This is a genomic window from Pseudomonas sp. P4_C3 (assembly GCF_056402075.1).
The window spans coordinates 1-57,671 of the sequence record NZ_JBFUIC010000031.1 but is presented as its reverse complement, the minus strand read 5'-3'; the positions used below and the strand labels follow the sequence as shown (position 1 = coordinate 57,671).

Below are 57,671 nucleotides of genomic sequence, written 5' to 3'. Positions count from 1 at the left end.
GCAGCAGGTACTAGCCCGGAACGCGACGGATCTTGGCGCCCAGCATCTGCAGTTTTTCTTCGATGCACTCGTAGCCACGGTCTATGTGGTAGATGCGGTCGATCAGGGTGTCGCCGTCGGCGATCAGGGCCGAAATCACCAGGCTGGCCGAGGCACGCAGGTCGGTCGCCATCACTGGCGCGCCCTTGAGTTTTTCGGTGCCGGTGACGATCGCGGTGTTGCCCTCGACCTGGATCTTGGCGCCCATGCGGTGCAGCTCATAGACGTGCATGAAGCGGTTTTCGAAGATCGTCTCGATCACAGCACCGGTGCCTTCGGCAATGGCGTTGAGGGAGATGAACTGGGCCTGCATGTCGGTCGGGAACGCCGGGTACGGAGCGGTCCGCACGTTGACGGCTTTCGGCCGCTTGCCGTGCATGTTCAGCTCGATCCAGTCTTCGCCGCAGGTGATTTCGGCACCGGACTCACGGAGTTTTTCCAGAACGGCTTCGAGGATGGTCGGATCGGTGTCCTTGACCTTCACGCGGCCGCCGGTCACGGCAGCGGCAACCAGGTAGGTACCGGTTTCGATACGGTCCGGCATCACCTTGTAAGTGGTGGTGTGCAGACGCTCGACGCCGTCGATGGTGATGGTGTCGGTGCCGGCACCGGAAACCTTGGCACCCATGGCGTTCAGGAAGTTCGCCAGGTCGACCACTTCAGGCTCGCGCGCGGCGTTAGCCAGGACGCTGCGGCCTTTGGCCAGCGCTGCGGCCATCATGATGTTTTCGGTACCGGTCACACTGACGGTATCGAAGAAGAAGTGCGCACCGCGCAGGCCGCCTTCAGGCGCCTTGGCCTTGATGTAGCCGCCTTCAACGTCGATGACTGCACCCATGGCTTCCAGGCCACGGATGTGCAGGTCAACCGGACGCGAACCGATGGCGCAACCGCCAGGCAAGGCGACTTCGGCTTCACCGAAACGGGCAACCATCGGGCCCAGCACCAGGATCGACGCACGCATGGTTTTAACCAGTTCGTACGGTGCGACCAGGGTCTTGATGGTGCGCGGGTCGATTTCGACGGAGAGTTTTTCGTCGATCACAGGCTCGATGCCCATGCGGCCGAACAGCTCGATCATGGTGGTGATGTCGTGCAGGTGCGGCAGGTTGGCCACGGTCACCGGGCCATCGCACAGCAAAGTGGCCGCCAGGATCGGCAGGGCAGAGTTCTTTGCCCCGGAGATGCGGATTTCGCCATCAAGACGAACGCCACCGGTAATAATCAATTTATCCATAAGAATCTCGACGCCCTTGGGCTCAGGTGCGCTCGGCCCAGGCCGCGCTGCTGAAAAATTTCATAGTCACCGCGTGGATGCTGCCATCAGCGATCCATGGGTTCAAATGGGCATAGATGCTCTGCTGACGCTTCACCGGGCTCAATGCCGCCAGTTCATCGCTAATCACGTTCAGCTGGAAATTGCAGCCTTCGCCCTCAACTTCTATCTGAGTTCCGGGCAGCTTTCCTTCAAGGAAGCTCTTCACTTCTACGGCCTGCATGCTCAACCTCATTCGGCGCCCTGTGCGCGCGGGTCGGACATCATACAAAAAAGCCCCGCGCCTGCGAACCCCGCCAAACAGGACTCGGACGGGGGGCTTCTTTATAGATGCGTGTCAGGGGTGCGCCAACAGCTCGGTCAGCTCGCTGACCTGAGCAATTTCACGCATGTCATCCGGCATTCCGCGGATACTCAGGGCCTTGCCGGCCGCCTGCGCATCGCGGATAAAGCACAGCAGCAACGACAAACCGACACTGCTGGACTTGGTCACCGCCGAGCAATCGACCACCAGCGCCGCAGCCTTGCTGGCCTTGATCAGCGCCTTGCCCTGCTCGCGCAGGCCAGGGCCGGTGCGGTAATCCAGCACACCGCTGAGTCGCAGCTCGCCCGCTTCGTCCATCTGGACTGCCGACTCACTCATTGGGCTGACTGCCCTGGCTTCTTGTCGGTGGCTTCCTTGGCCTTGGCGACTTCCCCGGCCCAACCATTGATGGTCTTGTCCAGGTCGTTGCCATTGCGTTGCATCGCATCGGCGAACTGATCGCGGAACAGCTTGCCGATGTTGATGCCATTGATGATCACGTTACGCAGTTTCCACTCGCCGTTGATCTTTTCCAGCGTGTAGGACACTGGATAGATCGCACCGCTGCTGCCCTTGACGGTCATGCCAACGGTGGTACGGTCGCCCGACTCGTCTTTGGCCGGATCAACGGTGATGCCCTGGTTGTTGTACTCCAGCAAGGCATTGCCATAGAACTGGAACAGACCCTTCTTGAAGTTTTCTTCGAAGGTCTTCATCTGCGCCGGGGATGCTTTCTTCGAGTATTTGACCGTCATGATGCTCTTGGAAATGCCCTCGGCATCCACGACCGGCCCGACGATGGTGTTCAGCGCCGCATAAAAGTCTTGCGGATCCTGCTTGTACTTTTCTTTGTTGGCCGCCAGATCGGCCAGCATCCGATTAGTGGTGTCCTGTACCAGATCGTGCGCGGAAGGCGCCGCCACGGCGTGGGACACCAACGGAAACACCGCGAGTATTACCAACAGGCCACGTCGCAAGGTAGAGATCATTTAACAGTTCCTCATTTAGCTTCTTTGCTAACGGTATTGAGCAGGAATTTACCGATCAGGTCTTCGAGCACCAGCGATGACTGCGTGTCATGGATGGTTCCGCCATCCTTGAGCAGGGTATCTTCCCCGCCCACGCTGATACCGATGTACTTTTCGCCCAACAGGCCAGCGGTCAGGATAGATGCAGTAGAGTCCGCCGGAAGATTATCGATGCGTTTTTCCAACTGCATGGTCACCCGACCAGTAAAACTGTCGCGATCCAGATCGATGGCCGTGACCTTGCCGATAGTCACACCGGCCATGGTCACTTTAGCTCTGACCGTCAAACCGGCGATATTGTCGAAGTAGGCGTAAAGTTTATACGTATCGGTGCTCGGACTCGGGGACAGGCCACTGACCCGCAACGCCAACAAGAGCAAAGCCAGGATGCCAGCCAGCAAGAAAAGGCCGACACCGATTTCCAGGGTGCGGTTTTGCATCAGAAATCTCCAAACATCAAGGCGGTCAGAATAAAGTCCAGGCCGAGTACTGCCAACGAGGCATATACAACGGTCTTGGTAGTGGCACGACTGATCCCCTCGGAAGTGGGTTCGCAGTCATAGCCTTGGAATACGGCGATCCAGGTCACGACAAAGGCAAAGACGATACTTTTGATGATCCCGTTGAGCACATCGTCGGTGAACGTCACGCTGTTCTGCATGTTCGACCAGTAGGAACCTTCATAGACTCCCAGCCAGTCGACAGCTACCCACGAGCCGCCCCAGATACCCACCACGCTGAAAATCATCGCCAGCACCGGCAGGGAAATGAAACCGGCCCACAAGCGTGGCGCGATGATGTACTTGAGCGGGTCAACCCCGATCATTTCCAGGCTGGACAACTGCTCGGTGGACTTCATGTTGCCGATTTCGGCGGTCAACGCCGAACCTGCGCGCCCGGCGAACAGCAAGGCAGTCACCACCGGCCCCAGTTCACGCAGCAGCGTCAGGGCAACCATCTGCCCGACAGCCTGCTCCGAACCATAGCTGGAAAGAATGTTGAAGCCCTGCAGCGCCAGCACCATGCCGATGAACACCCCGGAGACCACAATGATCACCAGGGACATCACGCCCACCGAATGCAGCTGCTTGACCAGCAGCCCGAAGGCGCCACCGATACCGCCCCGGCCGAGCAAGGCATGGAACAGGAACAAGCTCGAACGCCCGAACACCGCCAGCGCATCGATGCCGGCCTGGCCGAAGCGGCGAACGCGTTCTATCAATGAAATTCTGCGCATCAGCGCTTCCCCAGAAGATCTGCGCGGTAATCCGTCGCTGGAAAGTGGTACGGGACCGGGCCGTCGGGTTCGCCGGTCATGAACTGACGAATGCGCKGTTCATCCGAGTTCATCAACTCGTCCGGCGTCCCCTCCCCCAGCACCTGACCATCGCCCACCACATAAATGTAATCGGCAATGCTCGCGGTCTCGGCCAGGTCATGGGACACCACGATGCTGGTGATGCCCAGCGCATCGTTGAGCAAACGAATCAGGCGCACCAGAACGCCCATTGCGATGGGGTCCTGGCCGACAAAGGGCTCGTCGTACATGAGGATCTGCGGGTCGAGCGCAATCGCCCGGGCCAGCGCAACACGGCGTTTCATGCCGCCGGAAAGCTCGTCGGGCATCAGGTCGATGGCACCGCGCAAGCCCACAGCCTGCAGCTTGAGCAGGACGATGTCGCGGATCATTTCATCCGGCAGTTGCGTATGGACCCGCAACGGAAAGGCGACGTTCTCGAAGACATCGAGGTCGGTGAACAGTGCGCCGCTCTGAAACAGCACGCCCATATGCTTGCGCGCATCGAACAGGTCGCTGCGCGACAGTTTTGGCAGATTCTGACCGTTGACCCAGACTTCGCCCCTGGTAGGCCGCAACTGGGCACCCATCAGACGCAAAAGCGTGGTCTTGCCACACCCGGAAGGCCCCATGATGCCGGTGACCTTGCCGCGCGGGATACGGATATCGACATTATTGAAAATGCTGCGCGCACCGCGCTTGAAGGACAGTCCCTTCAGCTCGACCGCGTAGGCGTTATCGGCACTCATCTAAACTCCTTGCGATGCAGCCTCTCACTCGGACGCCTGGCTTCCTGACGAAAGCACATACCTCCCGGGCAGGCCGAACTGGCGGCGAACTATATCACTGCAAAGGCTGCGCGCCCAAGGCCAAAGCCGGGGCAAGTTCAACTGCATGACGGGTTGAAAGCGCCATTTAGAAGGTTTCCCGCAACAGGTAATGACAATGCGCGACGAACTTGCGTGAGGGATTCGATCATTACCGTTATAATCGCCGACTTTTCATCAGGCTATACGATTTCTGACATGAGCCAATCCAGCGACCTGATTCAATCAGCACAACGCACCATCCGCCTCGAGGTAGAAGCCGTGCAAGGCCTGCTGCCCCATATCGATGCTGATTTCGTACGCGCTTGCGAGATGATTCTGGCCAGCAAGGGCCGCGTGGTCGTGGTCGGCATGGGCAAGTCGGGGCACATCGGCAACAAGATTGCCGCGACCCTGGCCAGCACCGGCACCACGGCATTTTTTGTGCACCCGGCTGAAGCCAGCCACGGCGACATGGGCATGATTACCCGCGACGACATCATTCTGGCGCTCTCGAATTCCGGCTCCACCAATGAAATCGTGACCCTGCTGCCGCTGATCAAGCGCCTGGGCATTCAATTGATCAGCATGACCGGCAATCCTGACTCCGCGCTGGCCAAGGCCGCCGAGGTCAACCTGAATGTTCACGTCGAGCATGAAGCCTGCCCGCTGAACCTGGCACCAACCTCGTCGACCACCGCCGCCCTGGTCATGGGCGACGCCCTGGCAGTCGCGCTGCTGGAAGCCCGTGGCTTTACCGCCGAAGACTTCGCCTTTTCCCATCCCGGTGGTGCCCTGGGCCGACGCCTGCTGCTGAAAGTGGAAAATGTCATGCACGCCGGGCAAGAGTTGCCGCAAGTACAGCGCGGCACCCTGCTGAAGGACGCACTAATGGAAATGACCCGCAAAGGCCTGGGCATGACCGTGGTCCTGGAAGCCGATGGAAAGCTGGCCGGGATCTTTACCGACGGTGACTTGCGTCGCACGCTGGACCGTAGCATCGACATCCATAGCGCTACCATCGACCAGGTCATGACTGCACACGGCAAGACTGCCCGCGCCGAAATGCTCGCCGCCGAAGCGCTGAAAATCATGGAAGATCATAAAATCAACGCGCTTGTCGTGGTCGACCGTGAAGACCGCCCGGTCGGCGCCTTGAACATGCACGACTTGCTTCGTGCAGGAGTAATGTAATGAGTGCGGACCTGTTGCAACGCGGCAAACAGATCAAACTGGCGGTGTTCGATGTCGATGGCGTGCTGACCGACGGGCGCCTGTACTTCCTCGAAGACGGCAGCGAATTCAAGACGTTCAACACACTCGACGGCCAGGGCATCAAGATGCTGATGGCCGCCGGTGTGCAGACCGCCATCATCAGTGGCCGCAAGACTCCGGTGGTCGAGCGACGAGCCAAAAACCTCGGCATCCCGCATCTCTATCAGGGTCGTGAGGATAAACTGGTGGTACTCGACGAACTGCTGGCCCAACTCAACCTGAGCTATGAACAGGTGGCCTACCTCGGCGATGACTTGCCGGACCTGCCGGTGATTCGCCGCGTCGGCCTGGGCATGGCGGTGGCCAATGCCGCCAGCTTCGTGCGTGAACACGCTCACGGCATCACCCTCGCCCGTGGTGGTGAAGGTGCCGCTCGCGAATTCTGCGAACTGATCCTGCGCGCCCAGGACCGCCTCGATGCGGCCAATGCGGCGTACCTGTGAGCCCACTATGCTGAGCAAAAAGTTTCGCAACACCCTGATGTACAGTTGCATCGCGGCGATATTCGCCGCGGCTGGCTACTGGAACATCAGCCCGGAACGCTTCCTCGACAAGCCGGTAACGCCGGTCGATGAAAGCGCGATCGACTATTACGCCATCAACGCCCACAGCGTGCAGTACCTGCCGGACGGCAAGCTGCAATATGATCTGGTGTCCGACAAGGTCGAGCACCTGAAAGCGACCGAGGTGACATTGCTGACCAACCCCGACCTGAATGTGTTCCGCGGCACTGAATTTCCGTGGCACGTCCAGAGCCTGCACGGCGAGGTCAACCCTGATGGCACACAGGTCGAACTGATCGATGACGTGCGTATCACGCGCTTCGACGAGAAAAACCGTAAAACCCTGATCACCAGCACCCGCATGACCGTGTTCCCGCAGCAGCAATATGCGCAGACAGAGCAAGACGTTAGAATCGACGGCGCTGGCGGTGTATCGACTGGCAAGGGAATGAAGGCGTATTTGAAAGAAAGCAGGATACACCTGCTATCGAACGTAAGAGGACAGTATGAGGCTCGTTAAAACCCTCCCGATTTTGCTCAGTCTGGGCGCAGCACTGGGAAGCGTGAGCGCCTGGGCTCTGCCGGAAGATCAACAGCAGCCTATCCGCATTCAGGCCGACGATGCCCAACTGGACGACAAGCAAGGTATTGCCATCTATACCGGTGACGTGATCATTACCCAAGGTACGATGAAGGTTACCGGCAACAAGGTGACCATGACCCGCACCCCGAATGGCGACATCGACGTGGTTACCTCGGTGGGCAACCTGGCCTACTTCGAGCAACTGCAAACGGCGGGCGACACCAAACCCGTCCAGGGCTGGGGTGTGACCATCCAGTACCACGCAACGCAAAATCGCGTTGTGCTGATCGACAAGGCCAAAGTCATCGACAAGGACAACAACACCACCCAAGGTGAGAAAATCGTCTACGACACCGAGAAGAAGCTGGCCAGCGCCGGTCGCGCCACCGGCAGCAAGGTGACCGAGTCGCGTCCGCGTATCGACATGGTGATCCAGCCGAAGAAGAAAACCGACGAGAAAAAGGCCCAGTAATGGCAACTCTGAAAGCTCAGCATCTGGCCAAGAGCTACAAGAGCCGCCAGGTCGTGCGCGACGTCAGCCTGTCCATCGACAGCGGTCAGATCGTCGGCCTGCTTGGCCCGAACGGTGCCGGCAAGACCACCTGCTTCTACATGATCGTCGGTCTGGTGCAGGCCGACCAGGGCCGCGTCCTGATCGATGACCTGGACATCAGCCACCAGCCGATGCACGGCCGCGCAAAGGCTGGTATCGGCTACCTGCCGCAAGAAGCATCGATCTTCCGCAAACTGTCGGTGGCCGACAACATCATGGCCATCCTCGAGACCCGCAAGGAACTCGACAAGGCCGGTCGGCGCAAGGAACTGGAAAGCCTGCTGCAGGAATTCCACATCAGCCACATCCGCGACAACCTCGGCATGAGCCTGTCTGGTGGTGAGCGCCGTCGCGTGGAAATCGCCCGAGCCCTGGCCACCAACCCGAAATTCATCCTCCTCGACGAACCCTTCGCCGGCGTGGACCCGATTTCGGTCGGGGACATCAAGCAGATCATTCACCACCTCAAGGCCAAAGGCATTGGCGTGCTGATCACCGACCACAACGTTCGTGAAACCCTGGATATCTGCGAAACCGCCTACATCGTCAACGACGGCCAACTGATCGCCGAAGGCGACGCTGAAACCATCCTGGCCAACGACCTGGTGAAGGAAGTGTACCTGGGCCACGAATTCCGCCTGTAAGACACCGAGATGCGAGACTGGTCGACGAGCGCTTGTCTCGATAAAAAACAACTCTTTTTTATTGTTACAGCGCTCTAGGCAAACACGACGCCTCAAAGATGTTCAAGAGCCGGCCGGAGCAACCTGTCAACAAAACATTGCAGCTTTTTATTGTTACAGCGCTCTAGGCAAACTCTACAGTTTCAGGCATATAATTTGCTTATGTTTGGCGCCCCGGCGCCCTGTAGTGGATGGCGCGTGTGCGCCGGCGAATAAGGTGTTAAGCCCCTGCCATGAAACCATCGCTAGTCTTGAGAATGGGCCAGCAGCTGACGATGACACCGCAGCTGCAACAGGCTATCCGCCTGCTCCAATTGTCGACCCTGGACCTGCAACAGGAAATCCAGGAGGCCCTGGAGTCCAATCCGATGCTCGAACGCCAGGAAGAAGGCGACGACTTCGATAACACCGACCCCTTGGCCGACAACGCCGAACAGAAGCCCAACACCGACATCCAGGAACCCTCCTACCAGGAAACCGCCCCGACGGTTGATAACCTCGATGAGGGTGACTGGAACGAGCGCATCCCCAACGAACTCCCCGTCGACACCGCGTGGGAAGACGTTTACCAGACCAGCGCCAGCAGCCTGCCCAGCAATGACGACGACGAGTGGGACTTCACCACCCGTACCTCGGCCGGCGAAAGCTTGCAAAGCCACTTGCTGTGGCAACTGAACCTGGCCCCGATGTCCGACACCGATCGCCTGATCGCCGTGACCCTGATCGACTGCATCAACAATCAGGGCTACCTGGACGAAACCCTCGAGGAAATCCTCGACGCCTTCGATCCGGAACTGGACATCGAACTGGACGAAATCGAAGCGGTCCTGCATCGCATCCAGCAATTCGAGCCCGCCGGCATCGGCGCCCGCAACCTGGGCGAATGCCTGCTGCTGCAATTGCGCCAGCTACCCGCCAAGACCCCTTGGCTGGCTGAGGCCAAGCGCCTGGTCACCGATTACATCGACTTGCTTGGCAGCCGCGACTATAGCCAACTGATGCGCCGCATGAAGCTCAAGGAAGATGAACTACGCCAGGTCATCGAGCTGGTCCAGAGCCTCAACCCGCGCCCGGGTTCGCAGATCGAGTCCACCGAAGCCGAGTATGTCGTTCCTGACGTTATCGTGCGCAAGGACAACGAGCGCTGGCTGGTGGAGCTGAATCAGGAGTCGGTGCCACGGCTGCGGGTCAACGCCCAGTACGCTGGTTTCGTGCGCCGCGCCGACACCAGCGCCGACAACACGTTCATGCGCAATCAGTTGCAGGAGGCCCGCTGGTTCATCAAGAGCCTGCAAAGCCGCAATGAAACCCTTATGAAGGTTGCCACCCAGATCGTCGAGCATCAGCGTGGTTTCCTCGAATATGGCGACGAAGCCATGAAGCCGCTGGTCCTGCATGACATCGCCGAAGCGGTCGGCATGCATGAGTCGACGATTTCACGGGTGACCACCCAGAAGTTCATGCACACCCCCCGGGGCATTTATGAACTGAAGTACTTTTTCTCCAGTCACGTCAGCACCTCCGAAGGCGGCGAATGCTCGTCCACGGCGATCCGCGCGATCATCAAAAAACTGGTTGCCGCGGAAAATCAGAAAAAGCCATTGAGTGACAGCAAGATCGCTGGTTTACTGGAGGCACAAGGCATTCAGGTGGCTCGCCGCACCGTCGCCAAGTACCGCGAATCCCTCGGGATCGCGCCTTCGAGCGAACGCAAGCGGTTGATGTAGAGCCACGCCACAGCGTTCCAGTGGCAGGCATTTCTRCCTGCCGCTTTATGCACTGGCAACGAAGGAGAAGCTGTATGCAAGTCAACATCAGTGGACACCAACTGGAAGTGACCGAACCTCTTCGCACCTACATCGGCGAAAAACTCGAACGATTGGAGCGACATTTCGACAAGATCACTAATGTGCAGGTCACGATGACCGTCGAAAAACTGAAGCAGAAAATCGAAGCCACGCTGCATATTCCCGGGAATGAAGTGGTCGCCAACGCGGAACATACCGATATGTACGCCGCGATCGACGCACTCACCGACAAGCTGGATAAACAACTCAAAAAGCATAAGGAAAAGACCCAGAGCCTCCTCCAGGGTGCAACCGGTCGTTAACACTCCCAACCCATGATCCGACTTGAAAGTATCCTGACCCCCGGCCGTTCCCTGGTGAACGTGCCGGGCGGCAGTAAAAAGAAAGCCCTCGAGCAAATTGCCAATCTGATCGCCCGCGAAGTGCCGGCCCTGGAGATGCAAGATGTCTTCGAGGCACTGATTGCCCGTGAAAAACTCGGCTCCACCGGTTTTGGCAACGGCATCGCTATTCCACACTGCCGTCTCAAGGGCTGTGTTTCACCCATCAGTGCATTGATGCACCTGGACGCCCCTATCGACTTCGACGCCATCGACGGCGCGCCGGTTGACTTGCTGTTCGTATTGCTGGTCCCGGAAGCCGCCACCGATGCGCACCTTGAGCTGCTGCGACAAATCGCCAGCATGCTCGACCGCAAGGAAGTTCGCGAAAAACTGCGTAATGCTGCAAGCAACGAAGCCCTGTATCAGGTTGTCCTGGACGAGCAAAACGGTCAGTAATCATGCGCTTGATCATCGTCAGTGGCCGTTCCGGCTCAGGTAAAAGTACCGCCCTCGACGTTCTTGAGGACAACGGCTACTACTGCATCGACAACCTGCCTGCCGGTCTGCTGCCGGAACTGGCCGAACGAGCCTTGATTCATACCGAGCTGCTACAGCCGCTGGTCGCCGTTTCCATTGATGCGCGCAACCTGCCCAGCCACCTGTCACGCTTCCCCGATCTGCTCGAAGAAGTCCGCAACCGCCACATCCAGTGCGATGTGCTGTACCTGGATGCCGACGAAGAAACCTTGCTCAAGCGCTTCTCGGAAACCCGCCGACGTCACCCCCTGACCAACGCCAACCGCTCGCTGGCCGAAGCCATCAGCGTCGAGAGCGACCTGCTCGGGCCGATTGCCGACCTCGCCGATCTCAAGATCAACACCACCAGCCTGAACCTGTACCAGCTGCGCGACGCCATCAAACTGCGTCTGTTGAATCAGCCCGAGCCGGGCACTGCGTTCCTGGTGGAATCCTTCGGGTTCAAGCGTGGCATGCCGGTGGACGCCGACCTGGTGTTCGATGTGCGTTGCCTGCCCAACCCTTACTGGAAACCGGAATTGCGCGAGCAGTCCGGGCTCGATCAACCGGTTGCCGAATACCTGGCGGCACAGCCGGATGTCGAAGAGATGTTCCAGGACATTTCCACATACCTGCTAAAGTGGCTGCCTCGTTTTGCCGCCAGCAACCGCGCCTATGTCACCATTGCCATTGGCTGCACTGGCGGACATCACCGCTCCGTCTACCTGACCGAGCGTCTGGGGCAGGCGCTGCAAAAATCCCTGAAGAACGTCCAGGTTCGCCACCGCGACCTCAGCTAAAGGATTCACATCGCGATGCCTGCTCTGGAAATCGAAATCATCAACAAGCTGGGCCTGCATGCCCGTGCTTCTGCAAAATTCGTCGGGGTCGCCGGCCAGTTCAAGGACTGCACGATCAGGGTAGGACGCACACCTGAATCCACAGTAGATGGCAAAAGCATCATGGCCATGATGATGCTCGCTGCCGGTAAGGGCACCAAAATCCATCTGAGCACGGAAGGCGAGCAGGAAAAGGAAGCGATGGACGCGCTGGTAGCCTTGATCAATAACTACTTCGACGAAGGCGAATAAACATCAAAAGATCGCAGCCTTCGGCAGCTCCTACATTGGGCTCGTGTAGGAGCTGCTGAAGGCTCGGGCCGCGTTCGGACGATCTTTTGATCCACAAAAAGAAAGGCGCGCCACCCATKGGGTGGCGCGCCTTTTTTATGCAACGGTCTGAGCTTAGCTACCCGCCACCGTCATCCGCTCGATCAACACCGAACCAGTGCGAATGTTGCTGCGCAGTTCCAGGTCGTTACCCACGGCAACGATCTGTTTGAACATATCGCGCATGTTGCCGGCGATGGTCACTTCCTGGACCGCGAACTGGATTTCGCCGTTCTCGACCCAGTAACCCGCCGCGCCCCGGGAATAATCGCCGGTGACCATGTTCAGCCCCTGGCCCATCAACTCGGTGACCAACAGTCCGCGTCCCATGCGCCGCAGCAAGGCCGCCTGGTCTTCATCACCATGGGTGACGAACAGGTTGTGCACGCCGCCGGCGTTGGCCGTACTTGGCATGCCGAGCTTGCGGCCGGAGTAGGTACCGAGGATGTACGACACCAACTCGCCTTTTTCGACGAACGGTTTGGCGTAGGTTGCCAGGCCATCGCCATCGAACGCCGCGCTGCCCAAGGCTCGCATCAAGTGCGGACGTTCGTCGATGGTCAGCCACTCCGGAAACAGCTTCTGGCCGAGAGTGCCCTCAAGGAACGAAGACTTGCGATACAGGCTGCCGCCGGAAATCGCCGACAGGAAACTGCCAAACAGGCCCCCGGCCAACTCTGCGGAAAACAGCACCGGCACCTCACAAGTCGGCACCGGACGCGCTCCCAGACGACTCGCCGCCCGTTGCGCGGCACGCTGGCCGATGCTGACCGGATCGGCCAGCAGATTGCCCTGGCGGTTCACGTCGTACCAGTAATCGCGCTGCATCTGGCCGTCCGCTTCGGCGATCATCACGCAGCTCAAGCTGTGACGAGTCGATGCGTAACCACCGATAAACCCGTGGCTGTTGCCATAAACGCGGCAACCCTGATGGGTACTGAGAGTGGYGCCGTCAGCGTTCTTGATCCGGCTGTCGGCAGCAAACGCCGCGGCTTCACAGGCCAAGGCCTGTTCGATGGCTTGTTCCGGAGTGATGTCCCATTGGTGGAACAGGTCGAAATCCTGAATATCCCGCGCCATCAGCGCGGCATCCGCCAGGCCCGAGGCTTCGTCTTCCGAAGTGTGTTTGGCGATGGCCAGTGCCGCGGCGACGGTTTCGCGAATCGCTTCCGGACCACTGGCCGATGTGCTGGCCGAGCCTTTGCGCTGACCGACGTACAAGGTGATGCCAAAACCCTGATCGCGGTTGAATTCTACCGTTTCGACTTCACGCTGACGCACCGTGGTCGACAAGCCCTGCTCCAATGACACCGCCACTTCACAGGCGCTGGCGCCCAGGCGCCTGGCTTCAGCGATGATCTGCTCGACTTGTTCCTGCAGTGCCGGCAACGCTTGTGGGCCGACGCTTTCAACTGCACTCATGCTGTTCTCCACTCAAATTCTGCTTTCGGTAACGGTCATCGAGCGACCGGGCCGGACAAGCGGCCCCCGACTGGTTATCATGGCGGCGTTTCTTTGCGGACGGCCACCATGGTTGATTCTTACGACGACTCCCTCGATACGGGAGAAAAAAGCAAATCCCAGGTTAAACGCGAGCTGCATGCTCTGGTTGACCTTGGCGAGCGCCTTACAACACTCAAGCCTGACTTGCTGGCAAAACTGCCCTTGACCGACGGAATGCGTCGGGCTCTGGCCGATGCGCCCAAGCACACCGCGAACATCGCGCGTAAACGGCACCTTCAGTTCATCGGCAAACTGATGCGCGATCAGGACACTACCGCCATTCTGGTTCTGCTCGATCAACTCGATGCCTCCACCCGTCAATACAACGAACGCTTCCATAACCTGGAGCGCTGGCGCGATCGTCTGATCGCCGGCGACGATGCCGTTCTGGAGAAATTCGTCGTCGACTACCCGGACGCGGACCGCCAGCAATTGCGTTCCCTGATCCGTCAGGCCCAGCATGAGGTTGCGCAAAACAAGCCTCCTGCTTCCAGCCGTAAAATCTTCAAGTACATCCGTGAGCTGGACGAGACTCAACGCGGTCTGCGTTAATTCTCCGAAGCTCTTGTAGGAGCTGCCGAAGGCTGCGATCTTTTGATCATTAAAAAAGGCAAAGATCGCAGCCTTCGGCAGCTCCTACAGGAGATGTCCCTATCCTTATGCGCCCGTGCCACCCACGGTGATCGCATCAATCTTCAGCGTTGGCTGGCCGACACCCACCGGCACCGATTGCCCATCCTTGCCACACGTGCCCACACCGCTGTCCAGCGACAGGTCATTACCGACCATCGACACCTTGCTCATGGCTTCCGGCCCGTTGCCGATCAGGGTCGCGCCCTTGACCGGAGCGGTGATCTTGCCGTCCTCGATCAGGTACGCCTCGCTGGTGGAGAACACGAACTTGCCGCTGGTGATGTCCACCTGACCACCACCCAGGTTGGCGCAGTAGATGCCGCGCTTCACCGAGGCGATGATTTCCGCCGGGTCGCTTTCGCCGGCGAGCATGTAGGTGTTGGTCATGCGCGGCATCGGCAGGTGCGCGTAGGATTCGCGACGGCCGTTACCGGTACGCGCCACGCCCATCAGGCGCGCGTTGAGCTTGTCCTGCATGTAGCCTTTGAGTACGCCGTTTTCGATCAGCGTGGTGCACTCGGTCGGCGTGCCTTCGTCGTCGACGCTCAACGAGCCGCGGCGACCGGCCAGGGTGCCGTCATCGACAATGGTGCACAGCTTCGATGCGACCATCTCGCCCATGCGCCCGCTATAAGCCGAGCTGCCCTTGCGGTTGAAGTCGCCTTCCAGGCCATGACCGACGGCTTCATGCAGCAGCACACCCGACCAGCCGGAACCGAGCACCACCGGCAAGGTACCGGCCGGTGCCGGGATGGCTTCAAGGTTGACCAGTGCCTGACGCAACGCTTCACGGGCATAGCCCATGGCGCGGTCTTCGCCAAGAAAATAACGGTAATCGGTCCGCCCGCCACCGCCATGACCGCCGCGCTCGCGGCGACCGTTCTGCTCGACGATCACGCTGACGTTGAAGCGCACCAACGGCCGCACATCCGCCGCCAGACCGCCATCGGTGGAAGCCACCAGAATCCGCTCCCAGACACCGGCCATGCTCACGGTGACTTGCTGGATGCGTGGGTCGAGGGCGCGGGTCGCGGCGTCGACTCGCTTGAGCAAATCGACTTTCTCGGCACGGGTCAGCACTTCCAGGGGATTGTCCGGCGCATACAACTGCGCGACGTCCTGGCTGGTGAATGCCTGTACGGTGCCGTGCTGCCCGGCCCGGGAAATCGAACGGGCGGCACGCGCCGCCGCGCCCAGGGCTTCAAGAGTAATGGCATTGCTGTAGGCAAAACCGGTTTTTTCACCCGATTGCGCGCGCACGCCGACACCCTGGTCAAGGTTGAAGCTGCCTTCCTTGACGATGCCGTCTTCCAGCGCCCAGGACTCGGAGATCTGCCCCTGGAAATACAGGTCGGCGGCATCGATGCCTGGCCCGGCCAAGTCGCCGAGCACGCCTTGCAGGCTCTCGATCGTGACGCCACCGGGCGCCAGCAGGTGTTCACTGACTGAGGACAACAACTCGCTCATATGCTTTACGCCTTAAATTCGTCGTTCTGATGCAGGTCGCTGGGCGCCCTGCGAGAAAAATCGCCGGTGACTGGACACCGGCATCCGCGCCCGGATGGACGCCTGTTCATTGCTGTCGCGTTCGGCCAGCAGCACGGCCTCGCCTTGATCCTGTTGCGCCAGTACCCGGCCCCATGGGTCGATGATGGCGGCATGGCCAAAGGTTTCCCGCGGCCCCGGATGCGTCCCGCCCTGGGCCGCGGCGAGCACATAACATTGCGTCTCGATGGCTCGCGCACGTATCAGCACATCCCAATGCGCCGCGCCGGTCACCGCGGTGAAGGCCGAAGGGGCGGTAATCAGTTCCGCGCCGGCCGCGCGCAATTCGCTGTACAGCTCGGGAAAGCGCAGGTCATAGCAGACCGTCAGGCCAACCCGGCCGACCGGTGTGTCCGCCACAACCACTCCGTTGCCATAAGCATAGTCATCGGATTCACGATAACGGCCACGATTGTCCGCCACGTCCACATCGAACAGGTGCAGCTTGTCGTAGCGCGCCACCGTATCGCCCTGGTCATCGACCAGCAACGAACAGGCATGGGCTTTCGCCGTCGGCTGATCCACCGGCGGCAACGGCAACGTGCCGGCCACAATCCATAACTTGAGGTCGCGTGCGGTCTGTTTCAACCAGGGCAGGATCGGGCCTTCGCCCAAGGCTTCGGCGCGCCCGATGTCGGCAACGTCGCGCCGGCCCATGGCGGCGAAGTTTTCCGGCAATACCGCGAGCTTCGCGCCACCGGCGGCCGCTTGCTCGAGCAGTCGACGGGCCTGGGCCAGATTAGCCAGCACATCGCTCTGGCTGACCATTTGAATCACCGCTACAGACATGGCCCTTTCCTTGATTGAAATCAACGCATAACCGTAGGAGCCGCCGCAGGCTGCGATCTTTTKATTTTGCTTCTGAAAAACAAAATCAAAAGATCGCAGCCTGCGGCAGCTCCTACAGGGGAGTTACGGCCATGCTACTCCATAGGTCCGAAGGATGGCTTTTCAAAAAGCCTTGTCGAAGGTGATTTTCGGTTCTTTCCACGGCCCTTGGACCATGTACTTCACACTGGCGAAACGGGAGACCCGGTCGCCGATCAGCTTGTCGATCAGGAACAGTGCCCCGCCGACTGCGGGTGCACCGACGATCAGTGCGGCAATCGGCAGGTTATTGGTCACCGGCAAGGTCACCATCAGTTTCGCATCGATCTGATCGGCCACCATGTTCAGGGTGCCGTCGAGTTCGATGGTGCTCGAAGGGCCCGTCAGCCGGATCGGCTCACGGGTGACATACACCCCATTGGTCCCAACCAGCAGCCCCTTGACCCGGTCATAACTCAGACCTTTGCCGAACAGGTCGGAGAAGTCCAGGCGCAGGCGCCGGCCGATGGAGTTGAAGTTGAGCAAACCAAATACCCGCAGCGCCTGAGCACTGCCTTCGACCTCGACGAACTGGCCCTGATTGAGCGTCGCATCGAGCGAGCCGGAGAATCGTTTGGTCGCCACCCAGGCCGGCGATCCGGGCCAGCGGCCATCGACATCCATATAAAAGTCCCGGCTGGTGACGCTTGGCGCAAACCCCCAGCCCTTGAGTACATCGGCGAGGTTCTTGCCGCTGATGCGTCCCTTGTACCAGCTGTTGCTGGCGCCAGGCGCGCCTTCCCAGCCACCGCTGCCCACCAACAGCATGCCCTTGAGGCCCAGGTCCAGCGAGTTGAACACGATGCCCTTGGGCGTAGGACGAATCTTCAGCGACCAGCCCCCCACCAGATCCTGGCCCTGGAATAACTGATTGATGGTGATGTCCATCGCAGGGATTATCGTCGGGTCCACCGACGCCAGCGGATCCGGCGAGTTTTCATCGGCCAGCACGGCCGGGTCCGGTGCGGGCAGGCGCACGGTTTGCAGATTGATCATGATCGGCGTGGCCTTCGAATCAGGAAGGCTCGCGCTACCCTTGATCTGCTGGCTGTCGAGTTGCAGCGCCCAGGCGGAAGGCTTGCGCGCCAGCTGAATCGAGGCCTGGTCGAGCGTGGTGCCGATACCGCTAAGCTTGTCTACCTTGAAATCCGCGCCGCTGAGCAATTGCTTCGCGCTGCCGCCGGGGTCCTGTCCGGCGTATTTATCCACCAGATCCTTCCACGGGCCAACGTCCAGCTCCGACAACACACCCTTTATCCGCAGGCCTTTGGTGCCAGGCAACACGGCCTCGCCGCCACCGAGGAACAATTCCCCGCGACCGTCGGCGAAATTGCTGGCCGGGGCGGCAAACGTGAAACTCGCCAGGTCCGCGTAGTTGACCCAATAGCGCCGTTCGTCACCCTGCAAGGTCATACGGAACGTCGTGTCGCGCCCGGCATCGGCAGCCATGCCGAACGGCGCAGGCAAATCGACGGCCACGCCCTTGAGATTGGAATTGACCAGCAATTGGCTGTCGGCGCCATTCAGGGTCAGTTGCAGTTGATAAGGGATCACGCCACTCACCGGCAGAGGCTGGGTCACCTTCAGCCAGTCGGTCAGTTTCCTGACCTCGACCTGGCCCGACGCGGTCACCCGGGTATTAAGCTTACCCGGACTGCCGTCGGCAAAAATCTGTGCGGTGACCGGCTTGTCGAACGCCCGTGCGCTGATGTTCTGCCCACTCAGGCCCTTGGCACTGTCGAAACGGAAATCACCTTTGAGTTGGGTCAGCTCCAGCACAGGTTCAGCCAGTTTCAAGCGTGCCTTGGCGGTCTTGAAATCGACGAGGATCTTCGGCTCCTCGCCTTTCGCCAGCGGAATATCCAGCTTCAAGTTGCCTTGCAGATCACCCTCGCCTTCCCACCCGGCAAAGGTTGCCCCGGTACCGATCGGCGCGTCCTGGAGGATTTTCAGGCCATCGCCCAAACCGCCGGTAAACCCGCCATCGAGGAACAAATGAACGTTCTGCCCGGCAGGCACATGGGGAATGTTGACGTAGATATCGCTGACCTGCGTGTCGAGCAACTGGCCCTTGCTGGCCAGAATCCGCACGCCGCTGTCTTCGACAAACACATCGCCGCTGACCTTGCTGACATGGGGCCAGCCCGGCTGGAAGGCCAGTTCGGCATCGTGAACCTTGAAGAACAGGCTGATGCTGCGATCGACGTCCGCGGCACCATGGCTGAGCGACCCTTGATACTGGAAGAAGCCTTGGTCCACCGCGCCCTTGAGAATCGCCGTGCGCAGCCATTCATCCAGCGCCGGGCTGAGGACTGCCGGCAAGTACTTGGCGGTGTAGCGACCGTCACCATCCACCATGCCGACCCGCAGGTCCATGTAGTCTTCCTGGGTGTGATCGAAGTGCAGGCGAATCAGGAAGTCGCCGGCGATCTTGCCTTCCTCGCCCAGCACCTTCAGGTACGGCGCGATCAGGGTGAAACCTTCTTTATCGAGTTTCCAGGTCAGCCGCGCATTGGCCTGAAGGTACTGCCATGGCTTGGCGAAAATCGGGTCCAGATGCAGCATGAAATCCTTGCTGTCCATACGCAATTCGCCGCGCCCCAGGTCACCACTGATGCTGCCGCTGACATTTCGCGCCGCCGGCGCACCGTGATAGGCATCGAAGCCTACCTGGTCGAGGTTGGCGGCAAAGCCGAACTTGCTGTCGTCTGTGGCATTGGGGCGCAAGTCGACCAGCACGTTACGCAGGCTGCCCGTGACTTTGAGCCGCTCGACGACCGTGGCAAGACCTTCTGGCAACGGCGCCAGCGCGTTGAGCAGCGGGGTCAGCGGAGTGAGATCGACCCGGTCGGCTTGCAGGCGCCAGAGCTCTTCGGTTTTATCAGTGGCCGCGTTTTGCTTGAGTTGCAAATGCGTTTCCCAGCGGGTCTCGCCAAGGTTCATCGCCAGGGAATCGAAAGTCACTGACGCGCCTTCGGCACTGCGCTGGAAGTAGCCGTTCAGGGCCAGATTGTTGATCTGGATCTGCTTGCGCTCGGCGTAGGCACCCTTGAGTTGTGGTGCATTCAAACGGACCGCAGCACTTTGCAGGGCAYCTTTGCCCCAGGTCAGCCAAAGCTCGCCGCCGGCTTTGATCTCAGAGAAACTCCACTCTTGGGTCACTCGCTCGGGCAACCACTTCGACCAGTCGCTTTGCGGCAGGCTCAGGTAAACCTCGGCTTCAGCGTCCCTCCATTGACTGGCTCGAATGCGGGTGCGCAGACTCATGGCCACGGGCTGGCCGTCGGGCAGGGTCAGGCGGGCGTCGAGTCGCTGCCGCGACGCCCCGGTTTTCAGATTCAGGCCGACATAAGTCAGGGTCAGCGGCGACTGCGCAAACGGCTGCAAGGTCACCTGGCTGTCGAGCACCGACAGTTGCTGGATCATCTGCATGCGATTGAGCAGCTGTTCCGGATCGGTTGGCTGGTCCTGCTGTACCGGCAAACCTTCCAGCGCCCATTGACCGTCGTTACCCTCCTTGACGCTGATCTTCAGGCCGCTGAGCTCCAGATGAGCGATGCGTACCTGACGTGCCAGCAGGCTGGCCCAAAGGTCCGGCACCGCGCGCACCTGATCCAGGTGCAAGGCATTGGCGCCCTCGCCGACCGTCACGTCGTGCGCCATCAGTATGGGGGCGAATCCACTCCAGTTGCCTTCGAGCTCGCCGATCTGCAACGGCATGCCCAAGGCATCGCTGGCTTTGGTTTCGATGTCGGCACGGTACTCGGCGACTAACGGCGTCAGCTCCCGGCCCAGGCTGACGTAGAGCGCCATCAACACCAAAACCAACGCGCACAGGCCCAGACCCCAGCGGGTCAGTGCGGCCAAAATGCGTGTCAGACGGTCCATGTCAGGTGGCCCCCATGGCAAAAGTTTTGCAAAAAGCTGAGGCCAGCCATTCTCGAACAATCAAAACGATACGCTTCAGAGCAGCACCACGTCGTATTGTTCCTGGGAATACATGGTTTCGACCTGAAAGCGGATGGTGCGCCCGATAAACCCCTCCAGTTCGGCGACGTTGCCCGACTCTTCGTCGAGCAGGCGGTCCACCACTTTCTGGTTTGCCAATACACGATAGCCTTCCGCCTGATAGGCGCGTGCTTCACGCAGGATTTCGCGGAAGATTTCGTAGCAAACGGTTTCCGGGGTTTTGAGCTTGCCGCGCCCCTGACAGGCGTTGCACGGCTCGCACAACACTTGTTCAAGGCTTTCGCGGGTGCGCTTGCGGGTCATCTGCACCAGGCCCAGTTCGGTGATACCGATGATGTTGGTTTTGGCGTGATCGCGCTCCAGTTGCTTTTCGAGCGTGCGCAACACCTGGCGCTGGTGTTCTTCATCTTCCATGTCGATGAAGTCGATGATGATGATTCCGCCGAGGTTACGCAGGCGCAATTGACGAGCGATGGCTGTCGCGGCTTCGAGGTTGGTCTTGAAGATGGTTTCTTCGAGGTTGCGATGGCCGACGAACGCCCCGGTGTTGACGTCGATGGTGCTCATGGCTTCAGCCGGGTCGACCACCAGATAACCGCCGGACTTGAGCGGGACCTTGCGCTCGAGAGCCTTCTGGATTTCGTCTTCGACGCCATACAAGTCAAAAATCGGCCGCTCGCCCGGGTAATGCTCCAGACGGTCGGCAATCTCGGGCATCAATTCGGCGACGAATTGCGTGGTTTTCTGGAAGGTTTCCCGGGAGTCGATGCGGATCTTCTCGATTTTCGGGCTCACCAGATCACGCAGGGTGCGCAGCGCCAAACCGAGGTCTTCGTAGATCACGCTGGGCGCGCTGATGGTTTTGATCTGGGCGCTGATCTGGTCCCAAAGCCTTCGCAGGTAGCGGATGTCCATGAGGATTTCATCGGCGCCGGCGCCTTCGGCTGCCGTGCGCAGAATGAAACCGCCGGCTTCCTTGATCCCTTCCTTGGCCACGCAATCAGTGACCACTTGCTTGAGTCGCTCGCGCTCGGCCTCGTCTTCGATCTTCAGGGAAATGCCGACATGGGCCGTGCGTGGCATGTACACCAGGTAACGCGAAGGGATCGACAGCTGAGTGGTCAGGCGTGCGCCCTTGGAACCGATCGGGTCCTTGGTCACCTGCACCACCAGGCTCTGGCCTTCGTGCACCAGTGCACTGATGCTCTCGACCGCCGGACCTTCGCGCAGGGAAATTTCCGACGCATGAATGAATGCGGCACGATCCAGGCCGATATCGACGAATGCCGCCTGCATCCCCGGCAATACCCGCACGACTTTGCCTTTATAGATGTTGCCGACGATCCCGCGCTTTTGCGTACGCTCGACGTGGACCTCTTGCAGGACACCGTTTTCGACCACCGCCACGCGCGACTCCATCGGCGTGATGTTGATCAGGATCTCTTCACTCATGGCAGGGTCTCGTTCAGGCATGTTCACGATAATGGCCGCATCTGTTCAGGACGACGCTTAAAGCGCGTTCCGGGGTTGCCAACAGGGTATGCCGAAATGGCCGAGCAGTTCCGCGGTTTCGCAAAGCGGTAGTCCGACTACCGCTGAATAACTTCCATTGAGTCCGGCGACAAACACCGCACCCAGTCCTTGAATGCCATAACCGCCCGCCTTGTCCCGTGGTTCGCCGCTGGCCCAGTAGGCCGCGGCTTCATCGCGACTGATAGCACGAAATCGCACCCGACTGGTGACAACCCGAGACTCGCAACGTTCGCCATCGAGCACTGCAATCGCGGTCAGGACCTCATGCTCACACCCTGACAACATCATCAGCATGGCGCACGCATCCGCTTCATCAACCGGTTTGCCGAGAATTTTTCCATCGAGCACCACGGCGGTATCGGCGCCGAGCACGCAGAACGGTTCTTCAGACACGACGCCGCCGCACCCGGCTTCGGCCTTGCCGCGCGCCAGACGCTCGACATAGGCCGATGGGGATTCTTTGAGTACAGGGGTTTCATCGATGTCCGCACTGACGGCGGAGAACGGAACGCCGATCTGCGTGAGCAATTCACGCCGACGCGGCGAGCCAGAGGCGAGGTACAACCGTTTCATCAAGACCTCTCCCTGTCCAATGCCTGAGCGAATTAATTGATTTTGTAGCGTCGACGCAATCCGCGCAAACCGAAACTGATCCAGGGCCAGAGCAATGCACTGACCAGTGCCGGCAGTACCAGCGCCAGCGTCGGTTGACGATTGCCGGTCAAGGCACTGAGCCATAGTTGTACAAGCTGGGCGAGGCCGAAGATCACCAGGATCACCAGGCTCTGCTGCCACATCGGGAACATCCGCAGACGTTGCTGCAGCGCCAGTACCAGGTAGGTGATGAGCGTCAGGATCAAGGCATTCTGACCCAGCAAGGTACCGTAGAGCACGTCTTCAGCCAGCCCCAGGCAAAACGCCGTCACCATCCCGACGGTCTGCGGCAGGTTCAACGCCCAGAATGCCAGCAACAAGGCCAGCCACAGCGGGCGCAGGATTTCCATGAATTGCGGCAGAGGTGAAACGCTCAGCAGCAGACCGACGGCAAATGTCAGCCAGACTATCCAGCCGTTTCGGGATGCTTTTACACCGCCCATTATTCTCTCCCCACTGGAGTGGCCGGCACGGAGACTGGCGGTTTGGCGGCAGGTTTCGCGGCAGCGGGTTGCGCCGCCGGCGGTTTAGCCGCCGCAGGATGCGTGGCCGCAGATTTGGCTGGCGTGGTGGCTGGCTTGACTGGCGCAGTGGCCGCGGGCGCCACCGTAGCAGGAGCTACCGGTGCGGCGGCCGGTGCAGCGGGGGCTACAGGGTTGACCAGTTTCGGAACTGTCGCCGGAATGATCGGGCCACCACCCTGTGCATCCAGGCTTTCCTGAGCCTGGGCGGCATCGTTGGCGCGCTCTTCAGCCGTACGGTTGTCACTGAACACCAGCAGCAGGTAACGGCTGCGGTTCAAGGCAGCGGTCGGAATGGCGCGGACAATGGCAAACGGCTGGCCGGAATCGTGAATCACTTCCTTGACCGTCGCCACTGGATAACCTGCTGGGAAACGCTGACCGAGGCCGGAGCTGACCAGCAAATCGCCTTCCTTGATGTCGGCGGTATCGGCCACATGCCGCAATTCGAGACGTTCCGGGTTGCCGGTGCCGCTGGCAATCGCCCGCAACCCGTTGCGGTTCACCTGCACCGGGATGCTGTGGGTGGTATCGGTCAGCAGCAAGACGCGGGAGGTGTAGGGCATCAACTCGACCACCTGGCCCATCAGGCCACGGGCATCGAGTACCGGCTGACCGAGGACCACGCCGTCGCGCTCACCTTTATTGATGATGATGCGATGGGTGAACGGGTTGGGGTCCATACCGATCAACTCGGCCACTTCGACCTTCTCGTTGACCAGTGCCGAAGAGTTGAGCAACTCGCGCAGCCGAACGTTCTGCTCGGTCAGGGAGGCAAGCTTCTGCATGCGCCCCTGCAACAGCAGGTTTTCGCTTTTGAGTTTTTCGTTTTCGGCGACGAGTTCGGTCCGGCTGCCAAACTGACTGGCGATACCTTCCCACAGTCGTCCAGGCAGGTCAGTGATCCAGTAGGCGTCCATCAGCACCAGCGACATCTGGCTGCGTGCAGGCTTGAGCAGACTGAAACGGGCATCGACCACCATCAGCGCGACCGATAGCACGACAAGCACCAACAGGCGCACGCCCAGTGAAGGGCCCTTGGTGAAAAGCGGTTTAATAAGCCGCTCCTCCCAGGCAAATGTTCTGTTTATTCATACGGCAGCAATCCGGCCAGGATGCAAAGTGACAGAAGATAAACGCGAACAGGCAGCACTGCAAAGTGCCGCCTGCGCGCTCAACAGCATAGAGGCAATCCGGCGACTTATTCGCTGGAAAGCAGGTCCATGGTGTGTTTATCCATCATTTCCAATGCACGGCCACCGCCGCGAGCAACGCAGGTCAGCGGGTCTTCGGCAACGATCACCGGCAGACCGGTTTCCTGGGCCAGCAATTTGTCCAGGTCACGCAGCAAGGCGCCACCACCGGTCAGTACCAGGCCACGCTCGGCGATGTCGGAAGCCAGTTCCGGAGGCGATTGCTCCAGGGCGCTTTTCACGGCCTGAACGATAGTGGCCAGGGACTCTTGCAGAGCTTCCAGCACTTCGTTGGAGTTCAGGGTGAATGCGCGCGGAACGCCTTCGGCCAGGTTACGGCCACGAACATCGACTTCGCGAACTTCGCCACCCGGGTAGGCCGTACCGATTTCCTGTTTGATGCGCTCGGCGGTGGATTCGCCGATCAGGCTGCCGTAGTTGCGACGCACGTAGGTGATGATCGCTTCGTCGAAGCGGTCGCCGCCAACACGCACGGATTCGGCGTAAACCACACCGTTCAGGGAGATCAGCGCGATTTCGGTGGTACCGCCACCGATATCCACGACCATCGAACCGCGAGCTTCTTCAACCGGCAGGCCGGCACCGATCGCAGCGGCCATTGGCTCTTCGATCAGGAACACTTCACGGGCACCGGCGCCAAGGGCCGATTCACGGATGGCACGACGCTCAACCTGGGTGGATTTGCACGGAACGCAGATCAACACGCGAGGGCTAGGCTGCAGGAAGCTGTTTTCGTGAACCTTGTTGATGAAGTACTGCAGCATTTTTTCGCAAACGCTGAAGTCGGCGATCACACCGTCCTTCATCGGACGAATGGCAGCAATGTTGCCCGGCGTACGGCCGAGCATGCGCTTGGCTTCGGTGCCGACAGCAACGACACTTTTCTGGTTACCGTGTGTCCGAATGGCCACAACGGAGGGCTCATTCAGGACGATACCGCGCTCGCGCACGTAAATAAGGGTGTTGGCAGTGCCCAGGTCAATGGAAAGATCGCTGGAAAACATGCCACGCAGTTTCTTGAACATGGGAAAGGGACCCTAGGCAACGCGTGGGTAAAAAAGTGCGGCAAACTCTAACAACGACAGGGATTTTGGGCAAGGCGCCAATATGTTAAATTGGCCGCTTTTCTGTGCACCAAGCCCCACAATCGCGGCCTTGAGACCGTAGAAATGCGGTAGTGTTCCGACAATCTAACACACGGACGCCGTCCGTTCTGTTTTCCACTGGAGAATCCCATGGCGCTTGAACGCTCCGACGTGGAAAAAATCGCTCATTTGGCCTGCCTTGGCCTCAATGATGCCGATCTTCCACACATCACTTCGGCCCTGAACAGCATTCTCGGGCTGGTCGACGAAATGCAAGCGGTCAATACCGACGGTATCGAACCGCTGGCCCACCCACTGGAAGCCAGCCAGCGCCTGCGTGCAGACGTCGTGACCGAGACCAATCACCGCGAGGCCTACCAGTCCATCGCACCAGCGGTCGAAAACGGCCTGTACCTGGTTCCGAAAGTCATCGACTAAAGGGAAAGAGCCTGCAATGCATCAATTGACTCTGGCCGAGATCGCCCGCGGACTCGCCGATAAAAAGTTTTCCTCCGAAGAGCTGACCAAAGTCCTGCTGGCGCGCATCGCCCAGCTCGATCCGCAGCTCAACAGTTTCATCAGCCTCACCGAGGACCTGGCGCTGACGCAGGCGAAAGCCGCTGACGCTCGTCGGGCCAATGGTGAGAGCGGCGCCCTGCTCGGCGCGCCGATCGCCCACAAAGACCTGTTCTGCACCCAGGGCATTCGCACCAGCTGCGGCTCGAAGATGCTCGACAACTTCAAGGCACCGTACGACGCCACCGTCGTCGCCAAGCTGGCTGCGGCCGGGGCCGTGACCCTGGGCAAGACCAACATGGACGAATTCGCCATGGGGTCGGCCAACGAGTCGAGCTACTACGGCGCGGTGAAAAACCCGTGGAACCTGGAACACGTGCCGGGCGGCTCGTCTGGCGGTTCGGCGGCGGCGGTAGCTGCTCGTCTGTTGCCAGCAGCCACCGGCACTGACACAGGCGGTTCGATCCGTCAGCCTGCGGCCCTGACCAACCTCACCGGCCTGAAACCGACCTACGGTCGCGTTTCGCGCTGGGGCATGATTGCCTACGCGTCCAGCCTCGATCAGGGCGGCCCATTGGCCCGCACCGCCGAAGACTGCGCGATCCTGCTGCAAGGCATGGCCGGTTTCGACCCGCAAGACTCCACCAGCATCGACGAACCCGTGCCTGATTACAGCGCCGGCCTCAACGGCTCGCTGCAAGGCCTGCGCATCGGCGTGCCGAAGGAATACTTCAGCGCCGGTCTCGACCCCCGCATCGCCGATCTGGTCATGGCCAGCGTTGAAGAGTTGAAAAAGCTCGGCGCGGTGGTCAAGGAAATCAGCCTGCCGAATATGCAGCACGCGATTCCTGCGTACTACGTGATCGCCCCGGCGGAAGCGTCCTCCAACCTGTCGCGTTTCGACGGCGTACGTTTCGGCTATCGTTGCGAAGACCCGAAAAACCTGGAAGACCTGTACAAGCGTTCCCGTGGCGAAGGCTTCGGGCCGGAAGTTCAGCGCCGGATCATGGTTGGCGCCTATGCGCTGTCCGCCGGTTACTACGACGCCTACTACCTGAAGGCGCAGAAGATTCGTCGCTTGATCAAGAACGACTTCATGGCGGCCTTCAATGAGGTCGACATCATCCTCGGCCCAACCACGCCGAACCCGGCCTGGAAGCTCGGCGCCAAGAACAGCGACCCGGTCGCTGCCTACCTGGAAGACGTCTACACCATCACCGCCAACCTCGCCGGTCTGCCGGGCTTGTCCATGCCGGCAGGTTTTGTCGATGGCCTGCCGGTCGGCGTGCAACTGCTCGCTCCGTATTTCCAGGAAGGTCGCCTGTTGAACGTTGCCCATCAGTATCAGCAAAACACTGACTGGCACACCCGCACCCCAACCGGCTTCTGAGGAGAAACACATGCAATGGGAAGTCGTGATCGGGCTGGAGATTCATACCCAGCTCACCACCCGGTCGAAAATCTTTTCCGGTAGCTCCACCACCTTCGGTTCCGAGCCGAACACCCAGGCCAGCCTGGTAGACCTCGGCATGCCCGGCGTATTGCCGGTGCTGAACCAGGAAGCGGTGCGCATGGCGGTGATGTTCGGCTTGGCGATTGACGCCGAGATCGGCCAGCACAACGTGTTCGCCCGTAAAAACTATTTCTACCCGGATCTGCCGAAGGGCTATCAGATCAGCCAGATGGAATTGCCGATCGTCGGCAAGGGCCACCTGGACATCGCCCTCGAAGACGGCACGGTCAAACGTGTCGGCATCACTCGCGCGCATCTGGAAGAAGACGCCGGCAAGAGCCTGCACGAAGAATTCAGCGGCGCCAGCGGCATCGACCTGAACCGTGCCGGCACGCCGTTGCTGGAAATCGTCTCCGAGCCGGACATGCGCAGTGCCAAGGAAGCCGTGGCTTACGTCAAGGCGATCCACGCGCTGGTGCGCTACCTGGGCATCTGCGACGGCAACATGGCCGAAGGCTCGCTGCGTTGCGACTGCAACGTGTCGATCCGTCCGAAAGGCCAGGTCGAATTCGGCACCCGCTGCGAGATCAAGAACGTCAACTCGTTCCGTTTCATCGAGAAGGCGATCAACAGCGAAATCCAGCGTCAGATCGAATTGATCGAAGACGGTGGCAAGGTGATCCAGCAGACCCGCCTGTACGATCCGAACAAGGACGAAACCCGTCCGATGCGCAGCAAAGAGGAAGCCAACGACTACCGTTACTTCCCCGATCCGGACCTGCTGCCGGTAGTCATCGAGAACTCGTTCCTTGACGACGTGCGCGCCACCCTGCCGGAATTGCCACCGCAGAAGCGCGAACGCTTCCAGGAGCAATTCGGTCTGTCGGTCTACGACGCCAGCGTCCTGGCCACCAGCCGTGAGCAAGCCGACTACTTCGAAAAAGTCGCGAGCATCGGCGGCGACGCCAAACTGGCGGCGAACTGGGTGATGGTCGAGTTGGGCAGCCTGCTCAACAAGCAAGGCCTGGACATCGAAGAGTCGCCGGTTTCCGCCGAGCTTCTGGGCGGCATGCTGTTGCGTATCAAGGACAACACCATCTCCGGCAAGATCGCGTGCCGGACCGCTATCGCGAGCAAGTCGAATCGTCGCACCGTCGCTCCCACATTTATTTTTGGAAGCTTTCAAATGAAGCGTCTACTTGGACTTTGCGCCCTCCTCTCGCTCCTGGCCGGTTGCGCCAGCACCGACACCGTCGATCCACACGGCTACGACAAAACCGGCGTGGCTTCGTACTACGGCGCCAAACACCAAGGCAAACGCACCGCCAACGGCGAACGTTTCGACAAGAATTCCATGACCGCCGCCCATCGCCAGCTACCCTTCGGTACACGGGTGAAGGTGACCAATCTGAATAACGACAAATCCTGCGTGGTGCGCATCAATGATCGCGGGCCGCACACCCGTGGCCGCCTGATTGACCTGTCCCACGAAGCCGCCGCGCGCCTGGGCATGCTCAAAAGCGGCACCGCACGGGTTCGCGTACAAGCCCTCGACGACTGACCGATGGAGCCCCGACCATTTTCGGATTAGCCGATTTACCCCTGATCAGCGTGATCGAATTGCTCAGCGGATTGCTCCTGCTGATTGTCGGCGCCGAATTGATGGTGCGCGCTGCAGTACGCATTGCCGCAAGGTTGCACATACGCCCGCTGATCATCGGCCTGACCATCGTCGCCCTCGGCAGCAGCGCCCCGCAGATGGCGGTCAGCCTGCAAGCCACCCTGGCGCGCAACGCCGACATCGCGGTCGGCAGCGTGATCGGCAGCAGCATTTTCAACATCCTCGTCACCCTCGGGTTGTCCGCGCTGATCATTCCGTTGAGGGTTTCCCGACAACTGGTGCGTCTGGATATTCCGTTGATGATCGGCGCCAGCCTGTTGGTGTTCGTACTCGCCTGGAATGAAGAACTGACCCGGGCCGACGGCATGATATTGCTTGCGGCTCTGGCGATTTACCTGGGCTTGTTGCTGCGCCAGTCGCGACACTCGGCACGGCCGGTATCGAGCCATGACCACCACCCGCAAGCGCCATGGTTGAGCAGCCTGCTGATGATCGTCGCAGGACTGGCGATGCTGGTGTACGCCGGGCACTTGTTGCTGGGTGCAGCGGTTGCGGTCGCCACCGATTTGGGGTTGTCGGAGCGGATCATCGGCCTGACCATCGTCGCTGTCAGCACGTCACTGCCTGAGCTCGCCACTTCGTTGATCGCCGCAATGCGCGGCGAGCGCGAGATTGCCGTGGGCAACGTGATTGGCAGCAACCTGTTCAACCTCTTGGGCGTGCTCGGCTTTACCGCACTGGTGGCGCCGTCGCCCCTGTCGGTGTCGCCCAACGCCCTGGATTTCGACCTGCCGGTGATGCTCGGCGTCGCTGCGCTGTGCCTGCCGGTGTTTTACTCCGGCTACCGGGTGACCCGCGCCGAAGGCCTGCTGTTTCTGGGTTTGTACCTGGCCTATGGACTGCACGTGGTGTCGTTCACCACCGGCATGCCACTGGCCGGCAAGCTGGAACACTTGATGCTGTTTTTCGTCCTGCCGGCGTTGGTGGCGTTTTTGCTGTTCACGTCGCTACGCGCCTGGCGTCGCCAACACCATAAGAGGGAAGTCCCATGACCGAGAATAAAAAAACCGGCGTTGAAGTCCGCCGCCAAGTGATGGGCGACGCCTTCGTCGACCGCGCACTGGGCAACGCCACCGAGTTCACCCAGCCGCTGCAGGACTTTGTCAATGAACACGCCTGGGGCGGGGTGTGGAATCGCGAAGGTCTGCCGCTGAAAACCCGCAGCCTGATCACCCTCGCGGCCCTGACCGCACTGAAGTGCCCGCAGGAATTGAAAGGTCACGTGCGCGGTGCGCTGAACAACGGCTGCACTGTGGATGAGATTCGCGAGGCCTTGTTGCATTGCGCGGTGTATGCCGGTGTGCCGGCGGCGATCGATGCGTTTCGGGCAGCGCAGGAAGTGATCGACAGCTATCAGACGCCGAAGTAATCACCATCGCCAGAGTGGTTCGCCGCCCTCGGTAACGCTTGTGCGTTGAACGGTTCAACCACATATTTCGACAATAAAAGACACCCCGCCAACCCTGTTCGCCCACACATCTTTTCGACACACTGCGCCGACAAAAATCCACCAGGGGGGATGGTCGGCGCAGCATCGCTGCAACCAGGACTCGAACCTCTCCCTGCATTACAAGGAAGGTTCTCATGCGATTGAACTCCAGGTTCGTATTGTCGAAATTGATGTTGGCCAGCCTGCTCGTCAGCAGCTCGATACATGCCTCTGCCCAGGCGTGTTTCGAGGCCAGCAATCAAGACTTCAGCGAAGTGCTTGCCTGCTACACGAAAGCCGAAGACGCCAATCCATTGGTTTACACCGCCAAAGGCAACACATCATTTCCAGGTGTGGAAAAGCGCGGTTTCGACCTGTCCTCCCAGCAATGGTCGCCACAAGGATTGGTCAGCCCCGCACAGTGGAAACACACCGTGGACATCTACATCCCGGACAATGCCCTGCGCGGCCAGTCGCTGCTGGTGGCCAATAACGGAACCCCTAACGCAGGGCAAAACAACGCCGACGAGCCGACGGACTTTACCGAAGCCATGGCACTTGAAGTGGCGCGTAAAACACGCACGATTGTCATTTCAGTCAGCAACGTTCCGAACCAGTACCTGACCTATACCGACGACGGCATTGCGCGCACTGAAGATGCCAGCGTCGCCCACAGCTGGAAGCTCTTTCTCGATGACCCGTACCAGCGCCCGTACATGTCGGTGCGCCTACCCATGGTGGTGTCGATGATCAAGGCCATGGACCTCGCGCAAAAGGAGCTGCAACCCTGGGGAATAGACCGTTTCATTGCCAGCGGCGCATCAAAACGTGGCTGGACCACCTGGCTGGCAGCGATTGCCGATGAGCGGATCAAGGCCATCGTGCCGTTTGTGATCGACGTACTGGGCACGGACAGTGTGCTTGAACATACCTGGCAGGCCTACGGAAAGAACTGGCCACTGGCATTTTTTGACTACCATCACGAGGGCATTACCCAACGAATCAAGACTGAAAACTTCGCACACCTGATGAAAATCGAAGACCCGCTAAGCTACTTGCAAACCCGCTATGCCGATCGCCTGGCGATCCCGAAATACATCGTCAATGCCAGCAGCGACGATTTTTTCCTGCCAGACAATTCACAGTTTTTCTTCGATCAGCTACCCGGTCCGAAAGCCTTGCGAATCGCGCCCAATGCGAGCCACTACGGCATCAATCGGTTCGTCGAGAACTCGCTGATACCGGTCATCAATCGCTGGCAACAGGACAAGCCTTTGCCGGTCATTTCCATGCGCTCGAATCCGCACGTTTCAACACAAAGGATGGGGCTGCACTTTTCCGAGGCACCGGTGCGAGTCGTTCAATGGACGGCGATAAATCCGGTCGCCCGGGACTTTCGTCACCCCTGTGGCGTCCAGTACGTGCCTGAAGACGTAAAGCTCACAGACCCGCTCAACGCTGACATGCAGATCGACACACCGGAAAATGGCTGGAAAGCGACCTTTGTCGAAACGACCTTTGTCGATGGCTTCGTCGTGACAACCCCGGTGCAGGTCATGCCCACGCACTATCCGACCCAGGCGCCTCCGGTTATCGAACCGGCGTGCAAAACCCTGGCCGATGAACAGGGGCGCTAAATCCAGCCACCCCACTGCAAGAAGAAGATCCCGATGTTGGTGGTGACAGCCGCCATCAACGTAGTGATCACGATAATCGCCGCCGCCAGTTCGTGATTGCCATCCGCCGCCCGGGCCATGACGAAACTGGCAGCGGCGGTCGGGCTACCGAAGTACAGAAACAGAATCCCCAGTTCCGCCCCACGAAAGCCCCACAGCCATGCCCCCAGCGTCGCCAGCACCGGCAGGCCGATCATCTTCACCAGGCTTGAACTCAGCGCCATGTTACCGCTTTTGCGCAGTGCCGCCAGGGACAGCGTGCCGCCGATGCAGATCAGCGCCAGCGGCAGCGTGGTTTGCGCCAGGTACTGGCCGGAGGTCTCCAGCCAGCCGGGCAAGCCGATCTTGAAATAGGCGAAGGGTGCAGCCGCAATCACGCTGACGATCAGCGGATTGCTGAACACGCTTTTGCAGATGCTCCAAGGATCGGATTTGATCACCGGACTGTAGACCGCCAGCACGATAGTCGAGAGGGTGTTGTAAAACAGGATCACCAGTGCCGCGAGGATCGCCCCGAGGGAAATCCCGTAGTCGCCGTACATGCTGGCCGCCAGCGCCAGGCCGATGACCCCGTTGTTACCGCGAAAGGCGCCCTGGGTGTAGATCCCGCGATCTTCCCGCGGGCACTTCCAGATCGCCCAGCCCCAGGCAATGGCAAAACACACCAGCGTCGCCACGGAGAAATAGATCAGCAGCGCCGGCTGCAATGCCGCGCGCAGGTCAGCATGCAGGATGCCCAGAAACAGCAACGCCGGCATGGTGACGTTGAACACCAGTGCCGACGCCGTGTGGATGAAGTTGTCGTTGATCCAGTCGATGCGCTTGAGCAGCACCCCCAAAAACAGCATGGCAAACACCGGCGCGGTGATGTTCAGGGTTTCGAGGAAAATTGCCAGCATGCCGGGAGGACCTTGGGGTGGGCGTCGTTAGGGGGCTAATGATAAGCCACACGAGCGCATTAAGATCAAAAGATCGCAGCCTGCGGCAGCTCCTACAGGGAAAATCGTGCTCTGTAGGAGCTGCCGCAGGCTGCGATCTTTTCCCGGGCAATGCAGTATCAGGTGATCGGCGCCGGGTTGAACAAGGTGATGTCGTTATGCAGCTTGTGCTGCTCGGCCCATGTCTGTTTCTTGCCGCTGGCCACATCCAGGTAGTAATGGAACAGCTCCCAGCCCAGTTCCTCGATCGATGCGCGCCCGGTGGCAATACGCCCGGCGTCGATATCGATCAGGTCAGGCCAGCGCTGCGCCAATTCAGTCCGGGTCGATACCTTGACGACCGGGGCCATGGCCAACCCGTAAGGCGTACCACGACCGGTGGTGAACACATGCAGGTTCATCCCCGCCGCCAGCTGCAAGGTCCCACAGACAAAGTCACTGGCCGGGGTCGCGCAGAAGATCAGGCCTTTGCGTTTGAAGCGCTCGCCAGGGCCAAGCACGCCATTGATCGCGCTGCTGCCGGACTTGACGATCGAGCCCAAGGACTTCTCGACAATGTTCGACAACCCGCCCTTCTTGTTGCCCGGCGTGGTGTTGGCGCTACGATCTGCTTCACCCTTGGCCAGGTAGCGGTCGTACCAGTCCATTTCCCGCACCAGTTCCTGGGCGACGTCCTGGTTTTCCGCGCGGGAGGTCAGCAGATAAATGGCATCGCGCACTTCGGTGACTTCGGAAAACATCACCGTCGCACCGGCCCGCAGCAGCAGGTCCGAGGCATAACCGAGTGCCGGGTTGGCGGTGATACCGGAGAACGCATCACTGCCGCCGCATTGCATGCCCAGGATCAGCTCGGACGCCGGCACGGTTTCCCGGCGACGCTGATCGAGCTTCTTCAAGCGCGTCTCGGCCAGTTCCATGATCTGCTCGATCATCTCGGTGAAGCCGTGGCTGGAGTCCTGCAAGCGGTACAACCATGGCTCGCTGAGATCCACCGAGCTGTCGTTGTCGTGCATCACCTGCCCGGCCTGCAATTTCTCGCAGCCCAGGCTGATCACCAGGGCTTCGCCGCCCAGGTTCGGGTTGCGGGCCAGGTTGCGCACGGTGCGGATCGGGATGTATGCGTCAGTCGCAGTGATCGCCACGCCACAGCCGTAGCTGTGGGTCAGCGCCACCACGTCATCGACGTGTGGGTACTTGGGCAGCAACTCATCCTTGATGCGCTTGACCGCATGATCCAGCACCCCGGTCACGCACTGCACGGTGGTAGTGATGCCGAGAATGTTGCGCGTGCCGACGGTGCCGTCGGCGTTGCGATAACCCTCGAAAGTGAAGCCTTCCAGCGGTGCCTGCGCGGMCGGCACATCGGTGGACAGCGGCAGGCTGTCCAGCGGTGGCGCGGTCGGCATGCGCAGTTGATCTTCCTTGACCCAACTGCCACGGGGAATCGGCTGCAAGGCATAGCCAATGACCTGGCCGTAACGAATCACCTGGCCACCTTCGGGAATGTCTTCCAGGGTGACCTTGTGGCTCTGCGGCACGAAGTCCAAGGTGACCAGGCCGTCCGCAAACTCGGTACCGGCTGGTACGCCCTGATCATTGACCACGATGACCACGTTATCCCGCTCGTGCAGGCGGATGTAGCGCGGCGAGTCGGAATGTTCAATCAACTGCATGACGCCGCTCCTCAGGAATGCGCTTGAGACAATTTGCCAGGGGCTTCAGAACCGTTCGCTGGTGGCTCTTTGAGCACCACACGCTTGATCGGGCCCACGATGACCAGATAGCTGAACACCGCGACCAGTGCGTTGCAACCGACGAACACCAGTGCCCACTTGAACGACCCGGTGGAGCTGATGATGTAGCCGATGACGATCGGGGTGGTGATGGACGCAAGGTTACCGAAGGTGTTGAACAGGCCACCGCTCAGGCCGGCGATCTGCTTCGGCGAGGTGTCGGACACCACCGCCCAACCCAGTGCACCCACGCCTTTGCCGAAGAACGCCAGGGCCATGAAGCCGACCACCATCCATTCAACATCCACGTAGTTGCAGGCCACGATGCTGCTGGAAACCAGCAGGCCGGCAATGATCGGCGCCTTGCGGGCGAAGGTCAGGGAATGGCCTTTGCGCAGCAGGTAATCGGAAATCACCCCGCCGAGCACACCACCGATGAAGCCGCAGATCGCCGGCAAGGACGCGATGAAACCGGCCTTGAGAATGGTCATGCCGCGTTCCTGCACCAGGTACACCGGGAACCAGGTCAGGAAAAAGTAGGTGATGCCGTTGATGCAGTATTGGCCCAGGTATACGCCGAGCATCATGCGGTTGGTCAGCAACTGCCGGATGTAGTCCCACTTCGGACCATCGGTCTTCTTGCCTTTGCCCTTGTCCTGGTCCATGTCGACCATGCCGCCGTTGTCGGCGATGTGCTTGAACTCGGCATCATTGATCATCGGGTGCTGACGCGGGCTGTGGATAACCTTCAGCCAGATCCCGGAGAAGATGATGCCGATCACGCCCATGACGATGAACACGTGCTGCCAGCCGAAGCTGTAGACGATCCAGCCCATCAGCGGTGCAAACAGTACCGTGGCGAAGTATTGCGCCGAGTTGAAGATCGCCGAGGCAGTGCCGCGCTCAGCGGTCGGGAACCAGGCCGCTACGATACGTGCGTTGCCAGGGAAGGATGGCGCTTCAGCCAGGCCCACCAGGAAGCGCAGCATGAACAGCGCAACCACTGCCGTGGACATGCCGAACTCGCCGACATAGCCCTGCAGCACGGTGAACAGTGACCAGGTGAAGATACTCAACGCGTAGATTTTTTTCGAACCGAAACGGTCCAGCAGCCAGCCACCGGGGATTTGCCCGGCCACGTAGGCCCAACCGAATGCGGAGAAGATGTAGCCGAGGGTAACGGCATCAATGCCCAGGTCTTTCTGCAGGCTGGAGCCGGCGATTGCGATGGTAGCCCGGTCGGCGTAGTTGATCGTGGTCACCAGAAACAGCATGAGCAGGATCAAATAGCGGACGTGAGTCGGCTTTTGGGTCGATTGCATGTAGATGTACTCCCACTGATTATTTTTATGCGGGGTGAATCTTTGGTTGTTCCCCGTAGGAGCTGTCGAGTGAAACGAGGCTGCGATCTTTTGATTTTTAAAAGCAAAGATCGCAGCCTGCGGCAGCTCCTACAGAGGTATTGCGGTGAATCAACCGATGTAGGCAGTCTTCACAACGGTGTAAAACTCTTGCGCATAGCGACCTTGCTCACGTGATCCATAGGATGAACCTTTACGCCCACCGAACGGAACGTGGTAATCCACGCCGGCCGTCGGCAGGTTGACCATCACCATCCCTGCCTGGGAGTGGCGCTTGAAGTGGTTGGCGTACTTCAAGGACGTGGTAGCGATGCCCGCCGACAGACCGAACTCGGTGTCGTTGGCCATGGCCAGGGCTGCTTCGTAATCGGCGACGCGGACGATGTTGGCCACCGGACCGAAGATCTCTTCACGGCTGATGCGCATCGAGGCTTCGCTGTCGGCAAACAGGGTTGGCGCGAGGAAGTAGCCTTCGGTATCGCAGGTCACCAGACCACCGCCGCTGACCAGACGTGCACCTTCGGACTGGCCGATGTCGATGTACTTCATGTCCTGTTCAAGCTGAGCCTGGGAAACCACCGGACCGATGTCGGTACCTGCCTTCAATGCATGGCCGACCTTGATCGACTTCATGCGCTCGGCCATGGCTCCGACAAACTGGTCGTGGATGCCGGCGGTGACGATAAAGCGGCTGGAAGCGGTGCAACGCTGGCCGGTGGAGTAGAACGCGCTCTGTACCGACAATTCGACCGCTTGCTTGAGGTCGGCGTCGTCGAGAATGATCTGCGGGTTCTTGCCACCCATTTCCAGCTGAACCTTGGCCTGGCGCGATACGCAGCTGACGGCGATCTGACGACCCACGCCCACGGAACCGGTGAAGCTGATGCCATCGACTTTCGGGCTGTTGACCAGTGCATCGCCCACCACGCGACCACTGCCCATCACCAGGTTGAACACACCGGCCGGGAAGCCTGCGCGGGAGATGATTTCGGCCAGGGCCCAGGCGCAACCCGGAACCAGGTCCGCCGGCTTGAGCACGACGCAGTTGCCGTAGGCCAGGGCCGGAGCGATTTTCCATGCCGGGATGGCAATCGGGAAGTTCCACGGGGTGATCAGACCGACCACGCCAAGGGCTTCGCGAGTGACTTCAACGTTGACGCCCGGACGCACCGACGGCAGATAGTCACCGGAGAGGCGCAGGCACTCGCCGGCGAAGAATTTGAAGATGTTGCCGGCGCGGGTCACTTCACCGATGGCTTCAGGCAGGGTCTTGCCCTCTTCCCGGGCCAGCAGGGTGCCGAGCTCTTCGCGACGGGCGAGGATTTCAGTGCCGACTTTATCCAGCGAATCGTGACGTGCCTGGATGCCCGAAACGGACCAGGCCGGGAACGCGGCGCGAGCAGCGTCGATGGCGGCGTGGACCTGAGCCAGATCGGCTTTGGCGTAGTTGCCAATGGTGTCGGTCAGTTCGGACGGGTTGATGTTGGCGCAGTAATCACTGCCCGCGACCCATTCACCATTGATGTAGTTATCAAAACGCTTTGCTTCTGCCACGAGATGTTCTCCTCACGCAAAAGGCCGCTGATTACTCAGCGGCCTTGTTAAATCGGATGTGTTATTGCGCACCTTGCTTGTCGATCAGCGCGGCGAGCATTTCGTACTCTTCGCCGGTCAGATCGGTCAGCGGTGCGCGCACAGGACCTGCGTCGTAGCCGGCAATTTTTGCCCCGGCCTTGACGATGCTCACGGCATAACCAGCCTTGCGGTTACGGATGTCCAGGTACGGCAGGAAGAAGTCGTCGATGATCTTGCCGACGGTGGCATGATCTTCACGAGCGATCGCGTGGTAGAAGTCCATCGCGGTTTTCGGGATGAAGTTGAACACAGCCGAGGAGTAGACCGGTACGCCCAGGGCCTTGTAGGCGGCGGCGTAGACTTCGGCGGTCGGCAAGCCACCCAGATAGCTGAAGCGATCACCGAGGCGGCGACGGATCGACACCATCAACTCGATATCACCCAGGCCATCCTTGTAGCCGATCAGGTTCGGGCAGCGCTCGGCCAGACGTTCCAGCAACGGCGCGGTCAGGCGGCAGACGTTACGGTTGTAGACCACCACGCCGATGTTGACCGATTTGCACACGGCTTCAACGTGGGCGGCAACGCCGTCCTGGCTGGCTTCGGTCAGGTAGTGCGGCAGCAGCAACAGACCTTTGGCGCCCAGACGCTCGGCTTCCTGAGCGTATTCGATGGCTTGACGGGTCGAACCGCCCACGCCAGCCAGAATCGGCACGCTGGTGGCGCAGGTGTCGACGGCGGTCTTGATGATTTCCGAATATTCGCTGGCCGCCAGAGAGAAGAACTCACCGGTGCCGCCCGCAGCGAACAGCGCCGAGGCGCCGTATGGGGCCAGCCATTCGAGACGCTTGATGTAACCCGCGCGATTGAAGTCGCCCTGAGCATTGAAATCGGTGACCGGGAAAGACAGCAGACCGGCAGAGAGGATGGACTTCAGTTCTTGTGGATTCATTATTCGAACACCCTGGGTAGCGACGTTATGTGTGAGAAAACCGTTCAGCTTGCGCCGAAGTTGTAGGTCATCGTACAACTTAAAATACAACCGTCAACTGCATTTCATCGCGCAGGGTGAAAATTGTTCGACAAGAAAGGCTGTCGGCCTGAGTTTTAGCGGGTTTTCGCGAGGGAAGGACAGTTGCGAGCACCGTGATAAACGGTCGCTTGAGAGATACGTTGTCGGAAGATGCGGGAAAGCTACTGGATTTGTTTTATGGCTTACGGCCCTATCGCGAGCAGGCTCGCTCCTACAGTGATCTTCAGTGTTGCGAGATCCACTGTAGGAGCGAGCCTGCTCACGATAGCGGTAGTTCAGACGATGGAGGACAAGGGTAGATTACTTACCCCCGCTGCGCCTCAGCCTCTTCATGGGCATGACGCAACCGTTCACGGCTGTTGGTCAGGTGCAAACGCATGGCCGCCCGCGCCGCATCGGAATCCTGACGGGCAATGGCGTCGTAGATTTCCTCGTGCTCACGGCTCAGGCGACTCATGTAGTGCTGCTGGTCGTCATGGGCCAGGCGCGCGGAATTCAGCCGGGTGCGCGGAATGATGCTGGTGCCCAGGTGGGTCATGATGTCGGTGAAGTAGCGGTTGCCGGTGGACAACGCGATTTCGAGGTGGAAGGCGAAGTCCGACGCCACGGCATCACTGGCATGAGCGGCGCTTTCGTTCAACGCATCGAGGGCGGCGCGCATGTTGGCCAGTTGCTCCGGACTGCGGYGTTGCGCCGCCAGCCCGGCAGACTCCACTTCGAGACTGATGCGCAGCTCCAGGATCGCCAGCACATCTCGCAAGGTCACCACGGTCGCCGGGTCGATACGGAAACCGCTCGGGCTCGGCGTGTCGAGCACGAAGGTGCCGATACCGTGGCGGGTTTCAACCTGCCCCGCCGCCTGCAAGCGGGAAATCGCTTCGCGCACCACGGTGCGGCTGACGCCATGGGCATCCATGATGGCCGACTCGGTGGGCAACTTGTCGCCACGCTTGAGATGACCGTCGCGGATCTGCTCGGACAGCACCGTCACCAGTTCCTGAGCGAGGCTGCGGCGCTTGCGTGGGAGGCGTGGTGCGTCGTTCGGGTTTTCCATGGTGAACATCTGTCTCGAAAAGTTCGGCTGCTGAAAGCGCATCATAGCGCAACGCGGTTGTACGATCACCACACCCCTGTAGGAGCGAGCCTGCTCGCGATGGAGGTTAACGATAACGCGTGCTTTCTGAATAAACGCGGCGCTTTCAAGTCCATCGTCGGAGCGCCGCCCGGAGCAAGCTCGCTCCTACAAGGTTTTGCGGTGTTCAGGCGGTCACGGCCTGGTCCACCAGATGGCCATTCTCGATACGGATGTGCCGTGGGTGGAAGCGCTTCAAGCTGCTGCGATGGCCGACGCTGACAATGCTCAACCCCGGCAACTCGTCGATCAGCGCCTGATACAGCGTGGCCTCGTCCTCTTCGTCCATCGCCGAGGTCGCTTCGTCCATATACAGCCATTGCGGTGCATAAAGCAGCGCACGGGCAAAGGCCAGGCGCTGCTGCTCACCCGGGGACAACATGCGCTGCCAGTGGTTGGCTTCGTCGAGACGGGCAATCAGGTGCGGCAAGCGACAGGTTTCCAAGACCTGCACGTAGCGTTCGTTCGGATAGATATCGCCAGCCTGTGGATAACTGAGAACATCACGCAGGGTGCCAATCGGCAAATACGGTTTTTGCGGCAGGAACAGGTAACGCGCCGCTGGCAGGCGAATACTGCCGTGGCCGGCCGGCCACAAAWGGCCCATCGCCCGCAGCAAGGTCGACTTGCCGCTGCCGGAACGACCGCTGAGCATCACACGGTCGCCCTCCTCCACGGTCATGTCGGCGTTGGTCAGCAGGTGACGACCTTCAGCCAGGTCGAGGCCGAGGTTGTGCACCTTCAGCACCGAGCCCGAATTCTGTACGTCGATGGCCGGCGCACGCTCTTCGTTGTCACGCATGGCCTGGTGGAAGCTCAGCAGACGATCGCAGGTGGCGCGCCAGGAAGCGAGGCTCTGGTACGCGCTGATGAACCAGCTGAAACTCTCCTGCACATTGCCAAATGCCGAGCTGATTTGCATCAGCTCGCCCAGTTCGATCTTTCCGGAGAGGTAACGCGGCGCGGCAACCATGAAGGGGAAAATGATGGCGGCCTGACTGTAACCGGCGGTGAAGAATGTCAGGCGCTTGGACACCTTCATGATGTCCCAGAAGTTATGCCAGACCATCCCGAAGCGACTGCTCAACCGACGATTTTCGTTCGGCTCGCCGTTGTACAACGCGATGCTTTCGGCATTCTCGCGAATCCGCACCATGGAGAAACGCAGGTCGGCTTCGAAGCGTTGTTGCTGGTTGTTCAGGCCGATCAGGCGACGACCGATCAAATGCGTCAGCCAACTGCCCACCACGGCGTAAACCAGCACGCACCAGAACATGTAGCCGGGAATGGTGATGCCGAATACTTCAATGCTGCCCGACACGCCCCACAGAATGATCGAGAACGACACCAGGCTGACGATATTGCGCAGCAACCCGATCCCCAACTCAAGGGTGTTGGAGGTGAAGTTGTTGAGGTCTTCGGAAATCCGCTGGTCCGGGTTATCGGTGTAACCGCCCTGCTCGAGCTGGTAGTAGTTTTTATCACCCAACCAGCGAGTGAAATGCTTTTCGGTGAGCCATGCCCGCCAGCGGATCGTCAGCATCTGCGTCAGGTACTGGCGGTACACCGCACCGACGATCGCCACCGCCGCAATCGCGCAGAAGTACAGGATCAGTTGCCAGAACGCCGCCTCGTCCTTCTTTTGCAGGGCGTTGTAGAAGTCCTTGTACCAGGTGTTGAACCACACCGAGATCCCCACACTGATCAGCGACAACGCAATCACCGCGATCAGCAGCGTCCAGGCCTTGACCTTCTCCTCGCTGCGCCAGTAAGGCGTGATCATCGCCCACACTTTGCGAAAAAACTGCCCGCGCACGGCGTCGTTGACCGCGGAATACTCAGCGTTCTGATTCATGGATAAGGCTCGATAGAGAAAAGAACACGCACGAACCGATCATAGATGATCGGTTCGGTTTGTCGTGAGATACGGCCTGCATTCGTTCAGCGCAGGTTCAGCGACGAACGGGACGCTTCTGCAGTTTGCGCTGCAGGGTGCGACGGTGCATGCCCAGGGCACGGGCCGTGGCCGAGATGTTGCCTTCGTGCTCGGTCAGCACGCGCTGGATGTGCTCCCACTGCAGGCGGTCCACGGACATCGGGTTTTCCGGCACCAGGCTGTCGAGGTCAGCGTGTTCGGACAGCAGCGCCGCCAGCACGTCGTCGGCGTCCGCCGGTTTGCACAGGTAGTTGCAGGCACCGCGCTTGATCGCCTCGACGGCGGTGGCAATGCTCGAATAACCGGTGAGGATCACCACGCGCATTTCCGGGTCCATTTCCAGCAACTTGGGCAGCAGCACCAGGCCCGAATCGCCGTCCATCTTCAGGTCCAGGGCGGCGTAATCCGGCAGATCGGCCTTGGCCAGTTCCAGGCCTTCTTCGGCGGAACTGGCAGTGCTGACGCGAAAACCGCGGCGGGCCATGGCGCGGGCCATGACGCGGGTGAACGTGGCGTCGTCATCGACCAGCAGCAAATGCGGCAGTTCTTCGCCTTCGACTTGGATCTCTTCACTCATGTTCGTCTCCTCGGGCGACACGGGGCAGGCGCAGCTCGGTGAGCGTGCCGCCTTCCTCATGACTGTAGAGTTTCACTGAGCCGCCGGCGCGTGTCACGCTGGCCTTGCTCAAAAACAGGCCCAGGCCGAAGCCTTTGCCCTTGGTGGTAAAAAACGGTTTGCCGATTTGCTCGGCGATGGCCAGCGGCACACCGGCGCCATGGTCACGGATGCTGATGGTGAGGTTTTCCCAATCCCAGTCCAGCGTCACTTGCAGCCCTTCGGGGCAGGCATCGGCGGCGTTGTTCAATAGATTCAGCAAGGCCTGGGTCAAGTCCGGCGGCGGCGCCATGCGCGGTACTGCGCCCTGGCCGAGGCGCTGGAAGCGATAACTGGCTTCCGGGCGCATCAGGTGCCAGCGATTGAGGGCTTCATCAAGCCAATCGGTGACGTCCTGCATCTCCACCGCCAACCGGCGATTGGCCTCGGCGGCGCGCACCAGATGCTGCAAGGTCTCTTTACACAACTTGACCTGATCCTGCAGCACGCTCAGGTCATCCTGCAACATCGGGTCATGGTGGTCCTGACGCATTTCCTTGAGTAGCACACTCATGGTCGCCAGCGGCGTGCCCAGTTCATGGGCCGCACCGGCGGCCTGGGTGGYGACGGCCAGCAGTTGCTGATCGCGCAAGCCTTCTTCGCGACGAATGGCGCGCAGCTCTTCCTGACGGCGCAGCTCTTCGGCCATGCGCGCGGCGAAGAACGTGATCACTGCGGCGGCGAGGGCGAAGCTCAACCACATCCCGTACACCTGCAGGTTTTCCCGAGCGATCGGAAAGGTTTGCAGTGGGTAGAACTGTGCCAGCAACAGCGTGTACATCGTCAGCGCGATACCCGACAGGATCACCGAATAACGCCATGGCAACGTCACCGCGGCAATGGTCAGCGGCACCAGGTAATAGGAGACGAAGGGGTTGGTCGAGCCGCCGGAGAAATACAGCAAGGCGCTGTGGATAAACAGGTCGCAGGCCAGTTGCACGGCGTATTCGAGCTCGGTCACCGGCCACGAAGTACGCAGGCGAATCGCCGTGAACACGCACAACAGCATCGAACAACCGAGGGTCGCGGCCAATTGAAACCAGGGCAGTGGCAGCAATTGGAGCCAGTAGGCCAGGCCCACGGAACCGGCCTGGGCGGCCAGCACCAAGGTGCGGATGAACGTCAGCCGCCAGAGGTTCTGGCGAGTGGCGGAAGTGATTTGAACGGGGGCGAGCATGAGCTCTCCTGATGAGCGCTCCAGGCGGATCGCAGGGAGTATAACCAAGCGCGGGGGCTGACAGGCAAAAGTGCGGCAAACGGCCACATGTAGGAGCTGGCTTGCCAGCGATGGACGTTAACGATRACGCGCGCATTCAGGATAAACGCGGCGCCCAGGACTCCATCGCTGGCAAGCCAGCTCCTACAAACAGCGAGCAGCAGCCATGCATCTGTATAGAAGTTGTAACTGTGCGAACCGGAGCATAAAAGCTAGAGTCTGATGGTTTCACGCAGGCCCGGACCATACCCCTGCGCACCTTTCAAGGAGCCTTCATGTACAGATTCCGCCGCAGCGCCGCCCTCCTCGCCCTGAGTGTTGGCACCGTCACCAGCCTCCCGGCCCTGGCTGCCGACGAGCTGCATTACAACCAGATTTCCCTGCGCGCCGAAGTCAGTCAGGAAGTGGCCCGCGACTTGATGATCGTGACCCTCTACACCGAAGAACAGAATAGCGACCCGGCCAAACTCGCCGCCGACGTCAGCACTGCAATGAACAAGGCGCTGGCCCAGGCCAAGAAAGTCAAGGACATCACCCTGCGTCAGGGCAGTCGCAACAGCTACCCGATCTACGATACCAAAGGCCAGAAAATCACCGGCTGGCGCGAGCGCGCCGAATTGCGCCTGGAAAGCTCGGACTTCGCCGCGCTGTCGAAGCTGACCGGCGAACTGCTCACCGACCTGAAAATGGGCGGCATGGACTTCGCCATCGCCACCCCGACCCGCAAAGCCAGCGAAGACGCCCTGCTCAAGGACGCCGTGACCGCCTTCAAGGCCCGCGCCCAACTGGCCACCGACGCCCTCGGCGGCAAGAGCTACAAAATCGTCAACCTGAACCTCAACAGCAACGGTTATCCACAGCCTTACCTGCGCGCGCCGATGATGATGAAAGCCGCCGCCATGGACGCCGCACCAGTGACGCCAGATGTTGAAGCCGGCACCAGCCAGGTCAGCATGACCGCGGATGGCTCGATTGAAGTGCTGATGCCTTGATTCGATAGCCTCTAAATAAAAAAAACGGCGATCACTCACATGATCGCCGTTTCTTTTTTTTTTTTTTTGGGGGGGGGCTGTTTTCAGGCATGAGCTATAACTGGAGAGTCCACTGAGAAAAGCCGGCAGTTGCACCGGGTGCAACTGAGATTGATTGGCCACTATCGGTGCAACAATAACCACTCTTATTCACGCCATACCCACCTCACAAAACGGGGTATAAATAAGTAACACCCCGCCCTGATCGGGAGCACCCTGCGCTCAGGACGCACCGTGAAAGTGCGTCGTTTGCACCGTGAAAATGTCGCGCAAACGGTAAAATACGTCAGGATTTATACAAATGCGACATTAAGGTACGTTCGTACCACCGTTTCAGGCTTGTAGTCACTCTGGATCTTGCATTGGGTATGGCCCCTGCATAAGTATCCGCAGGCACGACTCACGAGGTCGTCCTCTAATTCCAAAAATGACAACAAATCATGAGGCCACCATGCTTAAACACGCGGTCATTCCGTTCTTAGTTGGCGCAAGCTTGCTAGCCAGCGCACCGTTCGCCCAAGCAGCGACTAACCTGGTGTTCTGCTCCGAAGGGAGCCCGGCCGGTTTCGATCCAGGTCAATACACCACCGGAACCGACTTCGACGCCTCTGCAGAAACCATGTTCAACCGCCTCACCCAGTTCGAGCGCGGCGGCACCGCCGTTATTCCTGGTCTGGCAACCAGTTGGGACGTCTCCGATGACGGCCTGACGTACACCTTCCACTTGCGTGAAGGCGTCAAGTTCCACACCACCCCGTATTTCAAGCCGACTCGTGAGTTCAACGCCGACGACGTGCTGTTCACCTTTAATCGCATGATTAACAAGGATGACCCGTTCCGCAAAGCCTACCCGACCGAATTCCCGTACTTCACCGACATGGGGATGGATACCAACATCACCAAGATCGATAAAGTCGACGACAAAACTGTCAAGTTCACCCTCAAAGACGTTGATGCCGCGTTCATCCAGAACATGGCCATGAGCTTCGCCTCGATCCAGTCCGCCGAGTACGCTGCCCAGCTGCTCAAGGAAGGCAAGGCTGCCGACATCAACCAGAAGCCGATCGGCACCGGCCCGTTCGTATTCAAGAGCTACCAGAAAGACTCCAACATCCGCTACTCCGGGAACAAGGACTACTGGAAGCCTGACGACGTGAAGATCGACAACCTGATCTTCGCCATCACCACCGACCCGTCGGTACGTATCCAGAAGCTGAAGAAGAACGAGTGCCAGGTCACCCTGTTCCCTCGTCCGGCCGACCTGAAGGCGCTGCGTGAAGACAAAACCCTGAAGCTGCCTGACCAGGCTGGTTTCAACCTGGGCTACATCGCCTACAACGTGATGCCCAAGGTCAAGGGACAAACCGATGCGAACCCGCTGGCCGAGCTGAAGGTGCGCCAGGCACTGGACATGGCGGTCAACAAGCAACAGATCATCGACTCCGTGTACCAGGGCGCTGGCCAACTGGCCGTCAACGCCATGCCTCCGACCCAGTGGTCCTACGACACCACCATCAAGGATGCGCCGTACAACCCTGAGAAAGCCAAAGAGCTGCTCAAGGAAGCCGGCGTGAAAGATGGTACCGAAATCGTTCTCTGGGCGATGCCGGTGCAGCGTCCATACAACCCGAACGCCAAACTGATGGCAGAAATGCTGCAGTCCGACTGGTCCAAGATCGGCCTCAAGGTCAAGATCCAGAGCTACGAGTGGGGCGAGTACATCAAGCGCTCCAAAGGTGGCGAAAACCAGGCGATGCTGATTGGCTGGAGCGGTGACAATGGTGATCCGGACAACTGGCTGAACGTGCTGTTCGGCTGCGACTCGCTGGAAGGCAACAACTTCTCCAAATGGTGCGACAAGAAGTTTGACGACATCGTCAAGCAAGCCAAGCGCACTTCAGACCAAGGCAAGCGCACCGAGCTCTACAAACAAGCGCAACACGTGCTCAAAGATGCTGTGCCCATGACACCTATCGCTCACTCGACGGTGTTCCAACCCATGCGCGCCAACGTGCAGGATTTCAAGATCAGCCCATTTGGCTTGAACTCCTTCTACGGCGTCAGCGTCAGCAAGTAAGACATTGCTACGGCGACGTTTMTGACGTCGCCGTAGCTTTATCTACCGAGAAAGCAGGAATTTGCCTACATCCAAATCCGCAGCTGACTACAGCATCGGGGGAGGACGCGTTGCCATTTCCTACGAGCCTTTAGGACTTTACGCATTTACTGCCGGACCCGTGGCTCATACCGTCGGGATCCGACCAGTGCATGCGTGGGTCATCGGTTACTGCTGCGTGCATGGCTTGAAATCAATGATGCCTCTACGTCCGCTGACGGGACGGCGGCTCATTGACAACACTTTGAGAGAAAAGGAAGCGTTATGCGCCATACCTTGGTTTTATCCGCATTGCTGGGCACCGGCCTGTTGGCCGCCACTTCCATCAGCCAGGCCGCCAACAACAGCCTGGTGTTCTGCTCCGAAGGCAGTCCCGCCGGTTTCGACACGGCGCAGTACACCACTGCGACCGACAACGACGCCGCCGAACCGCTGTACAACCGGTTGGCAGAGTTTGAAAAAGGCGCGACCAACGTCGTACCGGGCCTGGCCACGAGCTGGGATATTTCCGAGGACGGCCTCAAATACACCTTTCACCTGCGCGAAGGGGTGAAGTTTCATACCACCAAGTACTTCACGCCGACCCGCGATTTCAATGCCGATGACGTGCTGTTCACGTTCAATCGCATGCTCGATCCGCAACAACCTTTCCGTAAGGCTTATCCGACAGAGTTTCCGTACTTCAACGGCATGAGCCTGAACAAGAACATCGCCAAGGTCGAAAAGACCGGGCCGCTGACCGTGGTCATGACGCTCAACAGCGTGGACGCCGCGTTCATCCAGAACATCGCCATGAGCTTCGCCGCCATCCTTTCGGCCGAATACGCCGAAAAGCTGCTGGCCGAAGGCAAGCCGAGCGACATCAACCAGAAGCCGATCGGCACCGGGCCGTTCGTGTTCAAGAGCTACCAGAAAGACTCGAACATCCGTTACACCGGCAACCAGCATTACTGGGACCCGAGCCGGGTCAAGCTCGACAACCTGATTTTCGCCATCAACACCGACGCCTCGGTGCGCGTGCAGAAACTCAAGGCCGGCGAGTGCCAGATCACCCTGCACCCGCGCCCTGCCGATGTGACCGCGCTGAAGAACGACCCGGCCCTGCAACTGATCGAGAAGCCTGGTTTCAACCTCGGCTACATCGCCTACAACGTGCGCCACAAGCCGTTCGACCAGCTCGAAGTGCGCCAGGCGCTGGACATGGCGGTGAACAAGCAAGGCATTCTCAATGCCGTTTATCAGGGTGCGGGGCAACTGGCGGTCAACGCCATGCCGCCGACCCAATGGTCCTACGACGACACGATCAAGGACGTCGCCTACAACCCGGAAAAAGCCAAGGAGCTGCTCAAGGCTGCCGGCGTCAAGGAAGGCACTGAAATCACCCTCTGGGCCATGCCGGTCCAGCGTCCGTACAACCCCAACGCCAAGTTGATGGCCGAGATGCTCCAGGCTGACTGGGCGAAGATCGGYCTCAAGGTCAAGATCGTCAGCTATGAGTGGGGCGAGTACATCAAGCGCACCAAGAACGGCGAACACGACATCAGCCTGATCGGCTGGACTGGTGACAACGGTGATCCGGACAACTGGCTGGGCACGCTCTACAGCTGCGACGCCATTGGCGGCAACAACTACTCGATGTGGTGTGATCCGGCCTACGACAAGCTGATCAAGCAGGCCAAGGTCGTCACCGACCGTGACCAGCGCACCCTGCTATACAAACAGGCGCAGCAGTACCTCAAGCAGCAGGTGCCGATCACGCCAGTCGCCCACTCAACGGTCAACCAGCCGCTGAGCGCCAAAATCGAAGGGTTCAAGGTGAGCCCGTTCGGTCGCAATGTTTTCTCGGGTGTCAGCATAGAAAAATAACCGATTAGCCAGAAATGCCGGGGGGCGGATTTTTCCGCCCTCACGCAGACGCTTTGCCGTCTTTTGCCAATTTGGCTGGCAGCAAACGTTTGCGATGCCGTGAATGAGTTCTAAACCAATAGCCGGATCACAAAAAAAGACCGGCATAAAAAAAGAAAGTAAGGAGCTTTACCCATGAAACTGAGCAGCACCGCGTTATTGGCCTTGGCCATAAGCAGCGTAACCGCCACGGCTTACGCAGAAACCCAAAGCCAGGCTTTCACCCCGGTTACCGTGAACGAGAAAAGCGCCCAAAGCGAAGCCACCGGCTTTGTCGAAGGCCAGTCGATCACCGGCACCACGCGTAACTGGTACGCCAACGAGCAATTGCAACGTGGCGCCAAGTTCGCCTACAAGAAAGACGGCGTTTCGACCCCGACCGATCGCCGGATCAACTGGGTCCAGGGCACCATCCTCAAGTACAACTCGGGCTTCACCGAAGGCACTGTCGGTTTCAGCACTGAAGTGGCGGCGTACAACGCCGTTGCCTTGGACCGGGACCGCAAAGACCTGGCATCCAACAACGGTGGCGCCCCGGGCTCTCGTCCAGGCGCGGGCAACAACCGCACCCTGACCAAGGAAGGCGGCGACGCTCAAGGACAGTGGAGCAAGCTGGGCCTGGCCAACGTCAAGGCCCGTGTCTCCAACAGCACCCTGACTGCCGGCCGCATGAACTTCAGCAGCCCGATGGTCGACGTGATCGGGAACCGTGCACTGCCTTCGAGCTTCCAGGGCGTGGCCATCCACAGCGAAGAACTGAACAACCTGGCCTTCGACCTGGCCACCTTCGACCGCAACTCACCGCGTACCGAAGAAAGCCTGCGCAAATTCCGCACCGAATACGCCAACGGCATCGTCGAAACCGACCACATCTACACCGGCGGTATCACCTACAACCCGCTCGCCAGCCTGACCACCAGCCTCTGGGCGACCCAGGCTGAAGACATCTGGAACCAGTACTACTTCGGCGCCTCCCACGTACTGGGCGACAGCCAGGTACTGAGCCTGACCACCGGCCTGAACTACTACAAAACCAAGGAAACCGGTAAAGCCCTGATCGGCGATATCGACAACGACACCTACTCGCTGTCGTTCGGCCTGACCCACCAGGCCCACACCCTGACCTTCTCGTACCAGGAAGTGAACGGTAACGAGTACTTCGACTACCTGCACGAAACCAACGGCATCTACCTGGCCAACTCCCTGCTGTCGGACTTCAACGGCCCGAACGAAAAATCGTTCCAGGTTGCCTACGGTCTGAACATGGCCGAATACGGCGTGCCAGGCCTGAAGTTCAACATCTACCAGGCTCGCGGTTGGGGCATCGACGGTACTCACTACACCGGCAACGGCGGCGTGGCCGGCAAGGGTTACGACGGCATCCAGTCCCAGGATGGCGAACACCACTATGAATACGGCATCGGCGCGACTTACGCCGTGCAGAGCGGCCCGCTCAAGGCCACCACGATCCGCGGCACCTACACCGCTCACCGTGCCAGCGAAAACCAGGCTGACGGCAGCATCAACGAGTTCCGTCTCGTGACCACGGTTCCGTTCAACATCCTGTAATGCCGCTGCCGAACGGCTGATTCATTGACGAGTCGGCCGTTGGGCTTTTGTCCTTTAACTGATTGCAGAGGGTTCTTGATGAAAATGCTTCCCCTACGTGCGGCCATCGCGGCTGCGTTGCTCAGTGTCGCTGTCGGTGTCTCGGCCAAACCCCTGGTGGTTTGTACCGAAAACAGCCCCGAAGGCTTCGACATGGTCCAGTACACGACTGCAGTCACAGCCGATGCGGTGGCCGAAACCATCTTCAATCGCCTGGCAGACTTCAAGCCCGGTACCACCGAAGTGATTCCGGCGCTGGCCGAATCCTGGGATATCAGCGAAGACGGCCTGAGCTACACGTTCCATCTACGTAAAGGCGTCAAGTTCCACACCACCGAATACTTCAAGCCGACCCGCGACATGAATGCCGACGATGTGGTCTGGAGCTTCCAGCGCCAGCTGGACCCGAATCATCCGTGGCACAAACTGTCGAGCGTGGGCTTCCCGTACTTTGAAAGCATGGGCTTCAAGGAGCTGCTCAAGAGCGTCGAGAAAGTCGACGACAACACGGTCAAGTTCACCCTGACCCGTCCTGAAGCACCGTTCCTGGCCGACATCGCCATGGCGTTCTCCTCGATCTATTCCGCCGAGTATGCCGACCAGTTGCTCAAGGCGAACAAGAGCGGTGACCTGAACAACAAGCCGGTCGGCACCGGCCCGTTCGTCTTCCAGCGTTACAACAAGGACGCCCAGGTACGCTTCAAGGCCAACCTGGACTACTTCCGCGGCAAGCCTCCGGCTGATGCGCTGATCCTGGCCATCGCCACCGACAACAACGTGCGCCTGCAGAAGCTAAAGGCAAACGAGTGCCAGGTCGCGCTGTATCCAAAACCGGATGACATTCCGAGCATCAAGAAAGACGACAAGCTGAAAGTCGATGAGCTGAATGCGATGACCGTCGCGTACATCGCCATCAACACCACGCACAAGTACCTGAGCGATGTACGGGTGCGTAAAGCCATCGACATCGCCTTCGACAAGGAAGCGGCTGTCAACGCGCTATTCGGCAAGGGCAATGCAACAGCCGCAGTCAACCCGTTCCCGGACACCCTGCTGGGCTACAACCACACACTGAAGAACCCGGCCCGTGACCTGGACAAGGCCCGCGCCCTGCTCAAGGAAGCCGGCGTACCGGAAGGCACCACCTTCACCCTGTTCACCCGCAACGGAGGCGGTGCAACCAACCCGAACCCGATGCTCGGTGCGCAGATGATGCAGGCCGACCTGGCCAAGGTCGGGATCAAGATCGACATTCGCGTGATGGAATGGGGCGAAATGCTCAAACGCGCGAAAAACGGCGAGCACGACATGGTTTCCGCCGGATGGGCGGGCGATAACGGCGACCCGGATAACTTCCTGACGCCTATGCTCAGTTGTGATGCGGCCAAGAACGGCGAAAACTACGCACGCTGGTGCAATGACAAGTTCCAGGCCCTGATCGATCAGGCCCGGGAAAAAACCGACCCGGCCGAGCGTGCAGCCCTGTACGAGCAGGCCCAGGTCATTTTTAACCAGGACCAGCCGTGGATCAGCTTGGCGCACACTAGAATGTTTACCGCAATGCGCAACAACGTAGAGGGCTATCACATTAGCCCCCTCACCACGAATAACTTCGCCACCACCCAGGTGAAGTAATAAGAAAACTCCCGGCATGCCTGACCCAGGCATGCCGGGCACGCCTAACCGGCTGATGAGGTACAACACACGATGTTTAGTTTTATTGCCCGCCGACTGGGGTTACTGATCCCCACGTTCTTCGGTATCACCTTGCTGACTTTCGCGTTGATTCGCATGATCCCGGGCGACCCCGTGGAAGTCATGATGGGAGAACGTAGGGTCGATCCCGAAATGCACGCTCAGGCAATGGAACGCCTAGGTCTGAACAAACCCCTGTATGCCCAATACCTGGATTACATCGGCAAACTGGCCCACGGCGATCTCGGTGAATCCCTGCGTACCCGTGAAAGCGTCTGGACCGAATTCACCTCTCTGTTCCCCGCGACCCTGGAACTGTCCTCGGCCGCGCTGTTGTTCGCCGGTGTCCTGGGACTCTTGGCCGGAGTGATCGCGGCACTCAAGCGAGGATCCCTGTTCGACCATGGGGTGATGGGCATCTCCCTGGCGGGATATTCGATGCCGATCTTCTGGTGGGGCCTGATCCTGATCATGTTCTTCTCGGTGTCGCTGGGCTGGACCCCAGTGTCCGGGCGGATCGACCTGCTCTACGACATCGAGCCACGCACCGGCTTCATGCTGATCGATACGCTGCTGGCCGATGACGTCGACGCGTTCCTCGATGCTCTGCATCACCTGATCCTGCCGGCCATCGTGCTGGGTACCATCCCGCTGGCGGTGATCGCGCGGATGACCCGTTCCTCGATGCTCGAAGTGCTGCGTGAAGACTACATTCGTACCGCCAAGGCCAAAGGCCTGTCGCCGTCGCGCGTGGTGTTCGTGCACGGTCTGCGTAACGCGTTGATTCCGGTACTGACCGTGGTTGGCCTGCAAGTTGGTACCCTGCTGGCCGGTGCGGTCCTGACCGAAACCATCTTCTCGTGGCCCGGCATCGGCAAATGGCTGATCGAAGCCATTGGCGCCCGGGATTACCCCGTCGTGCAAAACGGCATCCTGTTAATCGCCTGCCTGGTGATTGTGGTCAACTTCGTAGTGGACATCCTCTACGGCTTTGCCAACCCACGCATCCGTCACCAGCGCTGAGATCATGACCATGACCATGACCACTCCAATTCCATCGGTAGCAGTCGATCAAAGCCTGCTGTACCCGTCTCCGTACAAAGAGTTCTGGCAAGCATTCTCCAGGAACAAAGGTGCCGTCGCCGGCCTGATGTTCATGCTGCTGGTGATTTTCTGCGCGATCTTCGCCCCGTGGGTTGCCCCCCACGACCCGAGTGAGCAGTACCGCGATTTCCTGCTGACCCCGCCGGCCTGGCTGGAAGGTGGGCAACTGCAATTCCTGCTCGGTACCGACGAACTGGGCCGCGACCTGCTGTCGCGCCTGATCACTGGCTCGCGCCTGTCGTTGATGATCGGCTTGTCATCGGTGGTGATGTCGCTGATTCCTGGCATCCTGATGGGGCTGTTCGCCGGGTTCTTCCCGCGCGTGCTTGGCCCGACCATCATGCGCCTGATGGACATCATGCTGGCCCTGCCGTCCCTGCTGCTGGCCGTGGCGATCGTCGCCATCCTCGGCCCTGGCCTGATCAATACCGTGATCGCCATCGCCGTGGTGTCCCTGCCGTCCTACGTTCGTCTGACCCGCGCTGCGGTGATGGGCGAACTGAACCGCGACTACGTGACCGCCGCGCGCCTGGCCGGTGCCGGCCTGCCACGCCTGATGTTCGTTACCGTGCTGCCTAACTGCATGGCGCCGCTGATCGTTCAGGCCACCCTGAGCTTCTCCTCGGCGATCCTCGATGCCGCCGCACTGGGCTTCCTCGGCCTTGGCGTACAACCGCCAACCCCTGAGTGGGGCACCATGCTGGCTTCGGCCCGCGACTACATCGAACGCGCCTGGTGGGTGGTGAGCCTGCCTGGTTTGACCATTTTGCTCAGCGTGCTGGCAATCAACTTGATGGGTGACGGCCTGCGCGACGCGCTGGACCCGAAACTCAAGAACGCCGCCTGAGGAGATTCCCATGTCACTGCTAGAAATCAAGAATCTCAACGTTCGCTTCGGCGACAAAAACGCCACGCCAGTGGTCGACGGCCTCGACCTGAATGTGGACAAGGGCGAAGTGCTGGCCATCGTTGGCGAATCGGGTTCCGGCAAGTCCGTGACCATGATGGCGCTGATGGGCCTGATCGAGCATCCGGGTATCGTCACCGCCGACGCCCTGAATTTCGACGGCAAGAACATGCTCAAGCTCAACAATCGCCAGCGTCGACAGATCGTCGGTAAAGACCTGTCCATGGTCTTCCAGGATCCGATGACCGCGCTGAACCCGAGCTACACCGTCGGCTTCCAGATCGAAGAAGTGCTGCGCCTGCACCTGAAAATGTCCGGCAAGGCCGCGCGCAAGCGCGCCATCGAACTGCTGGAAAAAGTTGAAATCCCGGGTGCCGCGAGCCGTATGGACGCCTACCCGCATCAACTGTCCGGTGGTATGAGCCAGCGTGTCGCGATTGCCATGGCGATTGCCGGCGAACCGAAACTGCTGATCGCCGACGAACCGACCACGGCGCTGGACGTCACCATTCAGGCGCAGATCATGGACCTGCTGCTGGCGCTGCAGAAAGAGCAGAACATGGGCCTGGTGCTGATCACCCACGACCTCGCCGTCGTGGCCGAAACCGCCCAGCGCGTGTGCGTGATGTACGCCGGCCAAGCGGTCGAAGTCGGCCAGGTGCCGCAACTGTTCGACATCCCTGCGCACCCGTACAGCGAAGCGCTGCTCAAGGCGATTCCGGAACACAGCCTGGGCGCCTCGCGCCTGTCGACCCTGCCGGGCATCGTTCCCGGTCGCTACGACCGTCCACARGGTTGCCTGCTGTCGCCGCGCTGCCCKTACGTGAAAGACAACTGCCGYCMACARCGTCCRGCMCTAGACCAGAAAAGCAACAGCCTCGCTCGCTGCTTCTACCCGCTGAACCAGGAGGTGGCGTAATGGCCGTCGTTCTTACCGCCCGCGACCTGACCCGTCACTACGAGGTGTCCCGAGGCCTGTTCAAGGGTCACGCCACTGTGCGCGCCCTCAACGGCGTGTCGTTCGAACTGGAAGCCGGCAAGACCCTCGCTGTCGTAGGCGAGTCGGGTTGCGGCAAGTCCACCCTGGCCCGGGCCTTGACCCTGATCGAAGAGCCGTCCTCCGGTTCCTTGAAAATTGCCGGACAGGAAGTCGCCGGTGCCGACAAGGCCCAGCGCAAACAACTGCGCAAAGACGTGCAGATGGTGTTCCAGAGCCCGTACGCATCGTTGAACCCACGGCAAAAAGTCGGTGATCAGCTTGCAGAGCCATTATTGATCAACACCAACCTCAGCGCCGCGGAACGTCGCGAGAAAGTCCAGGCGATGATGAAGCAGGTGGGCTTGCGTCCCGAGCACTACCAGCGTTATCCGCACATGTTCTCCGGCGGTCAACGCCAGCGGATCGCCCTGGCCCGGGCAATGATGCTGCAACCGAAAGTGCTGGTAGCGGACGAACCGACCTCGGCGCTGGACGTGTCGATTCAGGCGCAGGTGCTCAACCTGTTCATGGATTTGCAGCAGGAGTTCAACACCGCCTATGTGTTCATCTCCCACAACCTGGCGGTGGTACGCCACGTTGCCGACCACGTGATGGTGATGTACCTCGGTCGTCCGGTGGAAATGGGCTCGAAAGAGGACATTTACTCTCGTCCTCTGCACCCCTACACCCAGGCGCTGTTGTCGGCGACGCCAGCCATCCACCCGGATCCGAACAAGCCGAAAATCAAGATCGTCGGCGAATTGCCCAACCCGCTGAACCCGCCGTCCGGCTGCGCTTTCCACAAGCGCTGCCCGTACGCCACCGAGCGTTGCAGCACCGAAGAGCCGGCCCTGCGCCTGCTCGACGGCCGCCAAGTGGCTTGCCACTACGCCGAGCAATTCCTCGACGGCGCGGCATAAAAAACTGTAGGAGCGAGCTTGCTCGCTCCTACAGGGATTGAGTTGCTCAAATTCTTGATGCGTTGACCAAACCCCTTCCGCCTCGATTGCGCATCAGTCAGGCAGAAGGGGTTTTCTTTTACCTGCCATTCAGCGACTACGTCTGGCTGTCACCTTCTTCTTCATCGGAGTCCGGCTCGTCGGTGGTCGAGTCATCGTCGTTGTCAGCACCACCCTGCCCCTGATCTCCCGGCTCCGATTCGGATTTGGCGAGCATCAACCCCGCGTACCCCGCCTGCCCGCTCGAGGCCTGCTCACCGTGATTGGTGCACTCGGCCCACGCCATCGACGTTCCGAGCGAAAGCATCACCAACACCTTCAACAGCAGTAAAACGCGAAACAACCTGTTCATAGCCGATTCCTTCCTTTCGTAGAGTGCCTGTCTGGCGCTGAGTCAAATCTAGTTCCGATCAGTCGGGTTCTCCAAATTGGACGTTGTCGAACCCGCGGAAATGCCCTTGGCTTGGAGACTGGTTTGCTATAAAGGTTATGCCGAAAAGATCAAAGCGTGTTCCGCCGTCCAGAACGCTTGTGTACCCACAGAACTCCTCGCAGGATTCGCGGGATGTACGCAGGACAGGACTTCCCGCGATCGGCACGTTTAATCAAAGGACACAGCATGATCAGCAGCACCTTCGCACCGATGCRATCACTCGCCACCACCCTGCTGCCCCACGTCCTGGAATCCTCGGAAGACGGCGCTCACGACCTTTCGCACCTGCAACGGGTCTGGCACAACGCCCACTTGATTCAGGCACAGGAAGGTGGCGATCTTGAGGTGCTGCTGGCGGCGGTGCTGCTGCATGATTGTGTAGCAGTGGAAAAGAACTCGCCGTTGCGCTCGCAGGCATCGCAATTGGCAGCGCGCAAAGCGTCAGGGGTATTGGCGAAGATGGATTGGCGCGAGACAAAAATCGCCGCCGTCGCCCACGCCATCGAAGCCCATAGCTTTTCCGCCAACATCCCGCTGACCTCGCTGGAAGCGAAAATCGTGCAGGACGCCGACCGCCTCGACTCCCTGGGTATGCTCGGAGTCGCCCGCACCTTTTACGTTGCCGGGCGCATGGGCAGCGCCCTCTACGACCCGCAGGACCCGCAGGCCTATGACCGCGACTATGACGACACCCGCTTCTGCATCGACCATTTCCAGACCAAGCTGCTGCACTTGGCAGACGGTTTCCAGACTGCGACAGGGCAACGTCTGGCACAGGTTCGTCATGAGCGTTTGAAGGGGTTTCTGGAGCAGTTCARGGAAGAGATCGGGATTGGCTGATACGCCAGGAGCACTGAACCTGCAGCCACGGCCATCCCGGCGCAGTCCACAGTCTGCGCAGTTCCATCTGGCG

53 protein-coding genes and 1 pseudogene are annotated in these 57,671 nt (G+C 59.8%); 28 read left to right on the top strand and 26 right to left on the bottom strand.

Annotated elements, in window-relative coordinates:
- Nucleotides 1–10: 10 nt before the first annotated feature.
- The 7 genes from murA to AC1DVH_RS08590 all read right to left on the bottom strand — a co-directional run bounded on the left by murA (nt 11) and on the right by AC1DVH_RS08590 (nt 4,693).
- Nucleotides 11–1,276 (bottom strand): UDP-N-acetylglucosamine 1-carboxyvinyltransferase, encoded by a 1,266-nt coding sequence (gene murA, locus AC1DVH_RS08620; protein WP_223455589.1) that lies wholly within the window; start codon nt 1,274–1,276, stop codon nt 11–13.
- 22 nt (nt 1,277–1,298) lie between these two features.
- Nucleotides 1,299–1,538 carry a BolA family protein gene (locus AC1DVH_RS08615; protein ID WP_105340088.1) on the bottom strand — a complete coding sequence of 80 codons (240 nt, stop codon included), beginning with the start codon at nt 1,536–1,538 and terminating at the stop codon, nt 1,299–1,301.
- A gap of 114 nt (nt 1,539–1,652) precedes the next feature.
- The gene (locus AC1DVH_RS08610; protein ID WP_477753418.1) at nt 1,653–1,958 is read right to left on the bottom strand and encodes an STAS domain-containing protein; all 306 of its coding nucleotides are present in this window, start codon (nt 1,956–1,958) and stop codon (nt 1,653–1,655) included.
- Nucleotides 1,955–2,608 (bottom strand): MlaC/ttg2D family ABC transporter substrate-binding protein, encoded by a 654-nt coding sequence (locus AC1DVH_RS08605; RefSeq protein ID WP_477753417.1) that lies wholly within the window; start codon nt 2,606–2,608, stop codon nt 1,955–1,957. The genes AC1DVH_RS08610 and AC1DVH_RS08605 overlap by 4 nt, the downstream gene beginning before the upstream one ends.
- Before the next feature lie 11 nt (nt 2,609–2,619).
- Nucleotides 2,620–3,087 (bottom strand): outer membrane lipid asymmetry maintenance protein MlaD, encoded by a 468-nt coding sequence (gene mlaD, locus AC1DVH_RS08600; RefSeq protein ID WP_056728368.1) that lies wholly within the window; start codon nt 3,085–3,087, stop codon nt 2,620–2,622.
- On the bottom strand, nt 3,087–3,884 hold the full coding sequence (gene mlaE, locus AC1DVH_RS08595; protein ID WP_223546373.1) for a lipid asymmetry maintenance ABC transporter permease subunit MlaE: 798 nt from the start codon (nt 3,882–3,884) through the stop codon (nt 3,087–3,089). Before mlaE ends, mlaD begins: the two co-directional genes overlap by 1 nt.
- Nucleotides 3,884–4,693, bottom strand: a complete 810-nt coding sequence (locus AC1DVH_RS08590; protein ID WP_477753416.1) for an ATP-binding cassette domain-containing protein — start codon at nt 4,691–4,693, stop codon at nt 3,884–3,886. The genes mlaE and AC1DVH_RS08590 overlap by 1 nt, the downstream gene beginning before the upstream one ends.
- Nucleotides 4,694–4,969: 276 nt before the next feature.
- On the opposite strand from AC1DVH_RS08590, the gene AC1DVH_RS08585 reads away from it, so the two are divergent.
- The 10 genes from AC1DVH_RS08585 (at nt 4,970) to AC1DVH_RS08540 (ending at nt 12,085) form a co-directional block, all read left to right on the top strand.
- A complete protein-coding gene (locus tag AC1DVH_RS08585) occupies nt 4,970–5,944 on the top strand; it encodes a KpsF/GutQ family sugar-phosphate isomerase (RefSeq protein WP_477753415.1) in 975 nt (324 codons plus the stop codon).
- Complete coding sequence (locus tag AC1DVH_RS08580) at nt 5,944–6,468, top strand: KdsC family phosphatase (protein WP_008018712.1); 525 nt, start codon at nt 5,944–5,946, stop codon at nt 6,466–6,468. The genes AC1DVH_RS08585 and AC1DVH_RS08580 overlap by 1 nt, the downstream gene beginning before the upstream one ends.
- Before the next feature lie 7 nt (nt 6,469–6,475).
- Nucleotides 6,476–7,048 (top strand): LPS export ABC transporter periplasmic protein LptC, encoded by a 573-nt coding sequence (lptC, locus tag AC1DVH_RS08575; RefSeq protein ID WP_477753414.1) that lies wholly within the window; start codon nt 6,476–6,478, stop codon nt 7,046–7,048.
- Complete coding sequence (gene lptA, locus AC1DVH_RS08570) at nt 7,035–7,583, top strand: lipopolysaccharide transport periplasmic protein LptA (RefSeq protein WP_477753413.1); 549 nt, start codon at nt 7,035–7,037, stop codon at nt 7,581–7,583. Before lptC ends, lptA begins: the two co-directional genes overlap by 14 nt.
- Complete coding sequence (gene lptB, locus AC1DVH_RS08565; RefSeq protein ID WP_477753412.1) at nt 7,583–8,308, top strand: LPS export ABC transporter ATP-binding protein; 726 nt, start codon at nt 7,583–7,585, stop codon at nt 8,306–8,308. Before lptA ends, lptB begins: the two co-directional genes overlap by 1 nt.
- Nucleotides 8,309–8,580: 272 nt before the next feature.
- On the top strand, nt 8,581–10,074 hold the full coding sequence (locus AC1DVH_RS08560; protein WP_477753411.1) for an RNA polymerase factor sigma-54: 1,494 nt from the start codon (nt 8,581–8,583) through the stop codon (nt 10,072–10,074).
- Nucleotides 10,075–10,148: 74 nt separating this feature from the next.
- Nucleotides 10,149–10,457 (top strand): ribosome hibernation-promoting factor, HPF/YfiA family, encoded by a 309-nt coding sequence (gene hpf, locus AC1DVH_RS08555; protein ID WP_007941242.1) that lies wholly within the window; start codon nt 10,149–10,151, stop codon nt 10,455–10,457.
- A 12-nt stretch (nt 10,458–10,469) separates the two neighbouring features.
- Nucleotides 10,470–10,934 (top strand): PTS IIA-like nitrogen regulatory protein PtsN, encoded by a 465-nt coding sequence (gene ptsN / locus AC1DVH_RS08550; RefSeq protein WP_150718657.1) that lies wholly within the window; start codon nt 10,470–10,472, stop codon nt 10,932–10,934.
- A 2-nt stretch (nt 10,935–10,936) separates the two neighbouring features.
- Complete coding sequence (rapZ, locus tag AC1DVH_RS08545) at nt 10,937–11,794, top strand: RNase adapter RapZ (RefSeq protein WP_477753410.1); 858 nt, start codon at nt 10,937–10,939, stop codon at nt 11,792–11,794.
- Nucleotides 11,795–11,809: 15 nt separating this feature from the next.
- The gene (locus AC1DVH_RS08540) at nt 11,810–12,085 is read left to right on the top strand and encodes an HPr family phosphocarrier protein (protein WP_008046141.1); all 276 of its coding nucleotides are present in this window, start codon (nt 11,810–11,812) and stop codon (nt 12,083–12,085) included.
- Between the two features lie 153 nt (nt 12,086–12,238).
- Here AC1DVH_RS08540 and pmbA read toward each other — a convergent pair whose 3' ends face one another.
- On the bottom strand, nt 12,239–13,585 hold the full coding sequence (pmbA, locus tag AC1DVH_RS08535; protein WP_477753409.1) for a metalloprotease PmbA: 1,347 nt from the start codon (nt 13,583–13,585) through the stop codon (nt 12,239–12,241).
- Nucleotides 13,586–13,693: 108 nt separating this feature from the next.
- Between pmbA and yjgA the strand changes: the two genes are divergently transcribed.
- Entirely contained in the window at nt 13,694–14,218 is a 525-nt protein-coding gene (gene yjgA, locus AC1DVH_RS08530; protein ID WP_057716427.1) for a ribosome biogenesis factor YjgA, read from the top strand.
- Nucleotides 14,219–14,323: 105 nt separating this feature from the next.
- Here yjgA and tldD read toward each other — a convergent pair whose 3' ends face one another.
- The 8 genes from tldD to mreB all read right to left on the bottom strand — a co-directional run bounded on the left by tldD (nt 14,324) and on the right by mreB (nt 25,627).
- Nucleotides 14,324–15,766 (bottom strand): metalloprotease TldD, encoded by a 1,443-nt coding sequence (tldD, locus tag AC1DVH_RS08525; RefSeq protein ID WP_218429285.1) that lies wholly within the window; start codon nt 15,764–15,766, stop codon nt 14,324–14,326.
- A gap of 12 nt (nt 15,767–15,778) precedes the next feature.
- Nucleotides 15,779–16,633 (bottom strand): carbon-nitrogen hydrolase family protein, encoded by an 855-nt coding sequence (locus AC1DVH_RS08520; protein ID WP_477753408.1) that lies wholly within the window; start codon nt 16,631–16,633, stop codon nt 15,779–15,781.
- Between the two features lie 162 nt (nt 16,634–16,795).
- A complete protein-coding gene (locus AC1DVH_RS08515; protein ID WP_477753407.1) occupies nt 16,796–20,599 on the bottom strand; it encodes a YhdP family protein in 3,804 nt (1,267 codons plus the stop codon).
- 75 nt (nt 20,600–20,674) lie between these two features.
- A complete protein-coding gene (rng, locus tag AC1DVH_RS08510; RefSeq protein WP_007970246.1) occupies nt 20,675–22,132 on the bottom strand; it encodes a ribonuclease G in 1,458 nt (485 codons plus the stop codon).
- A gap of 57 nt (nt 22,133–22,189) precedes the next feature.
- Nucleotides 22,190–22,786: a Maf family protein gene (locus tag AC1DVH_RS08505; protein WP_477753406.1), complete on the bottom strand. Its 597-nt coding sequence runs from the start codon at nt 22,784–22,786 to the stop codon at nt 22,190–22,192.
- 32 nt (nt 22,787–22,818) lie between these two features.
- Nucleotides 22,819–23,310: a rod shape-determining protein MreD gene (gene mreD, locus AC1DVH_RS08500; protein WP_007970244.1), complete on the bottom strand. Its 492-nt coding sequence runs from the start codon at nt 23,308–23,310 to the stop codon at nt 22,819–22,821.
- Nucleotides 23,310–24,446, bottom strand: coding sequence for a rod shape-determining protein MreC (mreC, locus tag AC1DVH_RS08495; protein WP_477753424.1), 1,137 nt, complete (start codon nt 24,444–24,446; stop codon nt 23,310–23,312). The genes mreD and mreC overlap by 1 nt, the downstream gene beginning before the upstream one ends.
- 143 nt (nt 24,447–24,589) lie before the next feature.
- Nucleotides 24,590–25,627 carry a rod shape-determining protein MreB gene (mreB, locus tag AC1DVH_RS08490; RefSeq protein ID WP_002555108.1) on the bottom strand — a complete coding sequence of 346 codons (1,038 nt, stop codon included), beginning with the start codon at nt 25,625–25,627 and terminating at the stop codon, nt 24,590–24,592.
- A gap of 210 nt (nt 25,628–25,837) precedes the next feature.
- Between mreB and gatC the strand changes: the two genes are divergently transcribed.
- The 7 genes and pseudogenes from gatC (at nt 25,838) to AC1DVH_RS08455 (ending at nt 32,403) form a co-directional block, all read left to right on the top strand.
- The gene (gatC, locus tag AC1DVH_RS08485) at nt 25,838–26,125 is read left to right on the top strand and encodes an Asp-tRNA(Asn)/Glu-tRNA(Gln) amidotransferase subunit GatC (RefSeq protein WP_007901429.1); all 288 of its coding nucleotides are present in this window, start codon (nt 25,838–25,840) and stop codon (nt 26,123–26,125) included.
- A 16-nt stretch (nt 26,126–26,141) separates the two neighbouring features.
- Nucleotides 26,142–27,593, top strand: coding sequence for an Asp-tRNA(Asn)/Glu-tRNA(Gln) amidotransferase subunit GatA (gatA, locus tag AC1DVH_RS08480; RefSeq protein ID WP_477753405.1), 1,452 nt, complete (start codon nt 26,142–26,144; stop codon nt 27,591–27,593).
- Nucleotides 27,594–27,603: 10 nt separating this feature from the next.
- Nucleotides 27,604–28,800, top strand: a pseudogene (gene gatB / locus AC1DVH_RS08475) (Asp-tRNA(Asn)/Glu-tRNA(Gln) amidotransferase subunit GatB); the annotation flags it as partial.
- 42 nt (nt 28,801–28,842) lie between these two features.
- Complete coding sequence (locus AC1DVH_RS08470; protein WP_442095881.1) at nt 28,843–29,217, top strand: septal ring lytic transglycosylase RlpA family protein; 375 nt, start codon at nt 28,843–28,845, stop codon at nt 29,215–29,217.
- A gap of 50 nt (nt 29,218–29,267) precedes the next feature.
- Entirely contained in the window at nt 29,268–30,329 is a 1,062-nt protein-coding gene (locus AC1DVH_RS08465; protein WP_477753404.1) for a calcium/sodium antiporter, read from the top strand.
- Nucleotides 30,326–30,706 (top strand): carboxymuconolactone decarboxylase family protein, encoded by a 381-nt coding sequence (locus tag AC1DVH_RS08460; protein ID WP_477753403.1) that lies wholly within the window; start codon nt 30,326–30,328, stop codon nt 30,704–30,706. Before AC1DVH_RS08465 ends, AC1DVH_RS08460 begins: the two co-directional genes overlap by 4 nt.
- A 215-nt stretch (nt 30,707–30,921) precedes the next feature.
- Nucleotides 30,922–32,403 carry a PhoPQ-activated pathogenicity-related family protein gene (locus tag AC1DVH_RS08455; RefSeq protein ID WP_477753402.1) on the top strand — a complete coding sequence of 494 codons (1,482 nt, stop codon included), beginning with the start codon at nt 30,922–30,924 and terminating at the stop codon, nt 32,401–32,403.
- Here AC1DVH_RS08455 and AC1DVH_RS08450 read toward each other — a convergent pair.
- From AC1DVH_RS08450 to AC1DVH_RS08410, 9 genes are all read right to left on the bottom strand, one after another.
- Nucleotides 32,400–33,341: an AEC family transporter gene (locus AC1DVH_RS08450; RefSeq protein ID WP_477753401.1), complete on the bottom strand. Its 942-nt coding sequence runs from the start codon at nt 33,339–33,341 to the stop codon at nt 32,400–32,402. The genes AC1DVH_RS08455 and AC1DVH_RS08450 overlap by 4 nt on opposite strands.
- A 158-nt stretch (nt 33,342–33,499) precedes the next feature.
- Nucleotides 33,500–35,053 carry a galactarate dehydratase gene (gene garD, locus AC1DVH_RS08445; protein WP_477753400.1) on the bottom strand — a complete coding sequence of 518 codons (1,554 nt, stop codon included), beginning with the start codon at nt 35,051–35,053 and terminating at the stop codon, nt 33,500–33,502.
- A gap of 11 nt (nt 35,054–35,064) precedes the next feature.
- Entirely contained in the window at nt 35,065–36,435 is a 1,371-nt protein-coding gene (locus tag AC1DVH_RS08440; RefSeq protein WP_477753399.1) for an MFS transporter, read from the bottom strand.
- Nucleotides 36,436–36,585: 150 nt separating this feature from the next.
- Nucleotides 36,586–38,028, bottom strand: a complete 1,443-nt coding sequence (locus AC1DVH_RS08435; RefSeq protein ID WP_477753398.1) for an aldehyde dehydrogenase family protein — start codon at nt 38,026–38,028, stop codon at nt 36,586–36,588.
- Nucleotides 38,029–38,089: 61 nt separating this feature from the next.
- The gene (gene kdgD / locus AC1DVH_RS08430) at nt 38,090–39,001 is read right to left on the bottom strand and encodes a 5-dehydro-4-deoxyglucarate dehydratase (RefSeq protein ID WP_007981458.1); all 912 of its coding nucleotides are present in this window, start codon (nt 38,999–39,001) and stop codon (nt 38,090–38,092) included.
- 385 nt (nt 39,002–39,386) lie between these two features.
- Entirely contained in the window at nt 39,387–40,136 is a 750-nt protein-coding gene (locus tag AC1DVH_RS08425; protein ID WP_477753397.1) for a FadR/GntR family transcriptional regulator, read from the bottom strand.
- 205 nt (nt 40,137–40,341) lie between these two features.
- Nucleotides 40,342–42,069: an ABC transporter ATP-binding protein/permease gene (locus tag AC1DVH_RS08420; RefSeq protein ID WP_477753396.1), complete on the bottom strand. Its 1,728-nt coding sequence runs from the start codon at nt 42,067–42,069 to the stop codon at nt 40,342–40,344.
- A gap of 97 nt (nt 42,070–42,166) precedes the next feature.
- On the bottom strand, nt 42,167–42,727 hold the full coding sequence (locus AC1DVH_RS08415) for a response regulator transcription factor (RefSeq protein WP_007981466.1): 561 nt from the start codon (nt 42,725–42,727) through the stop codon (nt 42,167–42,169).
- Nucleotides 42,720–43,982: an ATP-binding protein gene (locus AC1DVH_RS08410; protein ID WP_477753395.1), complete on the bottom strand. Its 1,263-nt coding sequence runs from the start codon at nt 43,980–43,982 to the stop codon at nt 42,720–42,722. The genes AC1DVH_RS08415 and AC1DVH_RS08410 overlap by 8 nt, the downstream gene beginning before the upstream one ends.
- Nucleotides 43,983–44,296: 314 nt before the next feature.
- On the opposite strand from AC1DVH_RS08410, the gene AC1DVH_RS08405 reads away from it, so the two are divergent.
- The 9 genes from AC1DVH_RS08405 to AC1DVH_RS08365 all read left to right on the top strand — a co-directional run bounded on the left by AC1DVH_RS08405 (nt 44,297) and on the right by AC1DVH_RS08365 (nt 56,286).
- The gene (locus AC1DVH_RS08405; protein WP_477753394.1) at nt 44,297–45,013 is read left to right on the top strand and encodes an SIMPL domain-containing protein; all 717 of its coding nucleotides are present in this window, start codon (nt 44,297–44,299) and stop codon (nt 45,011–45,013) included.
- 490 nt (nt 45,014–45,503) lie between these two features.
- Nucleotides 45,504–47,129, top strand: a complete 1,626-nt coding sequence (locus AC1DVH_RS08400; RefSeq protein ID WP_477753393.1) for an ABC transporter substrate-binding protein — start codon at nt 45,504–45,506, stop codon at nt 47,127–47,129.
- A 303-nt stretch (nt 47,130–47,432) separates the two neighbouring features.
- Nucleotides 47,433–49,034 (top strand): ABC transporter substrate-binding protein, encoded by a 1,602-nt coding sequence (locus AC1DVH_RS08395; protein ID WP_477753392.1) that lies wholly within the window; start codon nt 47,433–47,435, stop codon nt 49,032–49,034.
- A 174-nt stretch (nt 49,035–49,208) separates the two neighbouring features.
- A complete protein-coding gene (locus AC1DVH_RS08390) occupies nt 49,209–50,642 on the top strand; it encodes an OprD family porin (protein ID WP_477753391.1) in 1,434 nt (477 codons plus the stop codon).
- Between the two features lie 78 nt (nt 50,643–50,720).
- Nucleotides 50,721–52,316, top strand: a complete 1,596-nt coding sequence (locus AC1DVH_RS08385; protein ID WP_477753390.1) for an ABC transporter substrate-binding protein — start codon at nt 50,721–50,723, stop codon at nt 52,314–52,316.
- Between the two features lie 72 nt (nt 52,317–52,388).
- Complete coding sequence (locus AC1DVH_RS08380) at nt 52,389–53,399, top strand: ABC transporter permease subunit (RefSeq protein WP_477753389.1); 1,011 nt, start codon at nt 52,389–52,391, stop codon at nt 53,397–53,399.
- A gap of 16 nt (nt 53,400–53,415) precedes the next feature.
- Complete coding sequence (locus AC1DVH_RS08375; RefSeq protein ID WP_477753388.1) at nt 53,416–54,327, top strand: ABC transporter permease subunit; 912 nt, start codon at nt 53,416–53,418, stop codon at nt 54,325–54,327.
- Nucleotides 54,328–54,337: 10 nt separating this feature from the next.
- Entirely contained in the window at nt 54,338–55,306 is a 969-nt protein-coding gene (locus AC1DVH_RS08370) for an ABC transporter ATP-binding protein (RefSeq protein WP_477753387.1), read from the top strand.
- Nucleotides 55,306–56,286, top strand: coding sequence for a peptide ABC transporter ATP-binding protein (locus tag AC1DVH_RS08365; protein WP_477753386.1), 981 nt, complete (start codon nt 55,306–55,308; stop codon nt 56,284–56,286). Before AC1DVH_RS08370 ends, AC1DVH_RS08365 begins: the two co-directional genes overlap by 1 nt.
- Nucleotides 56,287–56,422: 136 nt before the next feature.
- Here AC1DVH_RS08365 and AC1DVH_RS08360 read toward each other — a convergent pair whose 3' ends face one another.
- On the bottom strand, nt 56,423–56,677 hold the full coding sequence (locus AC1DVH_RS08360; RefSeq protein ID WP_223454129.1) for a hypothetical protein: 255 nt from the start codon (nt 56,675–56,677) through the stop codon (nt 56,423–56,425).
- A gap of 267 nt (nt 56,678–56,944) precedes the next feature.
- On the opposite strand from AC1DVH_RS08360, the gene AC1DVH_RS08355 reads away from it, so the two are divergent.
- Nucleotides 56,945–57,598, top strand: coding sequence for an HD domain-containing protein (locus tag AC1DVH_RS08355; protein ID WP_477753385.1), 654 nt, complete (start codon nt 56,945–56,947; stop codon nt 57,596–57,598).
- Nucleotides 57,599–57,671: the final 73 nt, after the last annotated feature.

Bases quoted from the DNA above. Each gene is read 5' to 3' on its own strand.
- tldD (WP_218429285.1), bottom strand. From the start codon at position 15,766: ATGAGCGAGTTGTTGTCCTCAGTCAGTGAACACCTGCTGGCGCCCGGT.
- gatC (WP_007901429.1), top strand. From the start codon at position 25,838: ATGGCGCTTGAACGCTCCGACGTGGAAAAAATCGCTCATTTGGCCTGC.
- AC1DVH_RS08560 (WP_477753411.1), top strand. From the start codon at position 8,581: ATGAAACCATCGCTAGTCTTGAGAATGGGCCAGCAGCTGACGATGACA.
- kdgD (WP_007981458.1), bottom strand. From the start codon at position 39,001: ATGAATCCACAAGAACTGAAGTCCATCCTCTCTGCCGGTCTGCTGTCT.
- AC1DVH_RS08520 (WP_477753408.1), bottom strand. From the start codon at position 16,633: ATGTCTGTAGCGGTGATTCAAATGGTCAGCCAGAGCGATGTGCTGGCT.
- rng (WP_007970246.1), bottom strand. From the start codon at position 22,132: ATGAGTGAAGAGATCCTGATCAACATCACGCCGATGGAGTCGCGCGTG.
- AC1DVH_RS08415 (WP_007981466.1), bottom strand. From the start codon at position 42,727: ATGAGTGAAGAGATCCAAGTCGAAGGCGAAGAACTGCCGCATTTGCTG.
- AC1DVH_RS08400 (WP_477753393.1), top strand. From the start codon at position 45,504: ATGCTTAAACACGCGGTCATTCCGTTCTTAGTTGGCGCAAGCTTGCTA.
- AC1DVH_RS08505 (WP_477753406.1), bottom strand. From the start codon at position 22,786: ATGAAACGGTTGTACCTCGCCTCTGGCTCGCCGCGTCGGCGTGAATTG.
- AC1DVH_RS08375 (WP_477753388.1), top strand. From the start codon at position 53,416: ATGACCACTCCAATTCCATCGGTAGCAGTCGATCAAAGCCTGCTGTAC.
- mlaD (WP_056728368.1), bottom strand. From the start codon at position 3,087: ATGCAAAACCGCACCCTGGAAATCGGTGTCGGCCTTTTCTTGCTGGCT.
- AC1DVH_RS08580 (WP_008018712.1), top strand. From the start codon at position 5,944: ATGAGTGCGGACCTGTTGCAACGCGGCAAACAGATCAAACTGGCGGTG.
- mreB (WP_002555108.1), bottom strand. From the start codon at position 25,627: ATGTTCAAGAAACTGCGTGGCATGTTTTCCAGCGATCTTTCCATTGAC.
- AC1DVH_RS08390 (WP_477753391.1), top strand. From the start codon at position 49,209: ATGAAACTGAGCAGCACCGCGTTATTGGCCTTGGCCATAAGCAGCGTA.
- lptC (WP_477753414.1), top strand. From the start codon at position 6,476: ATGCTGAGCAAAAAGTTTCGCAACACCCTGATGTACAGTTGCATCGCG.
- AC1DVH_RS08610 (WP_477753418.1), bottom strand. From the start codon at position 1,958: ATGAGTGAGTCGGCAGTCCAGATGGACGAAGCGGGCGAGCTGCGACTC.
- ptsN (WP_150718657.1), top strand. From the start codon at position 10,470: ATGATCCGACTTGAAAGTATCCTGACCCCCGGCCGTTCCCTGGTGAAC.
- AC1DVH_RS08380 (WP_477753389.1), top strand. From the start codon at position 52,389: ATGTTTAGTTTTATTGCCCGCCGACTGGGGTTACTGATCCCCACGTTC.
- gatA (WP_477753405.1), top strand. From the start codon at position 26,142: ATGCATCAATTGACTCTGGCCGAGATCGCCCGCGGACTCGCCGATAAA.
- AC1DVH_RS08360 (WP_223454129.1), bottom strand. From the start codon at position 56,677: ATGAACAGGTTGTTTCGCGTTTTACTGCTGTTGAAGGTGTTGGTGATG.
- AC1DVH_RS08450 (WP_477753401.1), bottom strand. From the start codon at position 33,341: ATGCTGGCAATTTTCCTCGAAACCCTGAACATCACCGCGCCGGTGTTT.
- lptB (WP_477753412.1), top strand. From the start codon at position 7,583: ATGGCAACTCTGAAAGCTCAGCATCTGGCCAAGAGCTACAAGAGCCGC.
- AC1DVH_RS08460 (WP_477753403.1), top strand. From the start codon at position 30,326: ATGACCGAGAATAAAAAAACCGGCGTTGAAGTCCGCCGCCAAGTGATG.
- AC1DVH_RS08540 (WP_008046141.1), top strand. From the start codon at position 11,810: ATGCCTGCTCTGGAAATCGAAATCATCAACAAGCTGGGCCTGCATGCC.
- hpf (WP_007941242.1), top strand. From the start codon at position 10,149: ATGCAAGTCAACATCAGTGGACACCAACTGGAAGTGACCGAACCTCTT.
- yjgA (WP_057716427.1), top strand. From the start codon at position 13,694: ATGGTTGATTCTTACGACGACTCCCTCGATACGGGAGAAAAAAGCAAA.
- AC1DVH_RS08385 (WP_477753390.1), top strand. From the start codon at position 50,721: ATGAAAATGCTTCCCCTACGTGCGGCCATCGCGGCTGCGTTGCTCAGT.
- murA (WP_223455589.1), bottom strand. From the start codon at position 1,276: ATGGATAAATTGATTATTACCGGTGGCGTTCGTCTTGATGGCGAAATC.
- AC1DVH_RS08405 (WP_477753394.1), top strand. From the start codon at position 44,297: ATGTACAGATTCCGCCGCAGCGCCGCCCTCCTCGCCCTGAGTGTTGGC.
- AC1DVH_RS08455 (WP_477753402.1), top strand. From the start codon at position 30,922: ATGCGATTGAACTCCAGGTTCGTATTGTCGAAATTGATGTTGGCCAGC.
- AC1DVH_RS08365 (WP_477753386.1), top strand. From the start codon at position 55,306: ATGGCCGTCGTTCTTACCGCCCGCGACCTGACCCGTCACTACGAGGTG.
- mreD (WP_007970244.1), bottom strand. From the start codon at position 23,310: ATGGGCGGTGTAAAAGCATCCCGAAACGGCTGGATAGTCTGGCTGACA.
- lptA (WP_477753413.1), top strand. From the start codon at position 7,035: ATGAGGCTCGTTAAAACCCTCCCGATTTTGCTCAGTCTGGGCGCAGCA.
- AC1DVH_RS08605 (WP_477753417.1), bottom strand. From the start codon at position 2,608: ATGATCTCTACCTTGCGACGTGGCCTGTTGGTAATACTCGCGGTGTTT.
- AC1DVH_RS08440 (WP_477753399.1), bottom strand. From the start codon at position 36,435: ATGCAATCGACCCAAAAGCCGACTCACGTCCGCTATTTGATCCTGCTC.
- AC1DVH_RS08470 (WP_442095881.1), top strand. From the start codon at position 28,843: ATGAAGCGTCTACTTGGACTTTGCGCCCTCCTCTCGCTCCTGGCCGGT.
- mlaE (WP_223546373.1), bottom strand. From the start codon at position 3,884: ATGCGCAGAATTTCATTGATAGAACGCGTTCGCCGCTTCGGCCAGGCC.
- AC1DVH_RS08585 (WP_477753415.1), top strand. From the start codon at position 4,970: ATGAGCCAATCCAGCGACCTGATTCAATCAGCACAACGCACCATCCGC.
- rapZ (WP_477753410.1), top strand. From the start codon at position 10,937: ATGCGCTTGATCATCGTCAGTGGCCGTTCCGGCTCAGGTAAAAGTACC.
- AC1DVH_RS08615 (WP_105340088.1), bottom strand. From the start codon at position 1,538: ATGCAGGCCGTAGAAGTGAAGAGCTTCCTTGAAGGAAAGCTGCCCGGA.